Genomic DNA, 55,824 nt, shown 5'->3' on the forward strand with positions numbered 1-55,824 from the left:
CGCAGCCATCAACTCTTCTCGCCGGAAAGGAGCGTGGAGAGCTGACAAAAAGCTGTCAGTGTACACCCTTTTAAATCTCCTAGTAATTTCCATTTAATTACTGGGCTAGTTCTTACGGCCTTTTTCAGGAAAAATGGGACTTAATAATTTAATACCTAATTAATTGTCAATTGACATACCACCGTAGGACTTTAATAGCTTCCAAAATTCTTCTCCTCCAAATTTCCTGTTATCGGCTGCCATTTTCCTTTATAATGGTAATTAAGTTTTTTTATACAGAGAGAGATTTTTTGCAAGGGGGTAATTTTTTGATATCATCAGGCAGCCAAACCGCAAAATCCAGAATGAAAAAATTGACTATAGAACTGGGACGGCTTTTAAATCACAAAGAACGGGAACTCGTCATATGGCTAAGTAAAAAAGAAGCTTCAGAAACATGCCAAAAGTCATACGAGGCTGAAAGGTAAGTCTGTTTTTATTCACCAGGCATCAAGAATAGAAAATACTGGCAGCATCATTGATAGAAACAGTATAAGAATAAAAAATCCTGTAACACACAAAAAGGCAGGCTGAAACACGCTCATAATCCGGTAGATGCTTTCATACATGCGCTGAAACAAATACACAGAAAAACGATCAAGTTCCTCTCCTAATTTTCCTTTTGATTCTCCTAAAGCGATAACTGAAACTAATTGCGGCAAATAATGTTTTCTCTCCCTTAATAATTCGGACAAGTCATTTCCTGCCTTTAAGCCTTCTTTTAAAGCGGCAGCGTCAGTCTGAAAAAATAAAAGCAGGGAATCTTTTTCCACAGCTTGCAGCGTATCATATAAGGAAAAACCGTTTTTAAGTAAAGGGGCTACTTGTGAAGTGAAATAATAGGTGAGAAGGTAGCGGAGGTAAACATTAATATATGGAAACCTAAGTAATAAGTTAACTTGCTCAAACACAGGCTTTCGCTTAAACCATAAAAAAAAGAAAAGAGCACCTGCAAAGACAGCCAGTAAAACAGGAAGCCTCAGCCACTGGGAAAATCCGAGCATCATTCTGGTGATCCACGGCAAATCCTGCCCCATCGCCTTGAAAAACTGGTTAAACTGCGGCAGCACACCTTCGATCATAACGGAACCCATAATAATCAAACCCATGAGTAAAAATAAAGGATAATGAATTATTTTTCTCAGCTTTACTTTCAGCTCGTAACGCTTTTTCAGAATATCTGATGCCTGCCGAAAACTTTGTTTAAGATCCCCGTATTTTTCATTGAACGATAAGTAGCTCACAAGTTCTTTTGGGAAATCTCCTCCTGTTAACTGTTCAGCAAAAGGATTACCTGCATTTAGCTCTTCGAATATTTCACTTATCCATTTCTTCTTATGACCTTCAGTGAAGCCCATATACATTTGGACAGCTTCCGACAATGTATACCCTTCTTCCAGCAAAGATGCCAGCTGATGCAAAAAATCACTGCGTGAACCGTCATGTCTGAATAAGCGCTTCATCTTTTTACCAGCCTCCCTTTCCAAAACGTTCTATTTCTTTTAAAGGGATAAAGCCTAAAGCTGCAGCCTTTTTTAAACCTCTGTTCAAAGAATAAGCAGGATACTGGCTCCTGTTGGTCGAATCCAAATTATATATACATTTCTTCAGCTCCTCATCTTTCAAAATTTCAAACACGGCAACTCTTCGCCGGGCTCTTCTTTTTCGGCAGTAAAGGCTGCAGTCTTCTCCGCAATAAGGACATAAAAGATCAACAAGCCTCTGGGCAGCAATGCCATGAACGACTTCCATTAAATCAGACTTGGAAATCCCTAAATCATTCAGTCTTTTTAAAGCTCCCTGGGCAGAAGCACTATGTAAGGTGGTTACAACCAAATGGCCTGTTAAAGCTGCCCTCACAGCCATTTCAGCGGTTTCACTGTCCCGCACTTCCCCCAGCATAATTAAATCGGGATCATGGCGAAGCAAACTTTTCAGGCCGGCCGCATAGGTGATGCCTGCTCTTTCATTAATTTCCATTTGTAAAAAATGAGGTTCCCTCTGTTCTACAGGGTCTTCAATAGTAATGATATTTTCATGCCTACCTTCTTTTCTTTGTTTCAAAAGGGAATATAAAGTTGTTGTTTTGCCTGCTCCTGTAGGGCCGCAAACGATAATCAGCCCGGCTTTATTCTGTATCAGCTTTACAAGTTGTTTAGATTGGGCAGGAAATAAGGAAAGGGAATTCAGACTTTCGGCTGACCTCTGTGGAAAAAGTCTGATCACGAGGGATTCTGATAAGGGTGAAGGAAATGTGGAAATTCTCATAAAAACTGTTTTTCTTTCAAGTTTCATTTCAAGTCCTTTGTTTTGCGGTCTGCGTCTTTCTCCAATGTCCATTCCTGAAATAAACTTCAGATGCGAAATGAGCTTTTTCATCATTATTTGCGGCACACGCTCCATCACAATCAGCCTGCCGTCTACTCTAAACCGGACGAAAGAGCCTTTCTCCTGAGGAATAAGGTGGATGTCTGACGCTCCGCAGTACAAACCTTCCATTACAATCTTTTTTGTTTTGGTTATGACGTCCATTTTCATCTACCACCACCTTAATTAAAATTTCGTACAGAACATACATTCGACACTTGCAGCCAAATTCCTTCTTTATATTAAAAATAAATATAAAATTTGCTGTGTGCCGCAGATATGAAAATAAACATTATTTTAAATGGGTATTGTTTCAACCACCTTAATTGTCAAAATCACGAAACGTCGGAAAATCAAAAGCTTACTGCGTTAAGAAAACGGAGCGGCACAGGAAACAAGCGAGTGTATTTTTTGAACTAGCAACCTGATGATTTCAGGAAAAAGAATGGCTCTCACATAAGTGAGAGCCATTCTTTTTCACCTGGGTTTGCCCAAGTCCCTTTGATTATTTATTTTTAAGCTCTTCCACATCATCTCTAAGCTTTTCTTTTGTTTCTTCAATTTCTTTTACTACCTGCTCAGCTAGTTCTTCGCCTTCAGCTTTTTCAGAGTCCATTAAATCTTTCACATCAGAAGCGAGATCTTCTCCCATTTCTGTTGCTTTATTGGTAATTTTACCAGTTCTTTCAGATACTTTGCCCCACTGGTCTTTTGCAAGCTTAGACCACTCATCTGATTTATCTTTTGCAAGCTGACTATATTCAGTTCCTTTTTCTTTTGCCAATTGGCTGTATTCAGTTCCTTTTTCTTTTGCTGCAGTTGTCATTTCCACTGTCTTATCCCTGGCTTCATTAGCTTTTGAATTAATATCTGTACGAAGCTCTTTACCAGACTTAGGTGCAAATAACATGGCAGTTGAAGCTCCAACAATAGAGCCTACCACCGCTCCTATAATAAAATCTTTTGTATCCATTTTACTCATTTAAGACATCCTCCTTCAATTTGGTAATATGTACTTTTTCTACGCTGTTAAACTTATTCCTTCTTTTCAAAAAAATAAAACGTGAAAATTTTCCCTTTTCCTTATTCTCATTATTTATTACATTTTACCAGTTTAGTCACATTATTAGCTTGAAAATACATTTATTTATACATATTGCTGTAATATAATAAACATAGACTAGAATTTGGGAGTGAATCGGTATGGAACAGCAAACTTTAAAGATCACCGGCGTTTTATCAGATCCGACACGATTTTCAATTTACCAGTATGTGAGCAGGCAGCACCGGGATGTGACTGTTCAGGAAATAGCTGATACATTCAGAATTCATGCCAACGTGGCCCGCCTTCATTTATCAAAGCTCGAGGATGTGGACATGTTAGTTTCAGATACAAAAAAAACCGGAAAAGGCGGCAGGCCAAGCAGATTTTACAGATTATCAAATGAAGTCGTCAGTCTTCAGTTCCCTTACCGGGATTACCAGCGACTTTCAGAAATTGCCATTCAGACATTGAGTTCCCTCGGAGAAGCAGGAAAAGAAGCCCTCGTTCAGACAGGAGACCGTTTCGGATATGAATCTGCTAAAGATTTTGTCTCATCCCTCGGTGAAAACCCTGATGATATGGCAGTCGCAGAAAAAATTAAATTTATTGAGAAAATCGCTTTAAACCAGGGGCTTAACCCGGAGATTCATTACGATGAAGAAAAAAACGAAGTCATTTTCCGTATCTTCAATTGCACGTTTAAGGAAATTGCCCCCTCAAATCAAGGCGTTTGCCATATGCACCATGCGCTTATAAAAGGGATTTTCCGTTTCTTCTTCGATGACGTGAACCTGCAGGAACAATCCAATATGTTTGAGAAAAACGAAATGGCCTGTACGTATACAACAGTCGTACTTAACAGCCAGACTTAATACGATTTACTTTGAATTCCTTTCTATATTAACAGGCCGGGCTCTGTCTTCTCAAATTAATATTCATTATTATCACCAGGACTGCTATTGTCCGGTGGCTTAGGCGGTGATATATGATATTTCTACTGACAGAGCTTTCCTGCTCTTTGTTTACAAAGTTGCTTATTCGATTTATAATAAGGTGAACTGACTTACGTTCATATTTTTTGTTACGCTACATATAAAGGAGGGGTAAGTCGTGGATCGCATGTTTAGAGTGCTCGGGTTCTGGACCGGGATTTTCGCTGTATTGTTTATGGTTGGGGATATGCATGCAGCAGCAATATTATTCTTCGGTCAAACAGGAATGTTTATTGCACTCAGTTACTTAAAGCTTTCAGAGCGCGTATATGTCTATATTTTTGGTGCTTATTTAACGTTATTTTTTGTTGGGTTTACGTATTACACCACATTTATTATGGTGCCTGAAATTGGCGGACATTAAAGACCTCACTGAAACCTTGACTTTTAAAAGTCAAGGTTTTTTAATTTGGTAAGGATCTTCATGAAATAAGCTATAATTTTCTGCTTCCTTCAGGTCCCTGCCATAAATGTTTACCTGAAAGGATGAACTGATGCCGCCCGGATGAACTAAAGACTGTATCGCCCTGTTTTTTTTGAATTCTTTTGAAAAAGGATTCATTTCAGAAGGCTCTTCTAAAAAAGAAAACAATCCTGCTTTTAATAAAAAATGGTCCTGGCGCTCATGGCAGACGAAGTTAAACCCTTCCTCCGAAACGATTTTCTCATAAGCGTCCCATGGAATATGAGAGGTAAGATCCATTTCTCCAGGCCTTTTTAAAGGATCGTTAACCATCTCATGGTTATAATACCCCCGGATCGACCCTTCTTTTCTTTCAGGCTGAATTAATTCCTCGTTCCTGTAGCCATAGTCCACAGTGACCAGCATTCCTTTATTAATCCACCCGGCTGTTTCCCTAATCCAGTTCTCCATTTCTAAACTGACTTCTGTACGGAAACCGGGAGGAAGATCAGGTCCAAACCTGGCGATCCAATTAATAACTTCTTCGTTTCTGCACGGTAAAACCTTTTCATGAAGGGAACTGTTCACGGGTTCAACATAAACTTCTTTCAGCCCCTCTTCACCCTGTTCAACTATATGAACAGGAAATGCATCAAGCAGCTCATTGCTGAAGAAAATTCCGTCAAAATGAGGGACTTTCTCTCTTAATTCACTGAGAGAAGCATAGATTTCGACACAATCTCTAAATTCGTCCAGACGGTTTAAAAGTATCCGTTGGTGATAGGGGCTGGATTCAATTATATAGTAACGCAAGTCTTTAAATACTTGAGGTTTCTCTCTAATAAAGTAAGAAAGTGTATGATAAGCAAATGCCCCATCCCCTGCCCCTTGTTCACATATGGCGGTCTGGATCTTTTCTTTAATAAACACATCTGAAAAAAAACGGGCAAACGTCTCAGCAAAGACGGGGTGAACATGGTTACTGGTATAAAAATCTCCTTCTTTTCCAAGTTTTAAACGGTTTTTAGTATAATAACCGGCCTCCGGATCATAAAGAGCTGTATCCATAAAAAATGCAAAATTCCAAGGTGGTGTCGATTTCTCTTTAAGCTTAGCAATCAACTCATTCATGCAGCGTTTCTCCCCCAAAAAATTATTTTAACACTGTTGACATAGTGTTAATGTCGAATTATAATGAAAATGTCAGTAGAACAATGATCTTCGGGAGTTCCCCCTCCCCCCTCAAAGTTCATTGATACTTGATTAACTCCCCAAACGGCCTTCTATGTTCCCCATGGAAGGTCATTTTTTTGTCAAAAAACAGTAATTGCTGTCATATCACTTCTTCAAAAATAGGAAATGACACAACAGCAATAAACCTGCTTAATAACTCTCTTCTTCTTCTTCTTCAATTTCAAAGATTTTTCTTGAAATATCTTCTGTATCGTTAAACTGGCCTGTCCGTTTGCCCCAGACAAACATAAGTATCGCAGCCCCCGACAAACTAAGCATAGTTATTAATAATACCCATGCTTGCACAGTCATAGACGCGAGTAGCTGAACATTCATTATCCTGCCTCCTGTTCCATTTATACTCCTATTTTGAGTCACATAGTTAGGAATATTCACAGAAAAACGGGAAACTTACCAGCCAAAACCATTGATAAACGGGTTGGTTTCTTTTTCTTCACCTATCGTTGTGTCCGGGCCATGCCCATTGGCGACAATCGTATCATCCGGCAGATTCAGCATGACATTATGAATCGTATTCATAAGTGTTTCCTGATCCCCGCCTGGAAGGTCGGTTCGCCCCACTCCTCCCCTGAAAAGAACATCTCCGGAAAAAACGACTTTATTGTCCGGAAAATAAAAAGCCACACTTCCCGGGGAGTGGCCCGGGGTTTCATACAGTTCACACTCAAAACCTTCTATTTCCACCAAGCCTTCTTTTTCATAATAAAAATCAGCCGGACGGCACGAAATCGGCTCTATCCCCATGAAAAGGCCCGAACCGTTCAGGTCCGGTTTTGTAAGCCATTCTGCTTCAGCTCTATGTATGTACACCGGACAATTAAACGTTTGCCTGACTGCTTCAACAGCTCCAATATGATCAAAATGAGCATGAGTTAAAATGACAGCCGCTACGGAAAGCCCCTCACTTTGCAGCCAACTCAGCAGCTTCTCATCATCCCCTCCAGGGTCAACCATTAAAGCCTTGTTTGATTCGTTATATATAACAAACCCGTTTGTTTGCAATGGACCTAAAGATAATCGTTTCCATTTCATATTTATCCCCTCCTTGTCTGCTTTTATTGTACTATGGAAAGAGTAAAATTTTCAAAGGCAGTTATAATTGAATACATTTTTCATTCATTTACTCGACAAAAATGAAAAAAAAAAGTAAAATAAGGGATGAACTTATGCTTGCAGATCAGGTTATGCTGTGGCAGAAATGAAATTAAACTACATAAACTGTTACAGTATTTATTTAAAGGAGGCAAATGAGATGATATTGGGGATCATCACACTGTTAGTCACAATTTTATCTTTACTTGGCGGGTATGTTGAATTAAAACGCAAGAACTTCTTTGGAGTAGGCTTTGCAGCCATTTCAGTAGCTGTATTTGGCTGGTTTTCTATCCGTACGTTATTAGCTGTCATTTTTTTCGGAGGCGGCGGAACTGTCGGTTAAACCGTTATAAACTAAAACCTGTCCGGATGTCCGGACAGGTTTTTTTATGTTTTAATTTTTATTATTCTCCCAAATTTTTATTTACCGCCTCCACCTTTCCTTTCATGGAAGAAGGTTTGTCCCTTCTGTCATCGATCCGTATATTTGTTGCTACCCTCATATGGCCCAACTTAAAGGGCACTTCCTGGATTTCTTTCATTAATTCATATAAATCCTTAATATCACCCTCAATAATTGTACTCATAGGTGTGAGTTCATAAGTTACAGGCAGCTTGGTTTCTTTTAACAGCCGGTGCACCTCTGTCACTACTTCAGATACACTTGTAGATGCTGAACCTAGCGGCATAATAGTAATATCGGCAATAGCCATATGTTTCACCTCTCTCTTTCGTCTTGTTTTTCTGATTTTATACGGAAACTCTTTTAATGCCAGTGTCCGGTAAGCCCTGATGGCAGTCTTCACATGCAGATCGTCAGGTTCAGAAGTCGTCACCTGTTTTTGTAAATAACCTGACAAAGAAATGAGCCATTTATGAACAATTGTTTCTTTTGTCCTGTGAAGCCAGTAGGTCATAAAAGGGAGCAGCAACAGTGCTCCGTAAGTCGCCCTTTCCACTGAAACGCCCCACTCCACCCCATACAGAAAGAATAATAATGTGAGCGCAGCTGCAAGTATTAAAAAAAGGATGATTACGTTTGTTGAACAATAACGGTTAGTAATATTCGCCTTTTTGATCTCCTTAAGGTGTCTGACCGATACTTTATCTTTATAACTGAAAACTTTGTGTTCGGCCCCATGATATTTCCTCAATTCTTTAGGGAACCAGAAATGAGTCCCGAACAAAAAATAAACAAGCACATACCATGGGAGGCTGACACCCGGCGTTCTTCCAAAAAGATTAAAAATAAATGGAAAGGTGATTAATAAAACTAAAACACCTAAAATGAGATGAAACCATAAAGGCATCGATAGAAAGACTAACTTTCCTGTATAAAGCATGTTTTTCGGCGTGACAGGTTTTATCCATAGCCGCTCTCTTCCATTGTCATTGTACGAACAAGCAGCGTATTTTCTCCCGATGAATATAATGCCTTTCTGAAAGGATAGCCCCTTTACCATAAATTCGTGCCCCTTTATCCTTCAGTTTCCACTACCCAGTAACTTTGAATCTGCTCCTCTTCGAAACGGTCCTTCAGTCGAGAGGTCTCCTCCCCTGTCAATTGGTGCTCAGTCCACGTGTGGTAATATCTTACGACAACAGCATCCGTTACAGGCTCGGACAATTGAAACGTCACAGTTCCAGCCGGTCCCAGCATTCTGTTATCCTGCATTTCATTTGGAAAAACAGCAACTGCGCCTTCTGCTGAAAAAAACCACTCTTCTCCTTCATATACAGGGGCGTCCCCTTGAAAAAGCGTCGTTTCCGAATGAATTACTTCGTTGTTACCATCCTCGTATACAAGTTCAATATAATCATTACCATGAAGCCCGTCTTCCGGAAAATCATTCCATTGCCAGTCGACTTTAACGGTGTCTTCCGCCACTTTTTCCATATGAACAGAGACAGCGTTTTTTAAATTTTCATTTGAGATCGTCTCTGTCCCGCCAAGACTTAAATAACCGAAAATAAATAAACCTACCATAACTGAGAAAGGCAGCAATAAAACAATCTTATTTTCTTTCATAATTAAAAACTCCTTTAATTTTCCTCAATCTTTATCATCTGCTGGTTTTCATTAAAGAAAAACCGGTAAAAAATAATGGTGACGAACATGGCGCTTAAAGAAACTGAAGCGAATATGCTTAATGATATAACAATTTGAAACCTTATGGCTTCAATAGGCGCCACCCCTCCAAGTATAAGTCCTGTCATCATCCCAGGCAATTGAACAAGACCGATTGTCTTAAGGCCATCCACGTTTGGAATCATCGAAGATTTAACAATTTTCCTTACAAGTATTTTAGAAGCTTGTTCCGGTTTAGCCCCGAGAGCAAGGGCGGCCGTAATCTTACTTTCTCCCTCTTTAAATTCACTTTTCATTCTTTCCAATGCCAGCCCTATCGCCACCATACTGTTGCCGATCACCATCCCGCTCATTGGAATAACCTGATCAGGCTGAAATGAAATCATCTGAAAACCGAGCCACATCGCAAGCACGAATATTTCAATAATAACAATAATGCAAAGGGTTATTGGCCTGACATAAGGAATACCAGTCCCTTTTTTACTTGCATGAAATGCCGCGACGAGTATCATGACAGTCAGCATAATGGTAATACCAGTCAAAGGCTCCAATGAAAATAAGTATGTAAGAATATAACCAATAAGAAACAGCTGAACGATCCCTCTAAAGGAAGACCAAAGAATGGGTCCACTTAATCCTAACGAATATAAGTAAGAGAGAGAAACTGGAATCAGAACAAAAAATATTAGAAAAAACATAGACAAGTTAGAAATCTCCGGTGCCATGGGATCTTATTCACTCCTTTAAAAACGCTTGAAGGCGTCCGCTTTGCGGGTCAGTCAGAAGGCGCCTTGTATCACCTTGTTCCACAATCTCCCTGTTATACATGAAAAACGTACGGTCTCCCAGCCTTTTCGCTTGTTTTATATCATGAGTTACCATTAAAACAGCTTTTACTTCTTTGGATACGATACCTTTTATAAATTGTTCAATGACTTCCACGTTTTTAACATCAAGGGCACTTGTCACCTCATCTAACAAGAGGACTTCTGGCCGATTGGCAAGCGTTCTTGCGAAAGCAACTCTTTGCTGCTCCCCTCCAGACAATTCTCTCACGTCTTTAGACAAAAAGTCAGTCGGTAATTTCACGATTTCCAACAGCTTTTTTCCCTCTTCATGTTCCCATTCGTTGAATAAGGAAGGTCCGAATTTTAAGTTGTCTTCTACAGTGCCTTCAAACAAAGATGACGACTGAAAAACCATCCCTATCCGTTTGCGAAGTTGTTCAATTTTGTATTCTTTTATATTTTTATTATAGAAAAAAATCTGACCGGTTTCAGGATCCGCCAGACGGTTTAATAACTTAAGCAAGCTGCTTTTTCCTGCACCGGAAGGGCCGATCAAAGTAATGATTTCACCTTCCGACACATTAAAATTGATGTTTCTGAGAAAGTCCGATTGGACGTTTGACGCTTCTAAAACAGGTATAGGAGCCCCCATAAGCTAGACATCCTTTCATTTATCGCATATAAAATAAAGAGAGAATTGAAAACCCGCTCCAATCCTCTCCTGATATTTATAAAGATGTGGTTTTTTGTCTGGCCAGCCATGCTGCGCCTATGACTCCGGCATCGTTCCCAAGAGTGGCAATGTTTATATTTGTCTCAGCTGCTATCTTCGGAATTGAGAACTGTTTAAACGCTTCTATCACATTATCAGTTAAAATGGAGCCGGCTTTGGAGACGCCTCCTCCAAGGACAATCGTTTCCGGGTTTAGGGCATTGGCAAGATTGGCCAGCGCAAAACCTAAATGTGTACTTGACTCTTTCACCACTTTAAGAGCTGTTTCATCGCCTTTTTTAGCTCCATCAAACACGTCTTTTGCCGTCACTGTTCCCGATTCAGTTAAAATATCATTTAAATATCCTGTTTTATATTCTTCCGCAGCTTCCCGCCCCAGTCTTGCAATTCCTGTAGCAGAAGACACAGTTTCAAGACAGCCTTTCTTTCCGCAATTACACGGGGCACCTTCGCTTTTTACTGCAGTTATATGCCCGATTTCCCCGGCTAACCCGCTTTCGCCATGAATGATCTCACCGCCGGCAATAATTCCTCCTCCGACACCAGTACCAAGTGTAACCGCGAGCAGGTTGTCAGCTCCTTCACCGGCCCCTTTCCATTTCTCTCCTCCAGCAGCTAAATTAGCATCATTATCAACAATTACCGGTATATGTAACAGTGTTTCAAGTTCACTCTTTATCCCGTAATTTTTCCACCCTAAATTCACTGCTTCAATAATTACTCCATTTTCTACATCTATGTAGCCCGGTGCTCCGACACCCGCGGCAGTCAGTTGATCAGGAGTAAGGCCGAGAACTGCAGCCCTGTTATGAATTGATTCTGCGATTTCCTTAATAATATATTTTCCATTGTCCGTTCGGTTAGTTGTAATTTCCCATTTGTCTGTAATGTGCCCTTCATGTGTGATGAAAGCTAATTTTACCGTTGTCCCGCCAATATCGGCGCCAATAAATAAAGGTTTTTTCATTGTCACATCATCCTTCTCCAACTTTTTCTACGGCTCTATTGTACCACGGCTTCCTGCACGCCACCCTGTATGTGATGAACATTTATAAAACATTTAGTGTTCTTTTCCGCGTGACCCTTCCTTTATTATGACAAGTTTTGCGTCCCGGTAAAACCGGGCATCAACCAGACCAAGCCGATATAATTCCTGCACTTCTTCCTCAACCAGGTCCAGATCGGCTTCCTTATCGCCTGTATAAATATATCCACGGTATGTTCTTATATGCTGGATAAGCTCAAAATAAGTCATATTAAAGGCTCCTAACTGTTCATTCATTAACAGGGAAGTCTCCCGGCCACTTTACTTATTATAACAGTTTTAGAACGGCTAATAATAGAAAAAGGATAAGAGGCAGAAAATGAATAAAAGCAACGTATTTGAAAGAAATAAACAGTTTAATCATTAACAGGAAGCCAGCAATCATTGCAGCCACTCCTAAAGGAACAAGCAATAAAAGAAACCAGGCAGAAAACCCGAAAGCGGCGAATTCCATCCCTAAAAGGAAAAAAAATACCCCGATTACGATTAAATGGATATGCTTTTTGTAAGGGAGGTATCCATAGGACGGGTGGTGCAGACTAAAAAGCAGTAAAATAATTACAAAACACATGATAAACAGTAAAATTTTAAATAGCAGCACAGGGAGCCAGAAGAAAAATGCGGCTCCAATGATCAACCCGAATACTAAAGGAAGTATTGAAATACATCCTGCTATAACCATTAACACAGGGAAAGGGGATCTCCCTTTTGCAGCCGGAAGCATACCAATAATAAAGCACGCTAAAAAAATGGTGAATATTTCTCCAATAAATTGTAACATAGCAAAAACCCTCCTTAATTTCTAATGTATGTCCTAAAAGGGTATTTAAGGACTGTCATTTCATTTGATAGAAAGGGTTTACACTTGATATACTGTTTAAACATACAGGAAGTCTAATAGAGAGAAAGAGGGAACAAATTATGTCTCAACAGAAATTAGAAGATATTCTTAAACAAGGCATCTATGGCTCACCTCAAATAAGGCCTGATGAGAAAAAACTGTTTTTAAGCACGTATTCGGAAAGAGTCTATTTAGCATTAACTAAATCCCAAGTCAGACATAAAGTCATTTATGCAAAAGCTGAACAGACGATGCAAGCGAAAAAAGACGCCCATTTATATATTAACGGGGGCCTTAATTACCAGTATTACAGTAAATACATCCAGTCAGCTAATAAAAATTCCATTCCTTTTACTATTGTGAACGATGGGCAAAATTCCCCTTTAGGGATTGTTCTGGCATCAGAACGTTCAGCCGTTAATAATGAAGATCACATGTTTATTAATGATGATCTTTATAAGGATGATATGGGCGATTAATTCGAAAAAGCGAGGACCCTCAAAGGGTTCTCTTTTTATTTCCCTTAAAACAATCCATCATTATACCGAAGCACCAATGGTGAAAGACATAAATGACTCTCTTGAAGCATATAAAAAAAATAGATGTGCTTGTCTGCAAGGAGGATAATTTATGTTTAAAAAAATGAACAAACATTTTTATAAAATTTTTTTCTTCTCATTTACCGCTGCCGTCATTCTTTCTTTTACATCCTTTTCACAATGGACATTTATGAATGAAGTATTTATTTTTTTTCCTGAGGATGAACAGGTTTTTTTCAGGGAAGCCAAAACTGAATTAGACTTGCTAAGCAAAAAGGATGATGACGAATACACACTTAAATGGTCGTTTGCCTCTGAAACAAATAAGCCTGCTTTTCTAAGGAAAGATATGTCTATACTTTTTGACAATGGCATATTTGCAGGGGCGAGAAAACAGTCATTAAAAGATCAGCTGTTTATAGAAGAGGCGGGCACTTTTGAAGGTGAAGACAGCGGAAGGTATAATGCCATAACATTTCATCATGCTGAACTTCATTACCCTGAAGACATTTATAAAAGCAAACATACATGGAGTAAAGACCAGCTTTATGTGATTGATTCCCCGCTGACTCCATTATATTCATTTAAAGAAGCGGACACTGAAGAAGATGCCCAGAGCAAGAAAATATTGGATTCGATCATTGACCAGCAAATGGGCTATGTACTGGAAGGTTTATTGGAAGAGTTTCAAATCTCTGCAGAAGATTATTACCTGTTTACCCTGCTCGATTTACCCGATTATTTAAATACGCCTCTTCCCGGTTTAACAGAAAAAGAGACTTTCGCCGTATTAGGACGCTTATGGGAAGGCTTATACAGATACTATATTCTAGGAATTAATACATTCACTGAGGAAAGTTACTCCCCTGAGGGCAACAGTATTCCTCATATTTTACTTCATAAAGAAGGAACCCACCTTTTAATTCTTTATGAAACAAAAGATGGGTCCCGGCAGCAGCTGCTGCAGATGATTCCAAAAGAAGATCCTGCAGCGGATCAGGAAGATTAATTAAGATCTTCAAGTTCAGATTTGAGATCCTGGTAGTCATTATTGCCAGGGTCGGCCTCCAGGGCCTGTTCTACCCTCTCTAAAGCTTCTTCGTATGAGCCTTCCTCGTAGTAAATTAAAGCGAGGTTATATTGAGCTTCGTGAAACCCCGGATAATCATTAACCAGTTGTTCAAGATTATCTTTAGCCTCTTCAATCTCTCCCGTACGGATTTGAGTATATGAGAGTAAAAAGGCTGCCTCCCGCAAGATTCTGTCATCCGTTATATACTGAGTGCCTTCCTCGAATTGATTAAGAAAATGAAGGGCTGTCTCATAGTCTCCAGCTTCTGCAGATTCACGGGCCATCTGGTAGTAAATGACATAAATTCTCTCCGATTCCGCATCCTGGCTGTACCCGGCCAACAGCAGAATGGCCGACCCTGTCACAGCAGCCAGAAGTGCCAGAGTTTTAGACCTGGCTCCTTTTTGTTTAGGCAGCCCAACTATAGCCGAGCCTGCAAACCCTCCGATTAATCCTCCAATATGGGCGCCGTTATCCACCATCGGCACTAAAAAACCAAAGGCGAGATTAATTACGAGAATAACGATTACATTCATCCCCATCGTACGAAAAAAAAGACGCTTATGAATCAGGCCAAAATACAAGAGCGCCCCAAAACAGCCAAAAATGGCACCGCTCGCCCCTGCCGATACATTATCATTAAATACAAAACTTGAAACAGAGCCTATAAACCCTGCTAAAAAATAAATAATGATAAAACGACTCGTACCAAAGATGCGCTCCACTGCCCCGCCTAAATAGAATAAAGCAAGGGAATTCATAAATAAATGCAAGAAACCTATATGTAAAAACATCGCACTGAAAAACCGCCACCATTCCCCTTCTAATATAAGAGGGTCAAACTTGGCCCCGAATTGTATCAAACTCAACGTACTGGTTGTAGAGCCCGCCATTTCCACAAGACCGAACACCAATAAAATAATGCCTAATAAAAGAAAAGTAAAATAGGGTTTCCCGAAAAGGAAAACGCCTTTTTCAGTTTCCTCCTGTTTCCGTAACGATTGTTTCACATTGTATTTTAGTGTCCTGAGTAAATGTTCTTCCTGTTCGTCGTCTTCAATATAACTTTCAGGCAGATAAGGGGGCATTTCCTTCAGTTTCCACTCTGTAGCAATAGGAAATAAGCGGTTTTTCAAATCACCTAATGGGATGATCAAGGTTCGGAACTGTTTTTTTCCGCCCGCAGTCAAAGGAAGTGCTTCATTCGTGTACCGTTCATAATCATCTACAGGCAGATAAGCTGATAAGATTACATTGGTGACGTTAGCCTGTCTTAAACCAAGACGCTTCCTCACTTGCTGTGCTCTTTCTTTAATTTTTTCTATATCCCTTTGCAGCTGGTTGCTCCAGTCATAGTTTTTAAGAGCCAGCCTGATCAAATGGTAAGGTTTTTGGCGGTCATCTTCGATCCAGGCTGTTTCTTCACGTTCATTAAGGTGAACAAGCCTCATTCCTTCCCGGTTAATTAAATGGTGAAGGGTTTCCCAAAACCTGATCGATTGGGTCAACGCATTCATAAAGCCCTCCTTTCCCTGACCATTTTTATCAGTTCGTCTTTTAAATGGGTAAATTCTTCAAATTCTGCTGCAGGCTGATGTTCAGTCGGTTTATCTTCCTTACGCGTATTAAGAAAAATAGCCTCCCACCCGGCCTCTATAGGACCGGCTACATCATGTTCCCAGGAGTCACCTACAAATACAATGTCATGAGAAGGAAGTTTCAGTTTTTCTTCCACCAGTTTGAATATTTCTTTATCAGGCTTAGAAACCCCTGCTTCTTCAGAGATAAAAATATGTTCGTCGGCGACCCATTTATTGATGCCTAATTTTTTCACTTTATTATATTGGGTGTCTGCAGACCCGTTAGAGACAATTGCAATTCTAACCCCATGCTCTGTTAGTACTTCAAACAGCTCGTGCACCCCCTCAAAAGGTTTACTGTACTCATCTATAATGCTGTAATAATGGTCGTGGAAAAAATCAGCGTAATCATTTCCATAAGGAAGAGCCAGATCTTTCATTGTTTCGTTAAACCGGATACGCCGATACGTTTTACCGTCCACTTCCCCGCTTTCATATTTGTCCCAGTATCTGTCACAGTTCAGTTTAAATACTGGAAAAAATTGTTCATAAGTAATTTCGTGTGCCTCGTTAATATATTTATCGCTAAATGTCTTGAAACATTCTTTAATTGCCTTTTTAAAAGCCTCTTCATGGCTGAATAATGTATTGTCTAAATCAAAAGTAACGGCTTTCCAATCCATCTGCCAATTCACCCCGGAATTTATTATATCAAATTGGTTATTAAAACTGTAATTAACATGATTCCCTTCCTTGTATAAGAGCAAACAAACACAAAAATAAAAAGCAATGACATTTCCTTCCTGGGTAAGAAGAAAATCCATTACTTTTACTCCCCTTTAACCGTTCCGTTACCTGAAGGTTTCATAAATCATTCTTTCTCTTACAGCTGGAATTCTCATGACCATAGAGACACCCCATTTTCTTATCCACCGATTGGCTAAAAGTCTGTTAATTACACGGTACCTTCTTCTGATTATAATCCCTGTTAAAAAAATACAAACAAGGTACATTAACCATTTCATTTTGTCATCACTCCTTAATAGTTAGAATGAGACAAAAAGGGGTTCCTTATCCAAAAACTAAAGAGCATTTTAAAGGTAAAGGAAAACCTTTAAAATGCTCCTGATTAACGCCTCTCCAAACCATTAACTTTCGTCAAAAACCGGTTTCATCGCTTCTTTTAAGACTTCAGCAGAATGATGAAGCTGTTCCATTTCTTTTTCAGATAAATCAATCTCCACTGTTCTCTCCACACCTCGTTCGGAAACAATGGCGGGAACGCCGATATAGAGATCGTCTAACCCGTATTCACCTCTCATAAGGGTAGATACGGTCAAAATAGAATGTTCGTTTCTCAGCACCGCTTTTGTTAGCCGGGCAAGTCCCATTGCAATTGCGTAATGAGTGGCGCCTTTTCTCTCAATAATGTGGTAAGCCGCATCCCGGACATTTATAAAAATTTCGTCCAGGTCTTCATCTTTACCTTCCGGTTTATATTTAGACATGTAGCGCTTTATTGGTTCTGAACCTATTCGTGTCTGGCTCCACACTGGAAGCTCTGTATCGCCGTGTTCCCCCATAATATAGCCATGAATGTTTCGTACATCAATATCAAAGTATTCACTTAGAAGGAATCGGAAACGAGCGGTATCCAATATTGTTCCTGAACCGATAACCCGCTCCATAGGAAGACCGGAAAATTTCCATGTAGCATACGAAAGAACATCCACAGGGTTGGTAGCTACAATAAAGATTCCGTTAAATCCGCTGTTCATAACCGAACCTACAATATTTTTAAATATTTTTACGTTTTTGCCAATTAAATCGAGTCTAGTTTCTCCAGGCCTCTGGTTTGCTCCTGCAGTTATAACAACGATATCGGCATCTTTACAATCTGCATAGTCACCGGCCCAGATTTTAGTTGGAGAACCAAAAGGAATCCCGTGATTCAGGTCCATGGCGTCCCCCTCAGTTTTTTCTTTATTTAAATCAATAAGCACCATTTCATCAGTAATATTCTGGTTAATTAAGGAAAAGGCATAGCTTGAGCCTACAAAACCAGTTCCAATAATAACTACTCGAGACGTTTTTGATCCGTACATAAAATATTGCCACCTTTCAAATGAATATCTAATATTATGTGATCTGTTTCCAATTGTACAGTAATTCAAACGTATGAAAACCTCTGAAAGCGAATACAGATTGTCAATTTTGTTACATTATCACAGTGTTTAGATTTACATCCCTATATAACGTGAAAAAATCGTTTTTGCACGGGAGGGATCTTCTGTCCCTTGCACCAGCGTCCGTCCATCAGGAAATAAAACGAGTGTTTCGCCTTCCTCCACCTGTACTCTGAGCAGAAAGGGGGTTTTCTTAATAGTTTTGGCCCTGGGGCGAAGCTTTTCTGCCCATTCTTCCAGGTCATAAGAAGAAGGGTTAATGATTTGTGTAGTCTCCCTGCCGCATAATGTGGTTACCTGGTCGCTTTCAGACTGGTTTAATGACGGAAATTCTCTTAACTGGCAAGTTGGACACTTTTCATTAGCTTTCCCAAGCTTCATTGAAAAATGATGGTTTTTCCAAACATCGAAAGTAGTCAGTTCTTCCGGAATCTCATGGCTGTTTCCTGTCAGAAGTTTTATGCAGGCCAATGCTTCCAGACTTGCTACAATGTCCACCACCGGCGAGAGCACACCTATCGTATCACATGTCTGTCCAGCGGCATCATGAGCCGGGAACAGGCAGCGGAGACAACATGTTTTCCCTGGAATAAAAACCGCGCCCATTCCCCTTGAACTGACGGCTCCACCGTATATAAACGGAATATTGTATTTATAGGCTGCATCATTAATTAAATATCTAGTCGCAAAATTATCTGTTCCATCAACAATGACGTTAACCCCGTCTATAAACTCTTCCAGGTTATTAGAAGAGATATCAGTGACGTGTCCTTCAACTGTAATATCACTGTTTAGTTTTTTTAGTTTATTTTCTGCTGCGACTGCTTTAGGAAGATAGTTTTCAACGTCATCTTCATCAAATAGTGTCTGTCTCTGCAAATTGCTTAATTCAACGTAATCCCTGTCACAAAAGACAAGGTGTCCGACTCCGGCGCGGGCCAGATGGTTGGCAGCCACTGTTCCTAACGCACCCATTCCGATAATAAGCACTTTTGATTCAGCTAATTTTTTCTGTCCTTCTTCCCCAATTGGATTAAAAAGCATTTGTCTTGAATAACGTCCCCACATTTCTTCCATCCCGGTTTCTCCTTTCTATACGTAAAAAATTGCACCTGATACTCCTCCTAAAATCATACCGGAGAAGGTGCAGATATGATTGACTGTATCATTAGTTACCCATTTCCATCCTTTTACTGTCCGCGTCCGCTGCTGGCAGTGGTACAGTTTTTCAGTTAGTGTCCCGCATTGGTCACACTTAAATAATACCTGAAAAAAAGCCCCTGTAAACGCATCAAGCCACTGACTAATAAATCCTGTTAATAAAAGGAATGGCCAAATCAGCCACATGGCAGCAAAAGGACCTGCTAATCCGAAAAGAATATAAGCCAGTAAAACGATAAATAAACTTCCAGCCAATGCTCCAATAGTCCCCTTTGCGGAAGTTCCTCCTGACTGCCCAGGAAGTACAGGTTTCCTCGTAATGACCATAACAGGCTTAACCCGACTGCTTTTGCCGATTGAGGAAGCCCACGTGTCGCTGTTAGCAGCGGCCAGTGAACCTATGTACGCAGCAATCCAATAGGACTGTTCAGTTAATATAAACATTAAAGCCGCAGCGGCTGCCCATCCGCCATTAGCCAGAACCTGGCTGGCATCTCTTTTTTCACCTTTATCCTCGAATTCTTCTTTTAATTTAGATTTACCGGAGTAATATCTTCCTAACCATGTAGATGAAATGAAAAAACCAGCAAGAAGTAACAGACCATTCATGGAAAAGGCAAAGGTAATCACAGTCCCAATAATTGCACTGGCTGCAGCCCCCCCTGGTGTCAGGGAGTGTGTCTTCCATGCGGTAAATGCCAATAACAAAACGCCTGACAACAGAAAAAAATCACTCATTTTCTCCCAGCTCTCCAAATAACTTTTCCGGACTGTTATGACAATCGGCATAAATTAGTTCTGTTGGTGTGACAAGCCACTTCACTGGAATGTCATGCGTTTCTGCAGGCAGTTCATTAACCAATTGAAAATCATAACAGAGAGAAACTGTTTCAAGAGGATTGGATGCAAGAAACCGGTCATAATAGCCGCCGCCATGACCTATCCTGTAGCCTTTCCTATCAAAAACAAGGCCGGGGACCATCAGTAAATCGATTTTCCTGTTATCAACAAGCTTACATTTGTTCGGATCAGGTTCTTTCAAACCGTAAAAACTGTTTTCGAGCTGACTTATATTATTCAGTATGTAAAATAACAACTCTCTTCCATCAGGAACGCATTTTGGCACAGCCGCTTGTTTTCCTTGCTTCCACGCTTCTTTTATGATTGGCCACGTATCTATCTCATCTCCCACACTCACAGTAATCCCTATCGTTTGGCTTTTCTTCCATATTTCCAAAGAAAAGAGAGAAGAGTAAATACGGGACATGGCCTCTCTTTTAACTGATGGATCCAGGCTGCCAAGAGCTTCTTTCATTTCTTTCCGCCATATTTTCTTATCCATATTACATTTCCTTCCCTTAAAGTATTATCTACCTAAATGCACCCTCTATATTTTAACAAATGACATGGATAAACACATTGTATAATTGAAGTGCTTTAATGATATCCTGTATAAAAAGCTTATAATATTTTCAGCCAGCTTTTTCGCCGGCTATTCTGCAAGCCTAACCCCGGAATCGGAAAAATAAAAAGAGCGACCTGGAACCTGTATCAGACGGTTTCCGGTCGCTCTTACTCTTATTACTTTGTCTCACGGTGCAACGTGTGACGGCCTAGACGCGGGCTGTATTTTTTCAGCTCCATACGGTCCGGGTTAGTACGTTTATTTTTTGTCGTAATGTAGTTACGGTCGCCTGTCTCAGTGCAAGCTAAAGTGACTTGTACACGCATATTTTCCCCTCCAAACTCTATACTTACTCATACCTTAAAAATAATAGCAGAATTTGCAAAGACATTCAAGAGGAAGAGTCCAGTCACTGCTATCTTTTTAAAACTTCTTTAACTGCAGCCTTTTTCTTCCCTAATAAATTTCTCAGTAATTCGTGGCTTGTCTCTAATGCACAAAGATTATCATGGGAAACTTCCCAATCATATAAATGAGCATATCCGTAAGGAGCGAGTTGAATCTCATACATCATTCCCCAGGCAGAGCTTTCCTGTGAGACAGGCTGAAAGAAAGTGTGAGGAGGAGAACTTTTCAAACTCTTATTTAAGTCAGTCTCATTCGTCTGATACTGCAAAGGCCCGCCCGACGGCCCTAATCCCCCAATTAAATAATATGATTTATCATGGCACAGCATCATTGCTTCATTGTGCGGGGAAAAATATACAAAAGGCACACATTGATAGTCTATGACATTATAATGAATTCTTACTTGTATGTGAGCAGTTAACGGGGTTAAATTCCGGAATAAAAGCTTATGTAGCCTTGTCCCTTCTGCGTGCCCGGGTAAATGAATCCATTTTATTTCAACACCCGTCGTATGATTCTCTAAAAAGTGATCAGTGCCAGCCGGCTTTAAAGTCAGTAAATTATCTGACAGACCAGTAACCAGGTACTCGTTAACAAATGGCCTTCCCTCAAGTTTTAAATGTCCCATTATAAACTCCCCTTCTCTTATTGTTTCTCTTAACCTATCGTATAAGGGAATTTCAATTTGAACAAGGTGGTTATTTTGTCAGTATTTGTAATGTGCTGAATTAGCAATGAAACGTTTGATTAATTTTTTCTGAAAATTAACTTTTAAGGGTGAGGGCCTGCACCTGTCTCCTTAACTCCCTTCTGTTAGACAATTTTCCTATTTTATTGTTGTTAATATTTGTTGTAATCAGCATTTGTCATACCATTGCTTTTATAATAACTATTTACCAAAAGTGATATGGTTTCTGGTAATATAATATAAGCTGATTTTTACAACTGTTAGGGGGGAAACGAGATGGAATGGATTATTATAGGTTTATTCAGCCTGTCTGCCATTTTATTTATTTTATCTTTTTTTAAGCAGGAACCTTATAAAGAACTGGAAAAACAAATTGAAAATATGTCGATACAGATGATGCAGGAGATCTACTATTTAAAGAAAAAAACGAAACTCCTGGAAGAAGAGTTTATAATTGAGGCTGAGAGGATAGAACCAGGTGCACAAACAGCAGGCAGAGCCCCGTATACCGTCACCCGGGATGTTGTTTTATCTATGTATGAGGAGGGTTATTCAATAGAAGATATTGCTGTTATGACTGAAAAAGATACGGGTCATATAGAAGATTTACTGGCAAATTGAACCGGGATGGCTGAACAAAAGCGGTTATAATCACCTGAGTAAAAGCTGATAGAATGAATTTAAGTCCCCATGGATAAACTACCCTTAAGTATGCTGTTTAAAGGGTGGTTATTTTGAAAACATTCGGTTTAATACTCCTCGTCGTTTTTTCTTTTCTAATCATCCCCATTCATTACATAGCGGTTTTGCCGTTGCTGCAAATGTTTTACTTTCCAAAATTCCTGCTCATATTATTTGTAGTTTTTGCCTTTTTGGGGGCTATACTGACTGCAGGTTACGACCATTAAAAAAAGCGTAAGCAAGGAATTCCTTGTCTTACGCTTTTTTAGTTTAAAAACCTTAGTCTGAAAGTTCATTCTCCAGTTCATCTACTTCTGCGCCGTCATCAGGAAGGGCAGGTCCGTTACGTTTTTCTTTTAATTCAAAATAAGCTTTAAGTGCCCCTTCAGCGATACGGTTCGCGACACCGGCACTGTCTTCTTTTTCAGTACCAGGTACTACAACAGCCACAGCTACTTCAGGGTTATCATAAGGCGCGTAACCGGCAAATGTCTGGTTATTTGCCTGAGTCCCGTTAACAGAAACCTGAGCGGTTCCTGTTTTTCCCGCCACCTCGTACTCAATATCCTGAAAATAGCTTCTCGCTGTTCCCTGACTGCCGTTAACAACTCTGTAAAAACCTTGCTGAACCCTGCTCATATAATTGCCATCCACATCGAGGTAATTTAATATTTTAGGTTCGAACTGCTGGGATAAAGCTCCCAGTTCCTCTTTATTTTCGTTAGGATGACGAATCTCCCTTACTATTCGGGGAGCAATACGGTACCCGTCATTAGCTATCGTTGATGCGTACTGGGCCAGCTGCAGCGTTGTATACGTATCAAACTGCCCAAATGATAAGAAAAGGTAAGGAGCGACTTCGCCTGAAGGCATCCTCCCTTCGATCCCTTCCATTTCGTTTGGAAGGTCAATGCCTGTTTCTACTCCTAATCCGAACTGATTGTAATAGGAGCGAAGAGTATTTAAGCCAGGGGTCACGTTGCCCCAGTTAGAGCCTGAAATACCGTACGTATAACCGACGAGCCTCATGGCGACTTCGACCATGTAAATATTTGAAGAGCGTTCAAGGGCTGACAGATCATCCACATAGCCAAGCGGCCTGACCGAACTGACATCCCGCGAGCCAGGCAAAGAGTAAGGCCGGTCATACACACCCTGCCCCGGCGACATGACTCCTGTATCCAATCCTGCCAGCACAGTAGCCCCTTTCATGGCAGACCCGACTTCATAAGCCTGAGTGAAAGTTCCGAGATCACTGTTATAGCCTGCCATGGCGAATATATCTCCGTTGTTCGGATCTTTTAAAACGACGAATGCGTTTTCATCTTCTATAAACCTCGAACTGGTGCTGGACAACTCGTCGTCAATAACTTCGTGTACTCTCTGCTGGAGTTCCATATCGATCGTTAGAACCAGGTCGTTTCCTCTGCTACCCTCTTTCTGTTCCGGGTTTCTTAACAGATTTCCGCTTTGATCCATAAAATTTTCTATCTGGCCTTTTTTACCTCTCAATACCGGCTCATACTGGGCTTCCAAATAGCTCCGGCCCACTTCTTCATTTCGTTCATATCCCCTTGATAAAAAGTCGGCTAAGTTATCTCTTGGGATAGCTCCTACTCCTCCGAATAAGGAGCGCAACGTATCCCCGTAGACATACTTTCTGGCAGAATCACGGATAATATCAATACCCGGAAGATCTTCCATATGCTCCATTATTTGAGCCGCTTCCTCATACTCGATTCCCTGCTTAACTTTATGAGGAAGATTGTTATAGCCTGAATTAAACTCCCGCCAAATAAAAAACACTTCTATTTCTTCCTCTGAAAGCTGTCCCAATTTGTCTTCACTTATCTGATCAAGCCTTTCAAGATGTGCCTCTGAATCACTCAGCCCTTTTTCATTTGCTTCTTCGACAGTAAGAAGATCCAGGAACTCTTCCTCGTTTAAAAGCGCCCAGTATTCACGTCTGTCTCTCACAAAGCGGCCTTCCAGATCCCCTTCGTACTCCAGCGTAATAAATTGGTTTAAACGGCTTGCAACCTCAATCATTTCATTCTGCGGGGTATTCCGGTTAGTATATGTAACAGTCAAGTTTAAGTCGTTATCTACTAACAGGTTGCCGTAACGGTCATATATTAGCCCCCGCGGCGCATCGACCGGCTGGCTGATGTTTACTGTTCTTTCCAACTCTTCCTGGAACTCCTCCCCCTGAACAATCTGCACAACCCCCAGCCTCAAAATTAATGCTGAAAACAGCAGAAAAACAATAAAGAAAAGGATATTTAACCTGACAGGCAAATGAGGTTTCTGATGTTTTTTATCGTTCATACTATGACCCTCTCTATATAAAAATAGCACGTTTATTTTAAGCTCAAGAATAGGCACCTTAAAGAATAAGGTGCCTAAAAGTGTGCCCGCATGTGCGGTTATCTTCCAGATTTCACGAACCCGCCTTAGGCAGGTGGGTGCCCGCAAAAACACTTTCAGCTTCCTGAACCTTACAGGCATGCTGTCGGTGTTTTAATTTAAGGCTCCCGAGTGAATTGGTGTTCGGTTCGAATTAAACTCGAAGTTCACCAACACCGCAGGCATCTTTAATTTAGATTTATTATATCATAGTGAGAGTTGATTATTAAAGGAGTAACAGACAATATTTTATCTTTTTTTCAAAGCTGTAAAGGTCTCTTGTTCTTTCGCCGAAGGAAGCTCTATAGATCTGATCCATCCGTAAATGCATAAATGCCCGGCGCCTAATATGACTAGTGCGGCAGGGATGCCATTTTTTTCTCCAAGGAGATAAATAGCTGCCAATAAAAAAAGTATGGAAACAATTCTTCCTGCATTTAAGTAAAGCTCTCTGATTACAATATATTCGATTCGCATTTCACCGGCTTTCCAGCCGCTACCGATCACGTCATAGGTTAAAGACAAATAAGGGACAAGCAGTAAGGGATAGGCCAGCGAAACAAAAATTCCGTAAGTGATCAGCCTTGCAAAACTAAGCTCAAACACGATTAGGAAAACAGCAGCGTAAAGGATAATTCCGCCTATAAGAATCGCTCTTTTCCTGAATTTTTTATTTAAAAATCTTCCGACTAGATAATAACAAATAAACGCAGTCCCTGAGGCAATTAAACCGTAAGTGCCGAGAGCCAGTTCACTGCCTGTGGTGACAAATACCCATACGACAATTACAAATATAAAGCTCCCTTCTCTTAATCCCTGAAAGAAGTTTGCTCTCAGTACATTTTTCCACGGTTTGTATTCTTCCCGGAGGTTAAAAACATCTTTTAAATGGTAACTTCCCTGAGCGGAACGGCGTTTAAGGAAAAAACTTAAAATCACTGCCAATACAAATAAGCCAAGAGATATGGAGAAAATGACATTATATCCAGTCAGCTTATCCATATATGTAATAACCGCCCCTGCAAAAATTGGACCGATCATACCCGCAAAGGAAGTCAGCAGTCCCAAAAATCCGTTAAAAAAATCTCTTGTTTCAGGTTCTGTAATTTCGAATGTTAAAACATTAAAAGACAGCCAGTAAAACCCATAGCCAATTCCTAATAAGATACCGAGAATGATTAAATATTTCCCTGCATTCTCCCCCATCATTAAGACAGTTAAGAAAAAACCTGAGAGGAATATAACACCCAGGCGGAGTACAATTATCCGGTCTATTTTCTTCGCCCACTTCCCGGCAAGTATGAAAGTCAGCGGCTGCATAATGACTATAAACAAATTATACACCGCTAACTTGACAAACTCTTCAGACTGCTTCCATAAATAGACATTAACAAATGTATTTGATAAGGCTATGCTTAAAGCATACAAGCCGCCTATAATAAGCAGCAATTGGATATCTTTATTGAGTTCTACATCTCCGACCATCGTCTGGACCCATTTTTTCATATGCCCACTCTCCTTTTACCTTCCCATAACGTAGTGTGTCACGAGAGTAAAAGGATATTCGCTTCTTTTAAGGCAAAAAGGAATCTGTACTGCATTTATTGGCTGTATACATAAAAAAGGTACCGCACAACCTCACGGTTTGCGGCACCTTTTTAAACTTATTTTGCTTCAGCGTAACGCTTGGAAACTTCTTCCCAGTTAATTACATTGAAAAACGCGTCAACATATTCAGGACGCTTGTTCTGATACTTCAAGTAGTAAGCATGCTCCCAAACATCTACACCAAGAATTCCGGTTTTACCTTCCATAATAGGAGTGTCCTGGTTTAATGTGCTTGTAACTTCCAGTTTGCCGTTGTTAACGACAAGCCATGCCCAGCCTGAACCAAAGCGGGTCAATGCAGCATTTTTAAATTCTTCTTTGAACTTCTCAAAGCTTCCGAAAGCTTCGTTAATTGCATCGGCAAGCTCGCCAGTAGGGGCTCCGCCGCCATCCGGAGACATGATCTGCCAAAATAATGTGTGGTTATAATGTCCTCCACCATTGTTTCTTACAGCACCGCGGATGCTTTCAGGAAGTGCATCCAGGTTAGTAAGTAAGTCTTCTAAACTTTTTCCTTCAAGATCACTGTGACCTTCAAGTGCAGCGTTTAACTTTGTTACATACGTATTATGGTGCTTCCCATGGTGAATTTTCATTGTTTCTTCGTCAATGTGAGGTGTAAGTGCGTCGTGTGAGTACGGTAGTTCTGGTAAAGAAAATGCCATTTCATATCTCCTCCTTGGTTAATTTATGTAGGACGGTGATTCCCCGATGGCCGGAAAATCATCCCACACAGATACTACCTTTTCCACTATTGGAAAAGGTTTTATCCTGTACAATTTTTACATTATCAAATTTACCCTTTCCTTTCAAACGATAAACCTTTGAATTTCAAAAAATTAATAAATGCGTGGGAGTTATCCTATAATGCCCTTGCCGAAAAAAGACCGCTCTCCCCTATCTATCCCCGGTGCTGCGGCTCCCTGAACATCCCTTTTTTCAAATGTTAATTTCAAAAATAATTTTATACTAGAGGCTGGTAATGCATTCTTGGGTTCAGCATTTCGTTCGGACTCTTTAACTGAAAAGTATTTGCCGAAAAATCAATTTTTAAATTCTCATCGTAAGCCCACTCTGCCCTTTTTTGAATAGCAGCACGGTAAGGCGCAGGTTCTGTTTCTATCATTTTTTCCTCTTCTGTAAGTGTCTCTGGTTTAACTTCCTGCAGCTTGCTTATCCCACTGACCGCACATCCGCATCCATCTGTTTCATATATAATTAATAAAACACTTTCGTTTGGTTTTAAGCCCAATTCTTCCAATTTTTTTTGCGCTCTTTTTGTAACTTCAAGTATCATCTACACACCCCTAACAAACCTTGCAAAGTTTTATTCAGTAATATCTTCGTATTTTAACATACAAGAATACAAAAAACTCACCGGAAAATTTACCAGTGAGTGTGAACGATAATATTATGGCGGAGGAGGAGGGATTCGAACCCCCGCGGGCCGCAAAGCCCCTGTCGGTTTTCAAGACCGATCCCTTCAGCCGGACTTGGGTACTCCTCCGTATAACATGGTGGACCCTGTAGGACTCGAACCTACGACCGGACGGTTATGAGCCGTCTGCTCTAACCAACTGAGCTAAGGGTCCATGTTTAAAATCATTTTTTATAATCTTTCTTACATCGGACGGCCCCGTCTGTCCCTTCCTCTTCCAGCTATGCTCCGGAGATCATCCGTCGGGACAACTCGCTGTCTTTTCAGGAAGCTATGCTCGTTGCTCTAACCAACTGAGCTAAGGGTCCATGTTTTAATATAAGAAAATATTTATGGTAGCGGCGGAGGGGATCGAACCCCCGACCTCACGGGTATGAACCGTACGCTCTAGCCAGCTGAGCTACACCGCCATTTCGTTTAACCTTTTCTCAAAGACAATGACTATCTTAGCATGATATCAGACAATAAGTCAATACAGATTTTTATTTTTCTGCAAAAATATTTTACCAGGAAGTAAATGCTTTACTCCCTGGTATATAATTCCAGGATAATCAGTCTTCACCTATGATTGCTTCCGCAATATTAACAGAGTGGTCGCCAATCCTTTCCAGGTTACTGACCATATCAGCAAAGACAATTCCTGCAGAGCCTTCACACTTGCCTTCATTCAAACGCAGAATGTGTTTTTTCCGCAGCTGTCTTTCCATTTTATCTATTTGTTCTTCTTTTAATACGACTGACCGTGCTGCTATCATATCATCTTCTTCAAGTGCTTTGACAGCCTGGTTAAGGGTATCCACAGTCAGGTTAAACATTTCTCTTAAATCATCCATAGCCATTTCAGACATTTTAACTTTATTCGTCACTTGATATTCTGTCAACTCAATTATATTTTCCATATGATCCCCAACTCTTTCAATATCCCTGACAGTATCCATCAGCGTGGAGTGAAGGCGGGAGTCCGCTGAAGTTAAAGAGTTAGTTGAAATTTTAACTAAGTAATCAGTTATCTTTCTGTCAAGATTATTTACAGCGTCTTCAAACTGGTAACATAATTCAGCATGTTTTTTCTGCTTTGTTTCTACAAACTTAGACGCTTCTTCCAGCCCCTGTTTAGACAATTCTGCCATTCTGAGTGTTTCTTTCTTAGCCTGGCCTAGCGCAATGGACGAAGACTGGGTAATTAACACAGGGTCCAGGTGCTGGGCTTTATATTCAATAACTGTTTCTTTACCAGGTATAAGTTTTGTCACTATGAGAGCGAGAACAGCAATAAAAGGCAATTGAACAACAACATTAGAAAAGTTAAAAATACCGTGAGCTACCGCTATTGTCATTTCCGCATTTAAATTCAGCGCCTGTTGTAAATAAGCCATCATTGAAATATAAGGCTGGATAATAATTAATACTAAAATCGTACCTACCAGGTTAAAGATCACGTGTGTTAAAGCGGCACGTTTAGCTGCAATTGAGGCACCTAAAGCTGCCAATACAGCTGTTATCGTTGTACCAATATTGTCACCAAATAAAACAGGAAGCGCTGCACTAAGGTCAAGGGCTCCCTGGGCAAACAGCTGCTGAAGCAAACCGATTGCGGCGGATGAACTCTGCACACTCACTGTGAAAATAGTTCCAATCAGCACACCGAGCAGTGGATTCTGGCTCATACTGACAGTTAATTCAGTAAATGCTTCAAGTTCCCGCAACGGATAAAGCCCTTGTCCCATCAGATCTAATCCATAGAACAGCGCCCCAAAACCAAAAAGCACCTGCCCTATATTATTTGCTTTTTTATTTTTCAGGAAAAAGATTAAAAATGTACCTATAGCGATGATCGGCAAAGCATAATCTGAAATTTTCAAACCGATAATAAATGCAGTTACAGTAGTTCCAATATTTGCGCCCATTATAACTCCTATAGATTGACGCAAAGTCATAAAACCGGCATTAACCAATCCTATTGCCAAAACGGTTGTACCTGTACTCGTCTGCAGGAGTATGGTAACGACAACACCGGCAATCACGCCCATGATAGGGTTACTTGTAAATTTATCAAGAATATCTCTCAGTTTGTCGCCTGCTACTTTCTGCAGGCCATCACCCATATACTTAATTCCAAAAAGAAAAATAGCCAGTCCTCCAAAGAACATAAACAGCAGATCTCTTAATTCCAGTTCCAAGCCTTCGTCCCCCTGATTCTTTTAAAATTCGATAATATGTATCACCGTTCCTCATCGTACGCTTCAATTATTAATTATTTATTAATGAATTGTAAAGATTTTATTAAGTTTTTTAAAAAACGATTCACAAAAGAATTAATTTTTAACATTTGGATATCCTTGTTCCCTTTCTTCTGTTCATTTACAATTAATATTGGAATCAAATAAAAAATATAAATGGAACCAAGGAGTGGAGAAATGAACATCGCCAAACAATTTGTTAGAAGTTTACATTCGCCGGAAACAATTGCAAAATTTCGCTTTCAAAAAATAGGCAAAACAATTCTCTATGTTTTCTTCCTAATGCTTATCACTTCTATCCCAATGGCTGTGGTGATTGGAAGCAACCTAAATAATATTTATCAGGATATAGATACTCATTTAACTGAATCTTTTCCTGACTTCCAAATCCAAAACGGTGTCCTGCAGTCAGAAACAGATGAGCCGGTCATTATTGATGATCAGGATACCACTCTTATTTTCGATCCCACAGGAGAGTACACACCCGCAGATACAGCCCAGTTTGATAATGCGTTTGCTCTTTTAGAACGGGAAGCTGTTCTTAATACAGATGGATTCCCTCAGACTTTCGGCTACCAGGAGTTCGGACTTGATCTTACTAAAGACCAATTAGATGATCTCGTCAATACAGTTGGCGATTTAATGCCGTTAATTATTACGGTAGTTATTCTGATTATGTATTTATTTACGACTGCTTTAAAGTTTCTCGGTATTTTTACGCTGTCAGTGATCACACTTCTATTAAAACGGAAGGTTGCTGACCAGCTGACATACAAGCAAGGCTGGATTCTTTCTGCTTATGCGGTGACGCTCCCGACTGTTCTGTTTGCAGTTATTGAAGGATTGGGCCTAAACTTGCCTTTCTCTTTTGCTATTTACTGGGTAATAGCCATTGTAATGATGAACCTTGTATTAAAAAACATTCCTGCACCAAGGCAGGCACCTGAAGAAACCAATTAATTTTTCACTTGTTAAAAGCGGCAATTCTCTTCAAACGAAATTGTCGCTTAATCTGTAAATAGTCACAAATTTTTTGAAAATGGGGTTTAACCCGAAAAATTGTGATATATTATTAATATAGCGTTATAACGAACACAGCTTGCTGAAGAGGGTATTATGCGCTAATACACTCTCGTTCCGCAGAGGAGGATACCCGCGATGATTGGAGAACGTGTGAAAAAATATAGAAAAGATGCAGGTATGTCATTAACCGAGCTTGCTGACAGGGCAGGGGTTGCAAAATCCTACCTGAGCGCTTTGGAAAGAAACATACAGACAAACCCGTCTATCCAGTTTCTTGAGAAAATTGCCCAAGTACTGAAAGTAAATATGGATCAACTGTTAAACGACCAATCCAGTGGATCAGATAATTCATATAACCAGCTGGATGATGAATGGCAATTGCTTGTAAAAGAAGCAATGGAGTCGGGGGTTTCTAAAGAAGAATTTAAAGAATTTCTTGAGTTCAACAAATGGAAAATACAGCAAAAATAAACGTTGTCTCTTTCCTGCCTCCACCTTGTCCTAAAAGTGGTGGAGGCAGGAGGCCACGTTTATTTTTTTCTCTTACCTTTTATACGCGCTATATTAAATTTTAGCTTTTCTTATGCAAACTGATGCTTTTTATAACAATTAAGATCTAAATAGCGAACCAAATATGAGTATATGTCAGTTAATTAGTAAAAAACCTTCAAAATTCGCTGTTTCCCCTATTAAATTAATGAAATACGTTCTATATATCGTATATACTCGATTTATCTTCATTTTTTGTTTTTTCCAAAAATGATTCCGTGCGTTATAATGAACGAAATGGGTTCATTTATTGATGAAGGAGGAGGCAGGTATGCTTGGAGATATGATACGGCACAGGAGAAAAGAAAAGGGGCTCACTTTGTCAGAACTTTCAAGGAAAACTGGAGTGTCCAAGTCTTATTTAAGCTATTTGGAAAGGAATATGAAAAAAAACCCGTCTATTGAAATTGTGAAACGAATATTTTTAACATTGGATCTTCCGCTTACTCCACTTTTTTACCAGGAGACGACTACCGAAGACACTCTAAAAAAAAAAGAATTCTCCTTAAACTGTAATACTTTTACCGTATAAATCCATAAGAGAAAGCTTCTTCAAATAAATTGAAGAAGCTTTCTCTTATGTACTAAACATTGCTTTTTTCTTTTCCAGAAACTCCCTTACCTGCTTTACAGTCAAACCTGATTCTTTTGCTGTTCTCATAAGTTCCACCCACTCGTTGTAATCACTCTTACTCGTATGGCTGTTATCCATATTGAACATTTGAGCCCCCTCCCGCAAAAACCAATCAAAGCCTACTAGGCAGCTCAGCCATCATAGGGATGAATAAAAGGTCTTCACTCCCCTTAGATCTGTAACTTTGCGTCTTTATTTTTCAATAAATTTGCCTTTGACTAGAAGAAAACAGTTCGGACGAATAATTAGTCTATCTAAAGAACTAAGACAACTTTATTATAGAATTTTACTAGTGTATTTTTGTGATGAAAATTGTCAACATACTCAAAACACTTCTAAAGCCTTATTTTGGCGTGTTCTTTCGACATCTTCTAAAAACCAGCCGGTAGATTAGACCGGCTGGTTAATTATGTTTACTGCTCAGGCACGACCACGATACGGGTTCCATCCACTGAGATAATTTTTACCTTTGTGTCTTCTTTAAGCCACTGATTGTCAGCTGTCGCACTGTACAGTTTTCCATCCACTTCTATTGTGCCAATCGGCCGGAAAGGTGTTTTAGTAAGACCTGTTTTCCCAACTAAGTCCTGGTAAGTCTCATTCATAGAATTGTAACCGTGCTCCGAAGACAGTTTATCCTTAAGCAGCATTTTATCCCACATATTTCTTTTTGGGAATACCTTGGTAAATAAGTAGGAAGCTGGTGCTGCAAGAATAAAAGCCATGGCTACCAGCACCCCATAAGTTATTCCTGGCGCAGGAAGTGCGAGACCCAGCACCATAAACAGAATACCGATCGCAGCAATCGTTCCGTCTGTCGTTACTTTTCCATCAAAAATAATAAGAGACAAACCGATTAAATATAATACGACTACCCATAAACTGTCAGCCGCTGTTAAATGGTAAGAAAAATAAATAGCCATAATAACTATCCCAATAATTCCAAATAACCCTTTAACTCTTACCATTACCTCGCCGAATATAAACAGGGTAGCTATAAATACAACAAAAAATCCAAAAACCGAATAATCTAAAAATTCCATGAGATATTCACTCCTCTCCGGACACCTCAGTTATCTTTATTATAGCAAATATTTTCTTATGTGTTTATTTACGTGGCATTTTTTAAAAAGTTTCAAAAAAAGGTACTAAAATAGAGGCTGCATAAAAGAATAGTAATCATAAAGAAAGCCGAACAAAATTCGAAAATTTTGTTCGGCTGTTCTTTTTGAGAAAAGGAGTGATTTCAGGACGCCAGGTGGCCGCTTGCCCAGGGGTTTGCCTTTAGTTTTATCCCAGCCTCTAAACTCTCCCTTTTCAGGAATTAATTCGAGGAACTGAACCATCCGCGCAGGGTGTCAATTAAACTGTTAAAGAAATCAAGGATTGACTGAATTAACCCCTGTCCTTCTTCACTGTTTAAAAAATCTCCGATATTATCGCGGATGTGGCTAATTTGGTTTTGTACCTGGTCCCAGTCTATATTAAGGTTTTTCATCCGTTCAAATAAGGAAACCAGTCCATTTAATTCTTCATCTGTCAGGGTCATCCCCAGCTCATTGGCAACCCGTTGAATTAAGCTGCGTAAATCTTCTTCTGTCTCAACGTCTTCTTCAGAAATGGCTTCTTTAATCCGGGCCATCAGCTCTGTTGCCTGTTCTACCCCATATTCCTCCCCAAGTTCAGCTGTCTTGACAAGTTCTTCATTCGCTACTTGTTTCTGCTCTTCAGGAATAACCTCATCTGTTGAAGCTTCATAAGCTTTTATTAAACCGGTAAGAGCTCCCGTTCCGGAGACTTCAAACGGAGCAGTTACATAAATATCAGCATCTTTCACCCCGGCTGTTATCAAAGCATTTGCATACATTCCTTCAGAAACCCAGTTAATCTTATTCGTTTCTACATCTATGCCGCGTCCTTCTTCCAATATCGTGATTTTAGAAGAAGACAAAGCATTGCTGCCGATGACTGCTGCACTAATGTAGTCGCCAAGGTACTCGTGCTCTTCTTCATTTGATACCGTGACAATAAGAACATCATTTTCATCCACATTCATCTCATTTAAGAGAGATTCACGCTGCTGCGGAGATAAGTCTTCCCCTAATGTGACAATTTCATCGCCTGGAGCCGCATCCGCAAAGCTGACTGATACGAGAAGCATCCACGCTGCCAACGTAGCAATAAATATTTTATATAAGTTTTTCATTTTCCTACCTCTTTTCATTTCTAAATTGCTCAACTTATAAACAGAAAACACTATTGGGAGAAAAAAAGAAAGGGACAAAAGAGCTAAATTTATCTTCCCGGCTCAGCCTGCCATAACGTGTTCTTCTTTAATTCATTCTTTACTAAAATGACCCTCACCCCTGCCACTGTCAAAATGGAAAAAGCAAACATCAGTCCCTCTTCATACATCCAGATTGCAAACAACGGAGGGCCAGCAGCCACGCCCGTAAAACGAATCATACTGTAAAAAGAAAGAATGACATCTCTATCTTTCTTTAAGACGTTTTCAGTTATCAAAAGGTTACAGCAAACTAAAAATATTCCTGAAGCTATTGAAAAGAGTATCATTATGGTTACTAAAGCTGTCAGCGATTGGTGAAATAAGCCTCCAGTTAGAACAGAAACCGAGAGCACGGCGCTCACGTTAAGTAGTAAAGAGCTGCTGAAAATCCTGCCTTTTAAGTATTTTCCTGTCAGCCATGAGGCGGCGGTCATAGCAATGAGAGGCAGAGAAAATAATACGGCTTTAACTATCCCATCAATTCCGTAGATCCATTCTAATTTATATGAGAAAAATGTCAGCATTCCAAACAGAAGGCACATTGTGACTCCTCCTAATATCAAATAAGGGAATACTTTCTTGAATGCTGTAAAAATTTTTCGGTTGGCAAGTCCGTTAAATTCCCTAAGAGGCAGACTCTTTTTTATTCTTTTTTGCCCTCGAATATTAAGCGTTATGAGAAAAGCTGACAGGGCTGCCAGACTTAAATAGATGAAAAACAGCCAGTTTCCGCCTAGCTGAACAGCAAGAATTGCTGCAAATGGGCTAGCTGCTTTAGCCAGTCCGTTAAATACTTCAATAAGTCCCAGCACTCCCGGGCGAAGCTCTTTAGAAAATATATCACCTGTAAACATAAATGGAAGCGGGGCGATAAACCCTGCTCCTATCCCCTGGCATACTCTTCCTGCCAGGAGAACAGTAAAGGCAGCACTTGAAAAAAATTCCAAACTGGAAAGGACAGCGAGGACACAGCCGAAACTGACAAACATCAAAGCAGCAAAAGCAAGACCTTTTTTTCCAAAAAAACGTGCAACATAGCCGGTTAAAGGAATGACAGCAGCTGCAGCTAAAGAAAAAGCAGTCAATATCAACCCCGCTTTCGAAGAGGAAAGGTCCCATTGAATTTGCATATCCGGCAGCACAGGCACAAACATGGAGTTGCCAAAGATCATTATAAAAGTTAACGAACCGATTGCCATAACTTTTCCCTTGTAATTATTCAAGAGCTTTCTCCTCTCCCTCGTAAATGTGTCATATACGCTGGTAGACAAACATATAGTAAAGTAGACAATAATAGAAACGGGGAATAGATATGCGGCCTATAATATTGTTAGTTATCCTAATTATAGTTATAGTCAGTGTGAGAATTGATTTGACTTCAGGAACCATCCCATTCCAGCAATCAGCCGGGATGGAGGAAACAGGAGAGATGAACGATAAGTATTCGGATCCGCCGGAAGAATTGGAAGAACCGGAAGAACCCTCTTCCCCTCTTCCTTATCAGGAAGTTATTGTGGAACCCGGCCAGACAGTTTACGGGGTTGTCCAGAGACTGCACGGGGAGGAACTATTCAACATTCCCCTCCACGAAGTTTTAGAAGATTTTGAAGCTTTAAATCCCGACATCTCACCGCACCATTTACTGGCTGGCGAAACTTATAAATTCCCTCTTTACGAAACGGAACCCCCGAATAGTTAATAGTCCTTGCCACAATTGTCCCCTGATTGTTACAATGTAATACGATGAAAGAAACCATCGTGAAGATTAATTGAGACAAGTAAAATCAAAGCTGACTAAAGGGGCGATTAATGGTGACCCAGAGAACTCATAGAAAAGATACACGGCCTGTTAAAGTAGGGCCAATAACAATAGGCGGAAATGACGAGGTCATTATCCAGAGTATGACAATGTCAAAAACGCATGATGTTGAAGCAACTGTTAATGAAATTAACCGGCTGGAAGAGGCAGGCTGCCAAATTGTTCGTGTAGCATGCCCTGAAATGAAGGATGCTGAAGCGATTTCTGAAATAAAAAAGCAGATTAATATCCCGCTGGTTGTTGACATTCACTTTGACTATAAACTGGCTCTAAAAGCGATTGAAGGCGGCGCAGACAAAATCAGGATTAACCCAGGGAATATCGGCCGCCGGGAAAAAGTAGAAGCAGTTGTTAATGCAGCCAAGGAAAAAGGCATTCCAATTAGAATAGGAGTCAATGCCGGTTCACTTGAAAAGCGTATATTGGACAAGTACGGATACCCTACAGCTGATGGCATGGTGGAAAGTGCCTTACATCATATAAAAATTTTAGAAGATCTCGATTTCCATGACATTATTGTCTCTATGAAAGCGTCAGATGTCCGCTTAGCAGTAGAAGCGTATGAAAAAGCGTCTCAAGCTTTCGATTACCCTCTGCACCTCGGAATCACTGAGTCAGGCACCTTATTTGCCGGTACCATTAAAAGTTCTGCCGGACTCGGTATTCTGCTTGATAAAGGCATCGGAAATACAGTCAGAATTTCTTTAAGCGCTGATCCGGTAGAAGAAGTGAAAGTAGCCAAAGAACTGCTGAAAACTTTTGGACTGGCTGCCAATGCTGCTACATTGATCTCCTGCCCAACGTGCGGAAGAATTGAAATTGACCTGATCAGCATTGCGAATGAAGTGGAAGAGTATATTCAAAAGATTAATGCACCAATAAAAGTGTCAGTCCTGGGATGTGCAGTAAATGGACCAGGAGAGGCAAAAGAAGCCGACATAGGTATCGCGGGCGCCCGGGGAGAAGGCCTTCTCTTCAGGAAAGGCAAAACAATCCGAAAAGTACCTGAAGAATCAATGGTTGAAGAGCTGAAAAAAGAAATTGACAAACTTGCTGCTGAACATGAAGAAAAACAAAAGCAGGAGCAGGAAAAAGTATAAAAAGCGAAGGGGCATTCCCCTTCGCTTTTTCATGAGACAAATGGAGCAAAGAACACACTCATCACTAAAGTAAAAGCTCCGATGGCAATTGCGGTATAACCCAGCCCGCGTTGCTCCCTTCTTACAGCAACAGCCCCTAAAATAATACCTGTAACTGAAAAAATCAGAGGCAGGAAGAATAGGGAAACAAGTGAAAATGCGATTCCGAGTGACCCGACTCCTCTTCCTTGAGTTTGGGTTTCTTCTTCCTCACCAGTTTCTCTTTCCGTACGAGGCTCACTTTCAATTTCTCTTGTCCTGTCTGATGTGACTTCAATTGGACCCCGTCCTCCTGCCAAACCTGGATTTGGAGTGAATTCTGAGGCCGTTTCTTCCCGGAATTCATTGTCATCTTCACGGGGAAGCGGATTCTCTTCCGCTCCCTGAAACGATCGATCGTCATTGTAGTTATTTCTGTCGTCGTGCATTTTATACCCTCCCCTTCTAATACAAGGCTGTACAAATAGTATGAGTATGAGACAATAAAAGCATAAGAGGAAACATTAAACATTTGGTAAAAGGTGTGAATAAATCATGGGAAAATACAGGTTTGGAATTGATATCGACGGAACAGTGACAGATCCTGCCACTTTCCTTCCATATTTAAATAAACATTTTAATAAGGATTTAACGATCGAGGATATTGTAGAATACGATTTAACTGGTGTTTTAGGAGTCAGTGAAAAAGAGCTGTGGAAATGGATGCAGGTACACGAGCCTTCTATTTACAAACAGGCGGACCTTGCCAAGTTTGTAAAAGAAATATTGGAAGAATGGAAAAAACAATACGAGCTGTTTTATATTAGCGCGAGGCCAAAGCATGTCCACGAACTGACAATTAACTGGTTTCATGAAAACACAGTCCCTTACGACCATATAGAACTTCTCGGACAGCACAATAAACTGGAAGCCGTAAAAAAACATCAGCTTGATCTTTTTTTTGAGGATAAACATGACAATGCGTGTAATATAGCAGAAGATGCCCAAATTCCGGTTATCTTAATGGATACGCCATACAATCAGGCGCCCGTGCCCGACAATGTTTACCGGGCTTCCCATTGGAATCAGGCTAAACAAATTGTAGAAAAGCTGTTTTAAAAGCCTCAGCCTGCTGAATTTGATCCCTAAATAAGACGGATGTTCAAGGTTGATTGAAGAACGAAAGGCGGCGACTCCTGTGGGACGAGCGCAGTCTGAAAATCCATTCTGCCGATGCTTCGCCGAGTCAGAATGAGTTGAAGACAAGCCCACGCTTGTACCCATTAGGGGGGAAGCGCCCGCCAGTAGTGATGAAACGTGAGATATCTTACTTTTCTTTTAAAAAAGGCTGATGAGAATACTTTCTCATCAGCCTGTAGCACTCATTAATGTGAGAGCCATTTTTATTTACTGGATTAGGGCCAGCCTCTTATTTTTAACTTATGATTCCTGGCATTCATTACAATATCCGTAAACTTCGAATTTATGGCCGGTAACAGCAAATCCTTCCGCAGAAACAGGTGATACATCCATCGGGCATTTTTCTATATGTCTCGTCTTCCCGCATTCAAGACAAATTAAATGATGATGATGGTGGTCTGTTGAACACGTAAACCGGAATTTCTTTTCACCGGCAAGTTCTGTCGTTTCTAATATTCCCAAATCAGAGAAAAGGGAGAGATTCCGGTAAATGGTATCAAAGCTTAAGCCTTTATATTTATCTTTGAGGGCTTCGAGCACATCCTTTGCGGCTAAATACCTGCTCTCATCTTTAAAAAGCTGAAGCATATCCATCCGCTTGTCTGTGTACTTGTATCCTTCCTCTTTAAGTTTTTCCATTGCCTTGTCCACATTCATAATTAGTCCCTCCTAAGACTGACTTAGACGAAATCCTGAGGTATATCGTGTTATTTTTTTTATAAGCATGGTCAAAATTAATAAAAAGACACCCGTGACCACAATCATTCCTCCGGTGGCTATGTTTAAATAAATGGATAACATAACTCCTCCCAGAACTGACAGTTCACCTATAAGAATACCAATTAGCACAACTTGGCGAAAGCTTTTAGCAAACTGAATGCTGGCAGCCACTGGAAGAGTCACCATGGCTCCTACTAACAAAATCCCAATGACCTTCATAGACATTGATATCACGAGTGCTATTAAAACAGCAAATAAAAAATTCATCTTTCTGACTGAAATACCTGATGTGGCTGCGAATTCCTGATCAAATGAAATGGACAGCAGTTCCTTATAAAACATCCCGAGGAGCACAAGCATTATAACTCCCGTGAAAAAAATAAAACCTAAATCTGCAAGGGATACTGTTACGATGCTTCCGAATAAAAAATTGAACCATTCGGTCGTATTACTCGGCGTGACACTGATCAGAATAGCACTTAATCCGATCCCCGAAGATAAAATAATCGGGATGGCAAGCTCCTGAAAGTGTTTATAAATTTGCCTTAATTTTTCAACAAGAAGAGAACCTGCCAAAGAAAATAAAAGCCCGGTATACAAGGGATTTATAAATCCTAAATAAACGACACTCTGGCTTAAAAAAACACCGGCTGCGATACCTGTTAACGTAATATGGGACAATCCTTCAGAAATGATGGTCATCCTTCTTACGAGGAGAAATGATCCAATTACAGGGCAGATCAAACCAATAATCAGACCGGCTATGATACCCCTTTCCAAAAATGTTAGCTGTTGCAATAATTCTATCATTTTTCCCACCTAATTCTTTGTCACATAGACTGCTTTTTCGTCAAAATGATCGTTCCGATTAACAAAAGAACATTCGCCATTACAATCGTACCGCCTGGCGCCAGATCAAGGTGGAAGGCACTCACCAGCCCCGCAACGACCGAAATTTCTCCAAACAGCACAGCGTAAAAGAACAGCTGCTTAAATCCCCTTGCAAGTCTCATAGCGCATGCAACCGGCAATGTCATTAAAGCGGATACGAGAAGGATACCGACTATCTGCATGGAAATGCCTATTACAAGAGCAACCATAACCATAAAGAGAAAATGAAGCGGCATTTTAGGGATCCCGGCGATCACAGCCTGTTCTTCATCAAAACTCAAAAAAAACAGTTCTTTATAAAAGAGTATAATAAGACCGGTGACCACTGCCGTTAAACTTACTACAACGTAAAAATCTGTCTGGTTTATAGCGACTACACTTCCAAATAAATAATTAAACAGATCGTTATTAAAGCCGTCAGCAAGAGAAATAAATACTACCCCCAGCCCTATTCCGGCTGATAAAATAATTGGAATAGCCAGTTCTTTATAGAACCTGTAAACAAACCTTAATCTTTCAATAAGAAGTGAGCCGCCGACTGAAAAGATCATTCCCATGTAGACCGGGTTTAAAGCTGAAAAAAACGTCACATGTCTCCCAAGCAGCATGCTGAAAGCAATTCCTGTTAATGTAATATGGGATAAAGCATCAGCCATAAGGGACAATCGCCGGACCACAAGAAATACACCTAAAAAAGGAGCGAGAAATCCAATCATTAACCCAGTAAAAAGAGAATAACGTAAAAAATCATATTGGAAAAAAACGTCTATCATTCCTGTCCTCTCCCTGCGTCGTCATGATCATGGTGGTGATGGTGGTGTCCATGGTCATGATTATGCTCGAGAAGATTTACTTCATGGCCATACATAGCTGTCATCATTTCTTCTTTATTGTCTTCAAACACATGCTTATCTCCATGGAAGTGCAGGCACTTATTCAGGCAGGCAACATCTGTCACGTATTCAGACATTGCACCGATATCATGTGTAACAAGAATAAGGGTCATTCCCTTCTCATTGTTAAGCTCTCTGAGCATGGTATAAAAGTTGCTTACTGATTTTGCATCGACACCCACCGTTGGCTCGTCCAGAATAAGGATAGCAGGATCGCTGACTAATGCCCTCGCTATAAATACCCGCTGCTGCTGCCCTCCTGACAGCTGTCCGATATTCGCCTGAGTATAATCTTCCATACCGACTTGGGCAATCGCTTCCCTAACCTTTTCCTTATGCTTTTTTCTTAAAAAGCGAAAGAGCCCTACTTTTCCATAAAGCCCCATTGACACTACTTCAAAAACAGTAGCCGGGAACCCGCTGTTAAAACTGTTTGCCTTTTGTGAGACAAAACCAATCTCACTCCATTTGTCAAATTTTTTTACCGGAACGCCATTTAGTTTAACAGCTCCTTTATCTGGTGTAAGAAGCCCTAATATACACTTAATAAGAGTAGATTTCCCCGAGCCGTTAGGACCTACCAGCCCAAGAAAAGAGCCATGGGGAACCTTTAGGCTGATGTCTTCTAAAACGTTCTGGTTTCTGTAAGCAAACGAAAGGTTTTCTATTTCCACAGCTGGTGTGTTTGTATGGGTGTTCATGACTGATCCCTCATTAAAATTTTATAAGAATGATTCCGATTTAATATCTCATCGTAGTATACATGAGCTATATTCATTTGTAAATCATTCAGTTTCCGGCAGTATGACTCGATTATCCGGATTATGAACTATATAATAGGGGAAAGTCCCCTAAAAGGAGTGATGAGAAATGGAACCTCAAAAAATAGGTATCATTGATATGGGGTCAAACTCTGTACGTTTTGTCATTTACGAGGTCGACCGCCATGCCTGTTATAAGGAAGTTCAAAACTTGAAAGTAATTGCACGCCTTAGTACATATATTAATACTGAAGGTTATATGACAAGTGAAGGAATAGAAGTGATCCTTAATACTTTAACGAAATTTAAAAAAGTGGCCGATAAATTTGGTATAGACGACGTACGTGGCGTTGCGACTGCCGCTGTCAGAAATGCTGGCAACCGGAAAGAAATACTTGAAGCCATTAATACACACGGAGTATTCAAAATTCAGATCCTCTCAGAGCAGGAAGAAGCTTATTACGGCTATTTAGCTATTACTAATTCAACTAATTATAAAGAAGGCGTTACTATAGATATTGGCGGAGGAAGTACGGAAGTGACATACTTTAAAGACCGTCGCCTAATCCATTCCTTCAGTTTTCCTTTCGGAGCCCTTACATTAAAAAAACAGTTTGTCAAAGATGACACACCAACTGAAGCTGAATGGAAAAAACTCCGGGCCTTTCTCAGGGAAAGTTACGCCTCTCTTCCCTGGCTGAAAGAAAAAAACGCCCCTGTCATAGGTATAGGAGGCTCAGCTCGGAACTTGGCGCTTGTACATCAGAACCAGATCAATTATCCTCTCTCAGGTTTGCACCAGTATGAAATGACCAACAAGGATGTATGGGCCATTCAAAATAAATTAGCTTCATTGCCCATAAAGAAAAGAGAAAAAGTTGATGGTTTATCAAAAGACAGAGCGGACATCATTTTACCAGCTGCCGCTGCGATTGAAGAACTTATCGCTTACGTCAACACGTCTTCCTTTATCGTCAGCAACAAAGGACTCAGGGACGGCTTATTTTACGAAAAGTTTTTAAATAATATAGAAATTACTCATTTCCCTGACGTCACTCAGGAAAGTATTTATCAGTTAGTTAAAACTTACCAGGATGACGAAGAGCATCAGCGGCGGATCGCCATATTATCGTCTTACTTTGTAAACGAACTGAACAAGCTGGGAGAAACTCATATAACAAGCAAAGAATTAAAGTTGCTCCAATGGAGCTCTCAGCTTTTTTACCTGGGGAGTGCCATTCATCCTGAGTCTCAAAGCCAGCATACTTTTTACTTGCTTACTAACCAGTCGATTGACGGCCTTGGACATTTAGACCGTTTGTCTATTGCTTTTATATCTTCGTTTAAGTCCAAGTCTCAGCTGAAACAATATATAAAGCCTTTCAGACACTGGGTTACTGCAAACGATATAAATAATTTTGAACTTATGGGTTCAATACTAAAACTGTGTTACGGCTTGGATATTTCTCAAAGAAATGTTGTTAAGAAAGTGGAACTGGATACTTCCGGCAGTAAATCTCTTGTGGTGAATATCTCATATGAAGGTGATCCATATTTCGAATCCTTTCATGCAAATAAGTATAAAAAACATCTGGAGAGAAGTCTTAATAAGACAATAACTTTAAACTTTACAGACGACCATTAAATATTTACAAAAAATTAATACTCATTTGTTAAACTCTTATATGAACGTAACAACAGGTGACAGGTGAAGTGCTGGATGTCTCCCCATGACATCCAGCGTTTACTGGCAGAGATTCAGTCATTATTAGGTGCCGTGACTAATAAAAGAATGGCCTGACAGGAATTAACCGGTAGTTACTAATCAGGTTAAAATATTTGCTTTTATGGAGGGAAACTAATTGACTGACAACAGTAAAGATATTAATTTGCATGACCCTTCTTATTATAATAATAGAGAACTGAGCTGGCTGGGGTTTAACGAACGTGTTTTACAGGAAGCATTTGATGAACGCAATCCCTTATTGGAAAGGCTGAAATTTTTAGCTATATTCAGTTCCAACCTTGATGAGTTTTTCATGGTCAGGGTGGCAGGGCTGAAAGATCAGGTGAAGGCTGGTTATAACAAACCCGAAAATAAAGCTGGTCTCACCCCGAAAAAACAGCTTACGAAGATTTCTGAAGAAACACACAGGCTGGTTCGTTTACAGGATGAGCTGTTCCCTACTTCAATTGAACCGCAGCTCGAAGAAAAAGGTATTAAGTTCCTGAAGGTGGATGAATTAAGTGAAAGCCAGTATAACTATATATCACGTCATTTTAATAACTTTATCCTGCCGGTTTTGACACCGATGGCTATTGATGCTTACAGGCCTTTTCCTATGCTGCTTAACAAAAGTATAAATTTAGCAGTAGTGCTTGAAAATGAGGAAGATGATCCTCATCATAAACTGGCTATCGTACAGGTCCCTGGAGTGTTAAAACGAACGCTGCCGCTGCCTGCATCGAAATTTTCCAACGAATATATCCTCATGGAGGATCTTCTCAGCCATTTTATAGGCAAGTTGTTTAAAGGCAATAAAGTTAAATCTGTTTCTCCGTTCAGAATTACCCGAAATGCTGACCTGACAATTCATGAAGAAGCATCGAGGGATTTACTTAGGGAAATAGAAAAAGAGCTTAAAAAAAGGAAATGGGGTGCAGCTGTCCGTCTGGAAATGCAAAAAAACCGTATGGATAAAAAGGTATTATCTTTTTTAACTGACGTTCTCGAATTAAAAGATCACGATCTTTATGAAGTAGCAGGACCTTTGGATTTATCCTTTTTCTCAGCTTTTTACAGTGAAGCAGCCCATGATTTTGAACACCTTGTAAATGAAACAGTTATCCCGCAGCCTCCTGCGGATTTGTGGAATAAAGAAGACTTGTTTAAAGCGATAAGGGAAAATGATATCTTCCTCCATCACCCTTATGAATCTTTTCAGCCTGTGGTGGAACTGATCTCTAGAGCAGCGGAAGATGAGAATGTTCTGGCCATAAAGCAGACCTTATACCGGGTAAGCGGCGACTCCCCGGTTATTAAGGCTCTGGCTACCGCTGCTGAAGCTGGCAAACAAGTCACGGTTCTCGTGGAATTGAAAGCGCGGTTTGATGAAGAAAAGAATATTCAGTGGGCCAAAAAGCTGGAGAAAGCCGGTGTGCATGTTATATATGGTATTACCGGGCTTAAAACTCACAGTAAGATTACACTTATTATCCGTCACGAAGGTGCACACATTCAGAGATACGTCCACCTCGGCACAGGAAACTACAATGACAGCACAGCTAAATTATATACGGATATGGGGCTTTTAACATCAGCTGAAACTTTTGGCATAGATGCCACTAACTTTTTTAACCACCTTAGCGGTTACAGAAGAAAACCTAATTGGAAAGAAATTGCCACTTCACCTTTTGAAATGAGAGAATCTTTTATTCATCTCATAGATAACGAAATCAGTTATCAGCAAAAGTATAACAACGGGCACATCATAGCTAAAATGAATTCTTTAACCGATAAACCGATCATTTTAAAACTGTATGAAGCAAGCAGGGCAGGCGTAAAAATCGATTTAGTCGTCAGAGGCATCTGCTGCCTTAAATCTGGTATTCCTGGAGTAAGCGAGAATATTACGGTAAGAAGTATTATAGACCGTTTTCTTGAGCACAGCAGGGTTTTTTATTTTTATCACAACGGGGCAGAAAAGACATACCTCTCTTCTGCAGACTGGATGACAAGAAATATGGAAAAAAGAATTGAGATCCTGTTCCCCATTCACTCGCCTCACATAAAAGACCGGATAAAAAACGTTCTTACTATCACTCTGCAGGATAATGTTAAAGCTCGCGTTCAGCAGTCTGATGGAAAATATACTTATGTAACGAGGAATGAAGGCGACACTATTATTCAGAGCCAGGAAATTTTCTCACAGCAGGCTGCTATGTTTTTTGAAGATAACTGATCTAATCAGAACCAGTCGTCCGGGCCTATTAATTGGAACGGTGATTGAAGAACGAAAGGCGGCGACTCCGGTGGGATCAGCGATCTTTTCCCCGCGACGAGTAACCGCAGGAGCACAGCCTGAAAATCCATTCTGACGATGCTCGTAGAGTCAGAATTAGTTGAAGACAAGTCCCACGGAAAGCGACCGCCGGTAGATGAGATCGTGAGATATCTTACTTTTCTTTCAAAAAAGGCTGTTGGGAATACTTTCTCAACAGCCTAAAAAAACTCTCACCAGAGGTGAGAGTTTTTTATTCCTAATTCTCATAGGCTACCAAATCAAATTCCTGAGCATTTTCCTGAATTTCCACAGCATACCAGCTCTTTGCGTCTCCGTTATCCTCAATATACTGTTCAAGCCCGTACATTCCCCGATGGTAAGCAGTCAAGGCATGGTCCCAGTCTCCATATTGTTCATAAAGATAATCTAAATATACGATAGATAATTGAATAGAATAGTGCGGATCAAACAGCATATCATCTTCATACTGGAGACCAGCCATCTCTGCAATCCATGGGCCGGTGTTCTTCATAAACTGAGCCATTCCGTAAGCATGTCCATATTTTGTTTCGGGGCCGACCAGTTCAGGATCGAACTGCCCTCCTGTTTCTACTTTAAGTAATTCATAAACAAGAAAAGGATTGATTTCTTTTTTTTGGGCTTCAAGGGCCAGAAAGAGACCCCACTCTTCTTTAAACAGTCCGCCACTATCTTCGTAAAGGTAATCGGCGACTTGTTTTGCTTCATTCCAGTTCTCATACCCGCTCACTTCATAATCCTCGGGCAGTTGGCCTGCATAGCGTTTCATGCGCTCAATTTCCAAATCTCGTGCCTGCTGTTTCCTTTGCTCTTCCTTAGCCACCTCTAACTCTTTTATTTTTTCTTTTGTTTGCCTATATTCATTTGCTAAGACTATAGAGGAGCCTGCAAGGGCAGCAATGGCAACAATCATTATAAGCGTTCTTATACGCATCTGATTGTCCCTCCTTTTTAAACTGTACATCTCTCATGTACAAGACAGCATCATACCCCATATAACCTCTTCTTGCAAATTATAAACCTGAAAAGAAAAAGTCTTTACCATCATCTGGTAAAGACTTTATTTTATAACTCTCATTTAAGGCGCTACAGTTTCATTTTTAGGTTTCTTGAGCATTTTGAAAACTAGGCCCTGCTTTGGTGCGAAGAAAAATGCAATGGCGAACAGAACTGAAGCAACCAGTACAATGGACGCCCCTGAAGAGACATCGTAAATAACTGAAAAAAACAATCCGGTAACGGCTGAGACAACTCCGAAAAAAGCAGAAAGGAAAAGCATCACTGAGAACCTTTCTGTTAAGAGATAAGCAGTCGCCCCGGGGGTAATAAGCATAGCGACCACGAGAATAATTCCAACTGTCTGCAAGGAAGCTACCGTAACGAAAGACAGCAAAAGCATAAGCATATAATGAATCCACTTTACAGGAAGACCTGTTGCTTTAGCCATTGTCTCATCAAAAGTACTCAATAAAAGAGGACGGTAAAAAATAACAATGGTCCCTAAAACAAAAATACCTATTCCTAAAGTGAAATATAAATCTGTTCTCGATACAGCCAATACATTTCCGAACAGAATATGCCATAAATCCACGCTCGTTCCTTGGAGAGCGGTAATCAGGACTACCCCTGCGGCGAACATAGCCGTAAACATAATTCCAATAGCAGAATCTTCTTTTATACGGCTGTTCTGGGAGATAAAGCCAATTGCCAAAGCTGTTAATACACCGGTAATGACTGCTCCCACAAAAAAACTCGCGCCGAGCATATAGGCAATGACTACACCGGGCAGAACAGCATGGGAGATGGCATCCCCCATTAGAGCCATTCCTCTAAGGATAATAAAGCAGCCAATCACACCGCATATTATGCCTACTAACACAGCAGCGAACAAGGCATTTTGTAAATATGGATAATTCAACAGCTGAAAAATAAATGAATTAATATTTTCTATCAAGGCCCGACCACCACCATTTCATTACCTTCGTTAATGACAGCCGCACTCCCTCTGTATGCTTCTTTCAAAAAGTCCGGTTTGTATACCTCTTTTACGTTTCCTGCGTGAATAAGCGTCTGATTGAGCAGTACGAGCTCATCGAAGTATTTCTCCACCTTGCTCAAATCATGATGAATGATAAATATTGTTTTCTCTTCTTTACTTAATTGATGTAACAGTTCAACAATTATTTTCTCCGATTCTACATCAATTCCCACAAACGGTTCATCAAGGAAAAACAGGTCCGCATCCTGGGCCAGGGCTCTCGCTATAAAGACACGCTGCTGCTGCCCTCCTGAAAGCTCTCCTATCTGCCGGTTAGAATATTCCTGCATTCCGACTTTTTCGAGGGCTTCACGGGCACGGCTTCGATCTTCCCTGCTTGTTTTTTTATACCAAGGAATGTGCATGAACCTTCCCATCAGCACCACATCTTCTACACGCACCGGAAAATCCCAGTCTATGGAATTCCTCTGCGGCACATAGGCCACTTGTTTTCTTATAGCATTGATTTTCTTCCCGAAGAATAAAACTTCCCCTTTGCTTTTCTCAAGCCCGAGCATCGCTTTCATTAGAGTAGATTTCCCAGCACCATTCGGTCCGATTACTCCTACTATCATTCCTTTAGAAACGGTAAATGTTATATCCCGGATAGCCGTCTGCCCATGATAATGAACAGACAGCCGGTCAACTTTTATCGATCGTTCATCTGCCATTCTGTTTCCTCCTTCAAAAACCCCTTACGTTCGAATTTGTATAGGCAAAGTTCATTCTAATATATGCTTATGCACAATTATTGTGCAACCCGCTGAAAAAGTTGTGTCTAATTTAAAAACTTTCCCTAGGTAAACTTTTTGCTTAGTAATAATTATAAATGAAGTTCTTGAATCTTTCAATCTTACTCATCTGAAGTCCGCATTTTTGTTACAGTAAATTCACTGGGGCTGAAAATATGAAAAAACGGAGATTACCAAGGAATAAAAATAGCCCTCGCCTTAGGCGAGAGCGCATTTTATTTCTTACTCTTGATTATCTTTATAAGAGAAAAGCGGGAGCTGCAGGGTAATGACTGTCCCTTTGCCAGGTTCACTGTTAATAATAAATTCGCCCTTATGCTCTTCCAGTATCTGTTTCCCCAGGGGAATTCCAATCCCTGTCCCTTTATCTTTAGTTGTAAAAAAGGGCTCATTAATTTTGTCAATGAGATCAGCCGGAATTCCCGGCCCTTCATCTTTAAGCTGAATGAAATAACTTTCTTTAATTATAAATGTCGTTAAAAGGAACGATCTGTTCTTTGTTTGACCTTCGTATGCCTCGATCGCATTTCTCATCACATTAATCAATACCTGTTTGATCATTTGCTCATTTACGTATAAATAGTGGGAACTTTCCTGAATATGATAAGTAAACTCCACGTCATGAAGTGTACATTCCGAACGGAAAATCATTAACATAGATTCAATCAGGTCCTCAGGCTGAACATAGCGCTTATCAATTTTCTTCCGGGAAATAGACAGGAAATCTTCAATAATCTGGTTCATCCTGTTAATTTCTGAATAAATCGTATCATAATAAGTCGTCAAGCTGTTTGACAGTTTGGACAGCTGGATAAAACCTTTAATTACTGAAAGCGGATTTCTTAATTCATGAGCTACTCCGGCTGCTATTTGAGAGACCGCCTGCATCTGCTGCTGATAAGTCAAAAGCTGTTCAAAACGTTTTTGAAAACTTTCATCTTTTAGCATAATAATATAATGGTCCCCGTCCACCACACCTTGTATGACCAGCCGGACTTCTTCCCTCCGGTACTCCTTAGTGACGTCCCTCTTAGTGTTCACAAGTTCTTTTAACATTCTTTCATAAATATAATAAACTGGATGAAGCTCTTTTCCAGCTTCAACAGATGGGCAGATTTTCACCGGCAGACCCAGTTGTGTGTGCAGCTTTTTATAGTGGCTGTTACATGTGACGATATAGCCTTTATCATCCAGAAGCAAGGCCGGAATAGGTACTTTTTCCATCAGGTCTATCCGTCTTTTGACAAGTGACGAACGTTTATTGCCAACTATTATTATTTTCCCTTTTATTTTTAAACCTTTGCACTCAACAAATATCTCTTGATCACTGGTAAACAGGGAAAATATCTCTTTTACCGGTTTTTCTTCTTTATCAATAGTGAAAATGAATTCCTCAAATTTCCCGCGGGGAAAAAAATTTTGATAAGGCTCGGAAATCAACTTCAGAAGGCTGCTATCCTGCAAGACAACATCTTCAGTTTCCAGCGTTTCATTCAATATTAGGCTAAAATCTGAAGATAAATGAATGATTGCCTGATAAATTTCTTTATTCAGTGAACCTTCGTTGACTTTCTTCACGTAAAAGCTCCCCTTGTGATTAAGTATATATTTAAATTGGAACAAATTCTCAGACTTTAATAATCCATCCATTATTATACATCAAGAAGGAACAAATTTCCCCCAAAATCATAAATTAAAAAGATGCTGCCCTAAAATTTATTATAATAAGGAGGCTGTCCTTTGAACCATGTGATAAAAGATCTTATTAATAAGAAAGTTAATTCCCTGACTTTAAAAGACCTTATAAGACTGAGCCATCAGGAAGGAATTCCGCTTACAGTAAAAGAAGGAAAAAAAGTGCTGGAGATTATTCATCAACAGCCTTTTGATATTTCAGATAAAAAGAAAGTTAATGAACTGAAACAAAAACTTCAAAAAGAATTTCCTAAACATTCTCAGTCAGCCTTGGCCCTGCTCAAGCAATATGAGCATTATTTAGATTAACTATAGGATTGTAAACAGGATTTTGCCGAACCTCACCCGGCAGCTCTCCTTTTCCAGGAAGCGCATTAGCGTGTAGAATTCCGCTCATATTCAGGTAAACAAAAAGGGTGTCCCAAAGTCAGACTTTGAGTCACCCTTTTTGTTATTCTGCTGGCTGGCCCAGTAATTCTTCTTTTAACGACGGATTAAATTGACGTTCCTTCAACATACTGATCTCTTTTTTATAAGGAGGCTTTTTGTTCTTTTTATCTGCGCCTACATAAGGGGTCTCCAAAATTTTTGGAACACTCGAGAATACGTCGTGATAAATAATCCTGTCAATGGCTTCAAAACCGATATGTCCAAAGCCTATATTTTCATGACGGTCTTTTTTCGCTCCGCACTCATTCTTGCTGTCATTGACATGCAGGACTTTTATGCGGTCCAAACCGATAATTTTATCAAATTCCTCCAAGACCCCATCGAGATCATCTATAATGTCATAACCTGAGTCGTGAACGTGGCAAGTATCAAAACAGACGGAAAGCTTATGATTATGTGTCACGCCATCTATAATAGCAGCCAGTTCCTCAAATGACCTGCCGCATTCAGAGCCTTTACCTGCCATTGTTTCAAGGGAAATCTGGACATCCTGTTCAGGGTCCAGCACTTCGTTTAACCCTTCAATAATTTTACTGATTCCTTTTTCGGCTCCTGCACTTACATGAGCTCCCGGGTGAAGAACTATTTGCTTAGAGCCGAGAGCTTCTGTCCGGTCAATTTCACTTTTTAAAAAATCTACACCAAGCTTAAAAGTTTCCGGTTTGGTCGTATTAGCTATGTTAATTATATAGGGAGCATGGACGACCATATTTGAAATACCATGTGCTTTCATATGTTCATGTCCAGCTTCAATATTTAAATCCTCAATTGCTTTTCTGCGTGTATTTTGCGGCGCACCTGTATAAATCATAAATGTAGAAGCACCGTAGGAAGCCGCTTCTTCACTGGCAGCAAGAAGCATTTTCTTTCCGCTCATAGATACGTGTGATCCTAATAACATACCACTTCCCCCTTTCCCTCTGGCAGCTAGCCTTTACGGCGGTTTATTCTTCTTTGCCTTTTCGCCTGTTCTTCCATTTTCTGCTTAAATTTTTTCTTATACCCCGGTTTTACTTTTTTAGGTTTTTTTAAATTTCCCGGTTTTACGGATTGATCAGAAGAAGTCTTTCGCTGTTGGAAGTTCCGCTTTTCAACTGTCACCCATTCTCCCTTTTTCACTTCTTTGTATTCAAATGTGATGCCCTGCTTTTCAAGTTTTTCAATGCTTGTCTGATCTGAACGGCCGTAAATTGTGATGGCTGTCCCATCCCATCCGGCACGAGCCGTTCTCCCTACACGATGGACATAATACTCAAGTTCTTTTGGAATCTCATAATTAATTATATGGCTGACACCTTTAACGTCGATCCCTCTCGCTATAAGGTCAGTCGCAACAAGGTACTGAATCTCAGCATCCTGAAGCTTTTTAAGTACTTTTTTCCTGTGGCGCGGAGGCATATCGCCATGGATACAGTCGACGTTCATTCCTTCTGCCCTCATAACTTCATGAATCTCATCAGCCGTTTCTTTAGTATTAGTAAACACTATCGCAAGAAACGGCTGGAGGGAGGAGGTGATTTTTAAAAGAATATCTTTTCGATCCCTGTCTCTGTCAGGAACAAGCCAGTGGGCAATATTTTCAGGCGAGGCTCCCGGTGCTTCTACTTCTACTTGTTTTGGATTCTTCATGTATTTCCTTAGAAACGGTTTAAGTTTTTCAGGAATAGTTGCTGAAAAAACAAGGAGCTGCAACTCGTCACTCATCCGTGAAGCAATCTTGTCCACCTCTTCCAGAAAGCCCATGTCCAGCATCTGATCAGCCTCGTCTACAACGAACGCCTTTACAGAAGCCGGTCTTAACGCCTGCTCGTTAAGCATATCCAGAATACGCCCCGGCGTTCCTATAACGATATGCGGCTGCTGCTGAGCTTTCTCGATCATTCGGAGTCTGTCAGTGCCGCCTACTACTAACTGAGCAGTAATCAAATCATCACTTTCTTCAGCATATATTTTAAATACTTCATAAAGCTGGAGAGCCAGCTCTCTTGTCGGAGCAGTAATAACAAACTGGGTTGATTTCTTTTCTGTTTCCACCCTGTCTAAAATTGGGAGTAAAAACGCCAGTGTTTTTCCCGTCCCTGTTTGGGAACGGCCAATCACGTCCTGCCCGTTTTTAATTGAGGGAATAAGACGTTCCTGGATTTCTGTCGGTAATGAAATACCTTGTTGTTCTAATGTTTGAATTAGAAATGGTTTTAATTGAAAACGTTCAAAATTATGTTTCATTCTTTTTCCTACTTTCTGTCTTGAGTCTTCCATTATTTTTAATGATGGTTGACGCTAATTATTCATTTTATCATGAAAAATGTATCTTTTGCCAGTTTATTTAGCTTGCCTTCCATGATAAGCGCCCATACAATTTCTTCAGCTTTGCATATGACTAAGAAGAGAAGGTCATGTTTGAAAGGATGATCACCATATGTTCGGTCCGCGTCCTTTTCCGCCGAATACTATGCAAGCCCCACCTTTTTCATCATTCCCAGCCGGGCCGCCGCCTCATGGGATGGGCCAGTATCCATTTCCTGCAGCTGGGCAGAGCGGAGGCTTTTTATCAAAATTTTTCGGTGGAAATGCTGCTGTTAATAATGTTACCTCTGCTGTAAACGGGTTATCTTCCGGACAGGGACTAAATTTAGGTCAAATGCTCGGTATGGTTCAAAATGCGCAAAAAGTGATTAAGACTGTCCAAACGGTCGGTCCCATCGTTCAGCAGTATGGTCCTTTAATTAAGTCTCTTCCCCAGTTAATGCAAATTTTAAGAACGAGTGAAAGCAGTACTGACAACACTGCCGGTACTGAGGATGACAGTTCTGAAGATGACAATTTGTCTGAAATGACAAATGAAAATGAAAGCGAGGAAAATAGCTCAGAAAACGAAGAACAGAACTCAGAGGTAAAAAAGAAGGATTCAAAGACAGAACAGGATAGTCGCCCTGCTTCTTCCTCTAAAAAAACAACTGAACCTAAGAGTGTCTCTAAAACCAAAAGAAAAAAAGCAGTCCGCTCTTCCAAAAATCAGCCTCCCTCTAAAAATAGACGGATAAAAAAAGAGGATAGAACAGATAATATTCCTAAACCAAAGTTATATATTTAATAAAAACCTCTAATTTACCAAGAGGTTTTTCTCTCATTTCCATTGACTATTTTCTCATATCGTAGTAAAATTTTAAATTTATTTCCATTTGTGCTATACTGGGTATAATATTACTTTGGAGGGATGGCCATGTTTAATGTGGGAGACACTGTTGTTTACCCGTACCACGGGGCTGGCAAAATAAAGGATATGGAAGAAAAAGATATATTAGGTAAAAAAATGACGTATTATGTTGTTTATTTTCCTTTAAACCACGTCACTTTAATGCTTCCGGAAAACCGCATCGGGGAATCCGGACTGCGTAAAACAATTGCCATGGAGCAGCTGGAAGAGGTAGCAAATGCTCTTAAAGCCTGCGAAGCTCCCGTAAAAAAAGAAGCAGCAAGACCATACTCTAAAGAAAATGAAACCCTGCTTAAAACAGGATGCATTTTGGATGCCTGCAGTGTGATCGCTAATCTGACTTCAAAAAAAGGAGCCAGAAATAACGGGCTTCATATGGAAGACAGGAAAAATTTAGACCGTGCAAAACAATTTATTATCAGTGAACTTATGTTAGTTAAAGAGATGTCAGAAGATGAAGCTTTGAGCTTTATCGATGAGCATGCTGAGGCTACATAAACAGCCGTCAAATTCTGCGGATGCCTTTAAGGGTATCCGTTTTTGCGTGTCAAAGATAAAGTTTATACCGGCGGCTGTTCATTTGTTTGTCACAGCCGCCCATAGCCTTTATAATAAATATGTGTCTCATGTGAGAATAAGCAGAATAATAGTTAAGACACTGTATGAGGCTGATTCGTTTACCAAGGAGGATTCCATGGAAGTAATGAAGATTTCACCAAGAGGATATTGTTATGGGGTTGTAGACGCAATGGTTATGGCTAAGCAGGCAGCTGCCAACCTTGAATTGCCCCGGCCGATATATATATTAGGCATGATCGTTCATAATAAACACGTAACAGATGCTTTTGAAGAAGAAGGCATCATTACACTTGACGGACCAAACAGACTGGAAATTCTTAAACAAGTCGATAAAGGGACAGTGATATTTACAGCTCACGGGGTCTCACCTGAAGTCAGGGCTCTTGCAAAAGAAAAAGGACTTACCACAGTGGATGCCACGTGCCCTGATGTAAATGTGACCCATGACCTGATCAGGGACAAAAAAGATGAAGGATATGAATTCATCTATGTCGGCAAAAGCGGACATCCTGAACCTGAAGGGGCAATTGGCGTTGCTCCTGATATTGTTCACCTTGTAGAGTCAGAAAAAGATGTTGATAGCCTGGAACTTAAAAGCGATAAAATACTCATTACGAATCAGACCACAATGAGTCAATGGGATGTTTCCCATATAATTAATGCAGCTTTAAAGAAATACCCTAAATCAGAAGTTCATAATGAGATTTGCATGGCTACACAAGTGCGTCAGGAAGCAGTAGCCGAACAGGCCGGCGAAGCTGACCTTCTGATTGTTGTAGGAGACCCTAAAAGTAATAACTCTAACCGGTTAGCGCAGGTCTCTAAAGAAATCACAGGTACACCAGCCTATCGCATAAGCAATGTTAATGAATTAAACCTGGAATGGCTGAAAGGCATCAATAAAGTGGCGGTCACATCAGGTGCAAGCACCCCTACTATTGTTACAAAAGAAGTTATCGCGTTCTTAGAAAAATTTGATGAAGATGATCCACACACGTGGGATACTACAAGCAGTGTGAAACTGACAAAGATTCTCCCGAAAGTTAAAAAGA

Annotated in this window: 62 protein-coding genes, 3 tRNA genes, 1 other RNA gene and 1 riboswitch (1 of these 67 only partly in view); of the genes, 19 read left to right on the plus strand and 47 right to left on the minus strand. The window is 40.2% G+C overall.

The genetic code is table 11. The features are described from left to right. Positions 1-344 precede the first annotated feature (344 nt). A complete protein-coding gene (locus BMW59_RS22190) occupies positions 345-467 on the plus strand; it encodes a hypothetical protein (protein WP_281244209.1) in 123 nt (40 codons plus the stop codon). 12 nt (positions 468-479) lie between these two features. Here the strand turns inward: BMW59_RS22190 and comGB are convergent, their stop codons facing one another. The 3 genes from comGB to BMW59_RS03840 form a co-directional block, all read right to left on the minus strand. Then, positions 480-1,502, minus strand: coding sequence for a competence type IV pilus assembly protein ComGB (gene comGB, locus BMW59_RS03830; protein WP_093047722.1), 1,023 nt, complete (start codon positions 1,500-1,502; stop codon positions 480-482). 4 nt (positions 1,503-1,506) lie between these two features. Next, positions 1,507-2,577: a competence type IV pilus ATPase ComGA gene (comGA, locus tag BMW59_RS03835; protein WP_245732942.1), complete on the minus strand. Its 1,071-nt coding sequence runs from the start codon at positions 2,575-2,577 to the stop codon at positions 1,507-1,509. A 334-nt stretch (positions 2,578-2,911) separates the two neighbouring features. Next, positions 2,912-3,388 (minus strand): YtxH domain-containing protein, encoded by a 477-nt coding sequence (locus BMW59_RS03840; protein WP_093047723.1) that lies wholly within the window; start codon positions 3,386-3,388, stop codon positions 2,912-2,914. 221 nt (positions 3,389-3,609) lie between these two features. Between BMW59_RS03840 and BMW59_RS03845 the strand changes: the two genes are divergently transcribed. Further along, positions 3,610-4,323, plus strand: a complete 714-nt coding sequence (locus tag BMW59_RS03845; RefSeq protein WP_093047724.1) for a helix-turn-helix transcriptional regulator — start codon at positions 3,610-3,612, stop codon at positions 4,321-4,323. 238 nt (positions 4,324-4,561) lie between these two features. Continuing rightward, positions 4,562-4,807 carry a DUF2626 domain-containing protein gene (locus BMW59_RS03850; protein WP_093047725.1) on the plus strand — a complete coding sequence of 82 codons (246 nt, stop codon included), beginning with the start codon at positions 4,562-4,564 and terminating at the stop codon, positions 4,805-4,807. A 30-nt stretch (positions 4,808-4,837) separates the two neighbouring features. On the opposite strand, the gene BMW59_RS03855 is transcribed toward BMW59_RS03850, so the two are convergent. The 3 genes from BMW59_RS03855 to BMW59_RS03865 all read right to left on the minus strand — a co-directional run bounded on the left by BMW59_RS03855 (position 4,838) and on the right by BMW59_RS03865 (position 7,132). Further along, positions 4,838-5,977, minus strand: coding sequence for a class I SAM-dependent methyltransferase (locus BMW59_RS03855; protein WP_093047726.1), 1,140 nt, complete (start codon positions 5,975-5,977; stop codon positions 4,838-4,840). Positions 5,978-6,229: 252 nt separating this feature from the next. Beyond that, the gene (locus tag BMW59_RS03860; protein WP_093047727.1) at positions 6,230-6,415 is read right to left on the minus strand and encodes a cbb3-type cytochrome oxidase assembly protein; all 186 of its coding nucleotides are present in this window, start codon (positions 6,413-6,415) and stop codon (positions 6,230-6,232) included. Between the two features lie 75 nt (positions 6,416-6,490). Further along, positions 6,491-7,132, minus strand: a complete 642-nt coding sequence (locus BMW59_RS03865) for an MBL fold metallo-hydrolase (protein WP_093047728.1) — start codon at positions 7,130-7,132, stop codon at positions 6,491-6,493. 220 nt (positions 7,133-7,352) lie between these two features. Here BMW59_RS03865 and BMW59_RS03870 point away from each other — a divergent pair, with 220 nt between their 5' ends. Continuing rightward, positions 7,353-7,538, plus strand: a complete 186-nt coding sequence (locus tag BMW59_RS03870) for a DUF2759 domain-containing protein (RefSeq protein ID WP_093047729.1) — start codon at positions 7,353-7,355, stop codon at positions 7,536-7,538. A gap of 61 nt (positions 7,539-7,599) precedes the next feature. On the opposite strand, the gene BMW59_RS03875 is transcribed toward BMW59_RS03870, so the two are convergent. From BMW59_RS03875 to BMW59_RS03905, 7 genes are all read right to left on the minus strand, one after another. Next, the gene (locus BMW59_RS03875) at positions 7,600-8,658 is read right to left on the minus strand and encodes an MTH1187 family thiamine-binding protein (RefSeq protein WP_093047730.1); all 1,059 of its coding nucleotides are present in this window, start codon (positions 8,656-8,658) and stop codon (positions 7,600-7,602) included. A 14-nt stretch (positions 8,659-8,672) separates the two neighbouring features. Further along, on the minus strand, positions 8,673-9,224 hold the full coding sequence (locus BMW59_RS03880) for a hypothetical protein (RefSeq protein WP_093047731.1): 552 nt from the start codon (positions 9,222-9,224) through the stop codon (positions 8,673-8,675). A 14-nt stretch (positions 9,225-9,238) separates the two neighbouring features. Continuing rightward, positions 9,239-10,009 carry an ABC transporter permease gene (locus BMW59_RS03885; protein WP_093047732.1) on the minus strand — a complete coding sequence of 257 codons (771 nt, stop codon included), beginning with the start codon at positions 10,007-10,009 and terminating at the stop codon, positions 9,239-9,241. 10 nt (positions 10,010-10,019) lie between these two features. Next, on the minus strand, positions 10,020-10,724 hold the full coding sequence (locus BMW59_RS03890; protein WP_093047733.1) for an ABC transporter ATP-binding protein: 705 nt from the start codon (positions 10,722-10,724) through the stop codon (positions 10,020-10,022). A gap of 76 nt (positions 10,725-10,800) precedes the next feature. After that, positions 10,801-11,772 carry an ROK family glucokinase gene (locus tag BMW59_RS03895; RefSeq protein WP_093047734.1) on the minus strand — a complete coding sequence of 324 codons (972 nt, stop codon included), beginning with the start codon at positions 11,770-11,772 and terminating at the stop codon, positions 10,801-10,803. Positions 11,773-11,865: 93 nt separating this feature from the next. Continuing rightward, positions 11,866-12,087: a YqgQ family protein gene (locus BMW59_RS03900; protein ID WP_245732943.1), complete on the minus strand. Its 222-nt coding sequence runs from the start codon at positions 12,085-12,087 to the stop codon at positions 11,866-11,868. A gap of 31 nt (positions 12,088-12,118) precedes the next feature. Continuing rightward, complete coding sequence (locus BMW59_RS03905) at positions 12,119-12,631, minus strand: hypothetical protein (RefSeq protein WP_093047735.1); 513 nt, start codon at positions 12,629-12,631, stop codon at positions 12,119-12,121. A 140-nt stretch (positions 12,632-12,771) separates the two neighbouring features. On the opposite strand from BMW59_RS03905, the gene BMW59_RS03910 reads away from it, so the two are divergent. Next, positions 12,772-13,170, plus strand: a complete 399-nt coding sequence (locus BMW59_RS03910; protein ID WP_093047736.1) for a YueI family protein — start codon at positions 12,772-12,774, stop codon at positions 13,168-13,170. Positions 13,171-13,321: 151 nt separating this feature from the next. Continuing rightward, a complete protein-coding gene (locus tag BMW59_RS03915; RefSeq protein WP_093047737.1) occupies positions 13,322-14,239 on the plus strand; it encodes a hypothetical protein in 918 nt (305 codons plus the stop codon). Here the strand turns inward: BMW59_RS03915 and BMW59_RS03920 are convergent. The 9 genes from BMW59_RS03920 to BMW59_RS03955 all read right to left on the minus strand — a co-directional run bounded on the left by BMW59_RS03920 (position 14,236) and on the right by BMW59_RS03955 (position 21,670). Beyond that, positions 14,236-15,819 (minus strand): rhomboid family intramembrane serine protease, encoded by a 1,584-nt coding sequence (locus tag BMW59_RS03920; protein ID WP_093047738.1) that lies wholly within the window; start codon positions 15,817-15,819, stop codon positions 14,236-14,238. The two genes, BMW59_RS03915 and BMW59_RS03920, sit on opposite strands and share 4 nt — an antisense overlap. Further along, the gene (locus BMW59_RS03925; protein WP_177174173.1) at positions 15,816-16,565 is read right to left on the minus strand and encodes an HAD family hydrolase; all 750 of its coding nucleotides are present in this window, start codon (positions 16,563-16,565) and stop codon (positions 15,816-15,818) included. Before BMW59_RS03925 ends, BMW59_RS03920 begins: the two co-directional genes overlap by 4 nt. Positions 16,566-16,733: 168 nt before the next feature. Further along, positions 16,734-16,907 (minus strand): hypothetical protein, encoded by a 174-nt coding sequence (locus BMW59_RS21515; protein ID WP_177174174.1) that lies wholly within the window; start codon positions 16,905-16,907, stop codon positions 16,734-16,736. Between the two features lie 123 nt (positions 16,908-17,030). Then, positions 17,031-17,987 (minus strand): L-lactate dehydrogenase, encoded by a 957-nt coding sequence (locus tag BMW59_RS03930; RefSeq protein WP_093047740.1) that lies wholly within the window; start codon positions 17,985-17,987, stop codon positions 17,031-17,033. Between the two features lie 135 nt (positions 17,988-18,122). Then, complete coding sequence (locus tag BMW59_RS03935) at positions 18,123-19,145, minus strand: ThiF family adenylyltransferase (protein ID WP_093047741.1); 1,023 nt, start codon at positions 19,143-19,145, stop codon at positions 18,123-18,125. Between the two features lie 15 nt (positions 19,146-19,160). Next, positions 19,161-20,018, minus strand: coding sequence for a DUF92 domain-containing protein (locus BMW59_RS03940; RefSeq protein ID WP_093047742.1), 858 nt, complete (start codon positions 20,016-20,018; stop codon positions 19,161-19,163). Next, positions 19,960-20,571: a 5-formyltetrahydrofolate cyclo-ligase gene (locus tag BMW59_RS03945; RefSeq protein WP_093047743.1), complete on the minus strand. Its 612-nt coding sequence runs from the start codon at positions 20,569-20,571 to the stop codon at positions 19,960-19,962. The genes BMW59_RS03940 and BMW59_RS03945 overlap by 59 nt, the downstream gene beginning before the upstream one ends. Before the next feature lie 239 nt (positions 20,572-20,810). Beyond that, on the minus strand, positions 20,811-20,960 hold the full coding sequence (gene rpmG, locus BMW59_RS03950) for a 50S ribosomal protein L33 (RefSeq protein WP_093047744.1): 150 nt from the start codon (positions 20,958-20,960) through the stop codon (positions 20,811-20,813). An 89-nt stretch (positions 20,961-21,049) separates the two neighbouring features. Further along, positions 21,050-21,670 (minus strand): hypothetical protein, encoded by a 621-nt coding sequence (locus tag BMW59_RS03955; protein WP_093047745.1) that lies wholly within the window; start codon positions 21,668-21,670, stop codon positions 21,050-21,052. A 336-nt stretch (positions 21,671-22,006) separates the two neighbouring features. On the opposite strand from BMW59_RS03955, the gene BMW59_RS03960 reads away from it, so the two are divergent. Further along, entirely contained in the window at positions 22,007-22,351 is a 345-nt protein-coding gene (locus BMW59_RS03960; protein ID WP_093047746.1) for a hypothetical protein, read from the plus strand. A 339-nt stretch (positions 22,352-22,690) separates the two neighbouring features. Here BMW59_RS03960 and BMW59_RS03965 read toward each other — a convergent pair whose 3' ends face one another. From BMW59_RS03965 to BMW59_RS04005, 9 genes are all read right to left on the minus strand, one after another. After that, positions 22,691-24,739, minus strand: coding sequence for a peptidoglycan D,D-transpeptidase FtsI family protein (locus BMW59_RS03965; RefSeq protein WP_093047747.1), 2,049 nt, complete (start codon positions 24,737-24,739; stop codon positions 22,691-22,693). A gap of 79 nt (positions 24,740-24,818) precedes the next feature. Beyond that, a non-coding RNA gene (gene ssrS, locus BMW59_RS03970) (6S RNA) lies at positions 24,819-25,005 on the minus strand. A 61-nt stretch (positions 25,006-25,066) separates the two neighbouring features. Next, on the minus strand, positions 25,067-26,323 hold the full coding sequence (locus tag BMW59_RS03975) for an MFS transporter (protein ID WP_093047749.1): 1,257 nt from the start codon (positions 26,321-26,323) through the stop codon (positions 25,067-25,069). 158 nt (positions 26,324-26,481) lie between these two features. Beyond that, the gene (locus tag BMW59_RS03980) at positions 26,482-27,090 is read right to left on the minus strand and encodes a superoxide dismutase (RefSeq protein ID WP_093047750.1); all 609 of its coding nucleotides are present in this window, start codon (positions 27,088-27,090) and stop codon (positions 26,482-26,484) included. 299 nt (positions 27,091-27,389) lie between these two features. Beyond that, complete coding sequence (locus BMW59_RS03985; protein ID WP_093047752.1) at positions 27,390-27,722, minus strand: iron-sulfur cluster biosynthesis family protein; 333 nt, start codon at positions 27,720-27,722, stop codon at positions 27,390-27,392. A 117-nt stretch (positions 27,723-27,839) separates the two neighbouring features. Continuing rightward, positions 27,840-27,932: transfer RNA gene (locus tag BMW59_RS03990), tRNA-Ser, on the minus strand. An 8-nt stretch (positions 27,933-27,940) separates the two neighbouring features. Next, positions 27,941-28,017, minus strand: a tRNA-Ile gene (locus tag BMW59_RS03995). A gap of 179 nt (positions 28,018-28,196) precedes the next feature. Then, positions 28,197-28,273, minus strand: a tRNA-Met gene (locus BMW59_RS04000). Positions 28,274-28,414: 141 nt separating this feature from the next. After that, positions 28,415-30,037 (minus strand): Na/Pi cotransporter family protein, encoded by a 1,623-nt coding sequence (locus BMW59_RS04005; RefSeq protein WP_425441255.1) that lies wholly within the window; start codon positions 30,035-30,037, stop codon positions 28,415-28,417. 243 nt (positions 30,038-30,280) lie between these two features. On the opposite strand from BMW59_RS04005, the gene BMW59_RS04010 reads away from it, so the two are divergent. The 3 genes from BMW59_RS04010 (at position 30,281) to BMW59_RS04020 (ending at position 32,207) form a co-directional block, all read left to right on the plus strand. Further along, positions 30,281-31,063: a DUF1189 domain-containing protein gene (locus tag BMW59_RS04010; protein WP_177174175.1), complete on the plus strand. Its 783-nt coding sequence runs from the start codon at positions 30,281-30,283 to the stop codon at positions 31,061-31,063. Between the two features lie 198 nt (positions 31,064-31,261). Continuing rightward, positions 31,262-31,597, plus strand: a complete 336-nt coding sequence (locus BMW59_RS04015; RefSeq protein ID WP_093047763.1) for a helix-turn-helix domain-containing protein — start codon at positions 31,262-31,264, stop codon at positions 31,595-31,597. A 349-nt stretch (positions 31,598-31,946) separates the two neighbouring features. Next, entirely contained in the window at positions 31,947-32,207 is a 261-nt protein-coding gene (locus BMW59_RS04020) for a helix-turn-helix domain-containing protein (RefSeq protein ID WP_177174176.1), read from the plus strand. 45 nt (positions 32,208-32,252) lie between these two features. Here the strand turns inward: BMW59_RS04020 and BMW59_RS04025 are convergent, their stop codons facing one another. The 4 genes from BMW59_RS04025 to BMW59_RS04040 all read right to left on the minus strand — a co-directional run bounded on the left by BMW59_RS04025 (position 32,253) and on the right by BMW59_RS04040 (position 35,819). After that, entirely contained in the window at positions 32,253-32,396 is a 144-nt protein-coding gene (locus tag BMW59_RS04025; protein WP_093047767.1) for an anti-repressor SinI family protein, read from the minus strand. A gap of 35 nt (positions 32,397-32,431) precedes the next feature. Continuing rightward, a riboswitch (cyclic di-GMP riboswitch) is annotated at positions 32,432-32,532 on the minus strand. 190 nt (positions 32,533-32,722) lie between these two features. Next, positions 32,723-33,352, minus strand: coding sequence for an NfeD family protein (locus BMW59_RS04030; RefSeq protein ID WP_093047769.1), 630 nt, complete (start codon positions 33,350-33,352; stop codon positions 32,723-32,725). A gap of 281 nt (positions 33,353-33,633) precedes the next feature. After that, a complete protein-coding gene (locus BMW59_RS04035) occupies positions 33,634-34,515 on the minus strand; it encodes a DUF1002 domain-containing protein (RefSeq protein ID WP_093047771.1) in 882 nt (293 codons plus the stop codon). 89 nt (positions 34,516-34,604) lie between these two features. Then, entirely contained in the window at positions 34,605-35,819 is a 1,215-nt protein-coding gene (locus BMW59_RS04040; RefSeq protein ID WP_093047773.1) for an MFS transporter, read from the minus strand. 89 nt (positions 35,820-35,908) lie between these two features. Between BMW59_RS04040 and BMW59_RS04045 the strand changes: the two genes are divergently transcribed. Both BMW59_RS04045 and ispG read left to right on the plus strand, forming a co-directional pair. Beyond that, the gene (locus BMW59_RS04045) at positions 35,909-36,295 is read left to right on the plus strand and encodes a hypothetical protein (RefSeq protein WP_093047775.1); all 387 of its coding nucleotides are present in this window, start codon (positions 35,909-35,911) and stop codon (positions 36,293-36,295) included. A 110-nt stretch (positions 36,296-36,405) separates the two neighbouring features. After that, entirely contained in the window at positions 36,406-37,515 is a 1,110-nt protein-coding gene (ispG, locus tag BMW59_RS04050; RefSeq protein WP_093047777.1) for a flavodoxin-dependent (E)-4-hydroxy-3-methylbut-2-enyl-diphosphate synthase, read from the plus strand. Between the two features lie 29 nt (positions 37,516-37,544). On the opposite strand, the gene BMW59_RS04055 is transcribed toward ispG, so the two are convergent. Beyond that, complete coding sequence (locus BMW59_RS04055) at positions 37,545-37,982, minus strand: DUF4190 domain-containing protein (RefSeq protein WP_093047779.1); 438 nt, start codon at positions 37,980-37,982, stop codon at positions 37,545-37,547. 106 nt (positions 37,983-38,088) lie between these two features. On the opposite strand from BMW59_RS04055, the gene BMW59_RS04060 reads away from it, so the two are divergent. Then, on the plus strand, positions 38,089-38,652 hold the full coding sequence (locus tag BMW59_RS04060; RefSeq protein ID WP_093047781.1) for a hypothetical protein: 564 nt from the start codon (positions 38,089-38,091) through the stop codon (positions 38,650-38,652). A gap of 321 nt (positions 38,653-38,973) precedes the next feature. Here the strand turns inward: BMW59_RS04060 and BMW59_RS04065 are convergent, their stop codons facing one another. The 4 genes from BMW59_RS04065 to BMW59_RS04080 are packed head-to-tail and all read right to left on the minus strand — an operon-like array spanning position 38,974 to position 41,938. Continuing rightward, positions 38,974-39,390 carry a Fur family transcriptional regulator gene (locus BMW59_RS04065; RefSeq protein ID WP_093047783.1) on the minus strand — a complete coding sequence of 139 codons (417 nt, stop codon included), beginning with the start codon at positions 39,388-39,390 and terminating at the stop codon, positions 38,974-38,976. 12 nt (positions 39,391-39,402) lie between these two features. Beyond that, positions 39,403-40,263: a metal ABC transporter permease gene (locus BMW59_RS04070; RefSeq protein WP_143051189.1), complete on the minus strand. Its 861-nt coding sequence runs from the start codon at positions 40,261-40,263 to the stop codon at positions 39,403-39,405. A 20-nt stretch (positions 40,264-40,283) separates the two neighbouring features. Then, the gene (locus BMW59_RS04075) at positions 40,284-41,117 is read right to left on the minus strand and encodes a metal ABC transporter permease (protein ID WP_093047785.1); all 834 of its coding nucleotides are present in this window, start codon (positions 41,115-41,117) and stop codon (positions 40,284-40,286) included. Continuing rightward, positions 41,114-41,938: a metal ABC transporter ATP-binding protein gene (locus BMW59_RS04080; RefSeq protein WP_093047787.1), complete on the minus strand. Its 825-nt coding sequence runs from the start codon at positions 41,936-41,938 to the stop codon at positions 41,114-41,116. The genes BMW59_RS04075 and BMW59_RS04080 overlap by 4 nt, the downstream gene beginning before the upstream one ends. Before the next feature lie 169 nt (positions 41,939-42,107). Here BMW59_RS04080 and ppx point away from each other — a divergent pair, with 169 nt between their 5' ends. Together ppx and BMW59_RS04090 are read left to right on the plus strand one after the other, a co-directional pair. Continuing rightward, positions 42,108-43,643 carry an exopolyphosphatase gene (gene ppx / locus BMW59_RS04085; protein WP_093047789.1) on the plus strand — a complete coding sequence of 512 codons (1,536 nt, stop codon included), beginning with the start codon at positions 42,108-42,110 and terminating at the stop codon, positions 43,641-43,643. A 217-nt stretch (positions 43,644-43,860) separates the two neighbouring features. After that, complete coding sequence (locus BMW59_RS04090; RefSeq protein WP_245732944.1) at positions 43,861-45,960, plus strand: RNA degradosome polyphosphate kinase; 2,100 nt, start codon at positions 43,861-43,863, stop codon at positions 45,958-45,960. A gap of 5 nt (positions 45,961-45,965) precedes the next feature. Here BMW59_RS04090 and BMW59_RS21520 read toward each other — a convergent pair whose 3' ends face one another. From BMW59_RS21520 to BMW59_RS04110, 5 genes are all read right to left on the minus strand, one after another. Then, positions 45,966-46,130, minus strand: coding sequence for a hypothetical protein (locus tag BMW59_RS21520; RefSeq protein ID WP_177174177.1), 165 nt, complete (start codon positions 46,128-46,130; stop codon positions 45,966-45,968). 128 nt (positions 46,131-46,258) lie between these two features. Further along, positions 46,259-46,975 (minus strand): transglycosylase SLT domain-containing protein, encoded by a 717-nt coding sequence (locus BMW59_RS04095; protein ID WP_093047791.1) that lies wholly within the window; start codon positions 46,973-46,975, stop codon positions 46,259-46,261. Positions 46,976-47,119: 144 nt separating this feature from the next. Beyond that, positions 47,120-47,992, minus strand: coding sequence for a metal ABC transporter permease (locus BMW59_RS04100; RefSeq protein ID WP_093048492.1), 873 nt, complete (start codon positions 47,990-47,992; stop codon positions 47,120-47,122). Further along, positions 47,992-48,750, minus strand: a complete 759-nt coding sequence (locus BMW59_RS04105) for a metal ABC transporter ATP-binding protein (protein ID WP_093047793.1) — start codon at positions 48,748-48,750, stop codon at positions 47,992-47,994. The genes BMW59_RS04100 and BMW59_RS04105 overlap by 1 nt, the downstream gene beginning before the upstream one ends. A gap of 303 nt (positions 48,751-49,053) precedes the next feature. After that, positions 49,054-50,409 (minus strand): two-component system sensor histidine kinase NtrB, encoded by a 1,356-nt coding sequence (locus tag BMW59_RS04110; RefSeq protein ID WP_177174178.1) that lies wholly within the window; start codon positions 50,407-50,409, stop codon positions 49,054-49,056. Positions 50,410-50,580: 171 nt separating this feature from the next. Between BMW59_RS04110 and BMW59_RS04115 the strand changes: the two genes are divergently transcribed. Continuing rightward, a complete protein-coding gene (locus tag BMW59_RS04115) occupies positions 50,581-50,835 on the plus strand; it encodes a DUF2624 family protein (protein WP_245732955.1) in 255 nt (84 codons plus the stop codon). A 142-nt stretch (positions 50,836-50,977) separates the two neighbouring features. Here the strand turns inward: BMW59_RS04115 and BMW59_RS04120 are convergent, their stop codons facing one another. Then, positions 50,978-51,877 (minus strand): deoxyribonuclease IV, encoded by a 900-nt coding sequence (locus tag BMW59_RS04120; RefSeq protein ID WP_093047799.1) that lies wholly within the window; start codon positions 51,875-51,877, stop codon positions 50,978-50,980. Positions 51,878-51,903: 26 nt separating this feature from the next. Beyond that, complete coding sequence (locus tag BMW59_RS04125) at positions 51,904-53,202, minus strand: DEAD/DEAH box helicase (RefSeq protein ID WP_093047802.1); 1,299 nt, start codon at positions 53,200-53,202, stop codon at positions 51,904-51,906. Positions 53,203-53,395: 193 nt separating this feature from the next. On the opposite strand from BMW59_RS04125, the gene vrrA reads away from it, so the two are divergent. From vrrA to BMW59_RS04140, 3 genes are all read left to right on the plus strand, one after another. After that, positions 53,396-54,070 (plus strand): VrrA/YqfQ family protein, encoded by a 675-nt coding sequence (gene vrrA / locus BMW59_RS04130; RefSeq protein ID WP_093047804.1) that lies wholly within the window; start codon positions 53,396-53,398, stop codon positions 54,068-54,070. A 129-nt stretch (positions 54,071-54,199) separates the two neighbouring features. Beyond that, positions 54,200-54,691 carry a CarD family transcriptional regulator gene (locus BMW59_RS04135; protein ID WP_093047806.1) on the plus strand — a complete coding sequence of 164 codons (492 nt, stop codon included), beginning with the start codon at positions 54,200-54,202 and terminating at the stop codon, positions 54,689-54,691. 196 nt (positions 54,692-54,887) lie between these two features. Next, on the plus strand, positions 54,888-55,824 hold the 5' portion of the coding sequence (locus BMW59_RS04140; protein WP_093047808.1) for a 4-hydroxy-3-methylbut-2-enyl diphosphate reductase. 29 nt of this gene lie beyond the right edge of the window; 937 of the gene's 966 nt are visible here — the first part of the coding sequence; it begins with the start codon at positions 54,888-54,890; the stop codon falls past the right edge of the window.

It is taken from the genome of Salipaludibacillus aurantiacus, assembly GCF_900111295.1.
GTDB classification, from domain to species: Bacteria; Bacillota; Bacilli; order Bacillales; family Salisediminibacteriaceae; genus Salipaludibacillus; species Salipaludibacillus aurantiacus.

What these genes read in the sequence shown, in the direction of transcription:
- BMW59_RS04030 (WP_093047769.1), bottom strand. Translation starts at nt 33,352, where the DNA reads ATGGAATTTTTAGATTATTCGGTTTTTGGATTTTTTGTTGTATTTATA.
- BMW59_RS03960 (WP_093047746.1), top strand. Translation starts at nt 22,007, where the DNA reads ATGGAATGGATTATTATAGGTTTATTCAGCCTGTCTGCCATTTTATTT.
- BMW59_RS03910 (WP_093047736.1), top strand. Translation starts at nt 12,772, where the DNA reads ATGTCTCAACAGAAATTAGAAGATATTCTTAAACAAGGCATCTATGGC.
- BMW59_RS04080 (WP_093047787.1), bottom strand. Translation starts at nt 41,938, where the DNA reads ATGAACACCCATACAAACACACCAGCTGTGGAAATAGAAAACCTTTCG.
- BMW59_RS21515 (WP_177174174.1), bottom strand. Translation starts at nt 16,907, where the DNA reads ATGAAATGGTTAATGTACCTTGTTTGTATTTTTTTAACAGGGATTATA.
- BMW59_RS03975 (WP_093047749.1), bottom strand. Translation starts at nt 26,323, where the DNA reads ATGAAAAAATGGGTCCAGACGATGGTCGGAGATGTAGAACTCAATAAA.
- BMW59_RS04095 (WP_093047791.1), bottom strand. Translation starts at nt 46,975, where the DNA reads ATGCGTATAAGAACGCTTATAATGATTGTTGCCATTGCTGCCCTTGCA.
- BMW59_RS04070 (WP_143051189.1), bottom strand. Translation starts at nt 40,263, where the DNA reads ATGATAGAATTATTGCAACAGCTAACATTTTTGGAAAGGGGTATCATA.
- rpmG (WP_093047744.1), bottom strand. Translation starts at nt 20,960, where the DNA reads ATGCGTGTACAAGTCACTTTAGCTTGCACTGAGACAGGCGACCGTAAC.
- BMW59_RS04065 (WP_093047783.1), bottom strand. Translation starts at nt 39,390, where the DNA reads ATGAATGTGGACAAGGCAATGGAAAAACTTAAAGAGGAAGGATACAAG.
- BMW59_RS04105 (WP_093047793.1), bottom strand. Translation starts at nt 48,750, where the DNA reads ATGGCAGATGAACGATCGATAAAAGTTGACCGGCTGTCTGTTCATTAT.
- BMW59_RS03900 (WP_245732943.1), bottom strand. Translation starts at nt 12,087, where the DNA reads ATGAATGAACAGTTAGGAGCCTTTAATATGACTTATTTTGAGCTTATC.
- BMW59_RS04035 (WP_093047771.1), bottom strand. Translation starts at nt 34,515, where the DNA reads ATGAAAAACTTATATAAAATATTTATTGCTACGTTGGCAGCGTGGATG.
- BMW59_RS03885 (WP_093047732.1), bottom strand. Translation starts at nt 10,009, where the DNA reads ATGGCACCGGAGATTTCTAACTTGTCTATGTTTTTTCTAATATTTTTT.
- BMW59_RS04055 (WP_093047779.1), bottom strand. Translation starts at nt 37,982, where the DNA reads ATGCACGACGACAGAAATAACTACAATGACGATCGATCGTTTCAGGGA.
- BMW59_RS04025 (WP_093047767.1), bottom strand. Translation starts at nt 32,396, where the DNA reads ATGTTCAATATGGATAACAGCCATACGAGTAAGAGTGATTACAACGAG.
- comGB (WP_093047722.1), bottom strand. Translation starts at nt 1,502, where the DNA reads ATGAAGCGCTTATTCAGACATGACGGTTCACGCAGTGATTTTTTGCAT.
- BMW59_RS03890 (WP_093047733.1), bottom strand. Translation starts at nt 10,724, where the DNA reads ATGGGGGCTCCTATACCTGTTTTAGAAGCGTCAAACGTCCAATCGGAC.
- BMW59_RS03915 (WP_093047737.1), top strand. Translation starts at nt 13,322, where the DNA reads ATGTTTAAAAAAATGAACAAACATTTTTATAAAATTTTTTTCTTCTCA.
- BMW59_RS03985 (WP_093047752.1), bottom strand. Translation starts at nt 27,722, where the DNA reads ATGATACTTGAAGTTACAAAAAGAGCGCAAAAAAAATTGGAAGAATTG.
- BMW59_RS03845 (WP_093047724.1), top strand. Translation starts at nt 3,610, where the DNA reads ATGGAACAGCAAACTTTAAAGATCACCGGCGTTTTATCAGATCCGACA.
- BMW59_RS04135 (WP_093047806.1), top strand. Translation starts at nt 54,200, where the DNA reads ATGTTTAATGTGGGAGACACTGTTGTTTACCCGTACCACGGGGCTGGC.
- BMW59_RS03965 (WP_093047747.1), bottom strand. Translation starts at nt 24,739, where the DNA reads ATGAACGATAAAAAACATCAGAAACCTCATTTGCCTGTCAGGTTAAAT.
- BMW59_RS03930 (WP_093047740.1), bottom strand. Translation starts at nt 17,987, where the DNA reads ATGTACGGATCAAAAACGTCTCGAGTAGTTATTATTGGAACTGGTTTT.
- BMW59_RS03865 (WP_093047728.1), bottom strand. Translation starts at nt 7,132, where the DNA reads ATGAAATGGAAACGATTATCTTTAGGTCCATTGCAAACAAACGGGTTT.
- BMW59_RS03945 (WP_093047743.1), bottom strand. Translation starts at nt 20,571, where the DNA reads ATGGATAAGAAAATATGGCGGAAAGAAATGAAAGAAGCTCTTGGCAGC.
- BMW59_RS03880 (WP_093047731.1), bottom strand. Translation starts at nt 9,224, where the DNA reads ATGAAAGAAAATAAGATTGTTTTATTGCTGCCTTTCTCAGTTATGGTA.
- ispG (WP_093047777.1), top strand. Translation starts at nt 36,406, where the DNA reads ATGGTGACCCAGAGAACTCATAGAAAAGATACACGGCCTGTTAAAGTA.
- BMW59_RS03870 (WP_093047729.1), top strand. Translation starts at nt 7,353, where the DNA reads ATGATATTGGGGATCATCACACTGTTAGTCACAATTTTATCTTTACTT.
- BMW59_RS04125 (WP_093047802.1), bottom strand. Translation starts at nt 53,202, where the DNA reads ATGAAACATAATTTTGAACGTTTTCAATTAAAACCATTTCTAATTCAA.
- BMW59_RS03980 (WP_093047750.1), bottom strand. Translation starts at nt 27,090, where the DNA reads ATGGCATTTTCTTTACCAGAACTACCGTACTCACACGACGCACTTACA.
- vrrA (WP_093047804.1), top strand. Translation starts at nt 53,396, where the DNA reads ATGTTCGGTCCGCGTCCTTTTCCGCCGAATACTATGCAAGCCCCACCT.
- BMW59_RS03920 (WP_093047738.1), bottom strand. Translation starts at nt 15,819, where the DNA reads ATGAATGCGTTGACCCAATCGATCAGGTTTTGGGAAACCCTTCACCAT.
- BMW59_RS03905 (WP_093047735.1), bottom strand. Translation starts at nt 12,631, where the DNA reads ATGTTACAATTTATTGGAGAAATATTCACCATTTTTTTAGCGTGCTTT.
- BMW59_RS04045 (WP_093047775.1), top strand. Translation starts at nt 35,909, where the DNA reads ATGCGGCCTATAATATTGTTAGTTATCCTAATTATAGTTATAGTCAGT.
- BMW59_RS04075 (WP_093047785.1), bottom strand. Translation starts at nt 41,117, where the DNA reads ATGATAGACGTTTTTTTCCAATATGATTTTTTACGTTATTCTCTTTTT.
- BMW59_RS22190 (WP_281244209.1), top strand. Translation starts at nt 345, where the DNA reads ATGAAAAAATTGACTATAGAACTGGGACGGCTTTTAAATCACAAAGAA.
- BMW59_RS03895 (WP_093047734.1), bottom strand. Translation starts at nt 11,772, where the DNA reads ATGAAAAAACCTTTATTTATTGGCGCCGATATTGGCGGGACAACGGTA.
- BMW59_RS04120 (WP_093047799.1), bottom strand. Translation starts at nt 51,877, where the DNA reads ATGTTATTAGGATCACACGTATCTATGAGCGGAAAGAAAATGCTTCTT.
- comGA (WP_245732942.1), bottom strand. Translation starts at nt 2,577, where the DNA reads ATGAAAATGGACGTCATAACCAAAACAAAAAAGATTGTAATGGAAGGT.
- BMW59_RS03940 (WP_093047742.1), bottom strand. Translation starts at nt 20,018, where the DNA reads ATGCCGATTGTCATAACAGTCCGGAAAAGTTATTTGGAGAGCTGGGAG.
- BMW59_RS03955 (WP_093047745.1), bottom strand. Translation starts at nt 21,670, where the DNA reads ATGGGACATTTAAAACTTGAGGGAAGGCCATTTGTTAACGAGTACCTG.
- BMW59_RS04060 (WP_093047781.1), top strand. Translation starts at nt 38,089, where the DNA reads ATGGGAAAATACAGGTTTGGAATTGATATCGACGGAACAGTGACAGAT.
- BMW59_RS03875 (WP_093047730.1), bottom strand. Translation starts at nt 8,658, where the DNA reads ATGGTAAAGGGGCTATCCTTTCAGAAAGGCATTATATTCATCGGGAGA.
- BMW59_RS04015 (WP_093047763.1), top strand. Translation starts at nt 31,262, where the DNA reads ATGATTGGAGAACGTGTGAAAAAATATAGAAAAGATGCAGGTATGTCA.
- BMW59_RS04020 (WP_177174176.1), top strand. Translation starts at nt 31,947, where the DNA reads ATGCTTGGAGATATGATACGGCACAGGAGAAAAGAAAAGGGGCTCACT.
- BMW59_RS04010 (WP_177174175.1), top strand. Translation starts at nt 30,281, where the DNA reads ATGAACATCGCCAAACAATTTGTTAGAAGTTTACATTCGCCGGAAACA.
- BMW59_RS03840 (WP_093047723.1), bottom strand. Translation starts at nt 3,388, where the DNA reads ATGAGTAAAATGGATACAAAAGATTTTATTATAGGAGCGGTGGTAGGC.
- BMW59_RS03925 (WP_177174173.1), bottom strand. Translation starts at nt 16,565, where the DNA reads ATGGATTGGAAAGCCGTTACTTTTGATTTAGACAATACATTATTCAGC.
- BMW59_RS03935 (WP_093047741.1), bottom strand. Translation starts at nt 19,145, where the DNA reads ATGGAAGAAATGTGGGGACGTTATTCAAGACAAATGCTTTTTAATCCA.
- BMW59_RS03860 (WP_093047727.1), bottom strand. Translation starts at nt 6,415, where the DNA reads ATGAATGTTCAGCTACTCGCGTCTATGACTGTGCAAGCATGGGTATTA.
- BMW59_RS03855 (WP_093047726.1), bottom strand. Translation starts at nt 5,977, where the DNA reads ATGAATGAGTTGATTGCTAAGCTTAAAGAGAAATCGACACCACCTTGG.
- ppx (WP_093047789.1), top strand. Translation starts at nt 42,108, where the DNA reads ATGGAACCTCAAAAAATAGGTATCATTGATATGGGGTCAAACTCTGTA.